The organism is Nocardioides dokdonensis FR1436 (assembly GCF_001653335.1).
Classification (GTDB): Bacteria; Actinomycetota; Actinomycetes; order Propionibacteriales; family Nocardioidaceae; genus Nocardioides; species Nocardioides dokdonensis.
Window position 1 is genome coordinate 3,244,778 of record NZ_CP015079.1, and the last position, 57,671, is coordinate 3,302,448.

General features: G+C 65.7%; 52 protein-coding genes (2 of these 52 running past the window's edge). 15 read left to right on the forward strand and 37 right to left on the reverse strand.

Annotated features, from left to right (window positions below):
- Positions 1–146, forward strand: partial view of a tyrosine-type recombinase/integrase gene (locus I601_RS15360; RefSeq protein ID WP_068111543.1) — the final stretch only. 1,051 nt of this gene lie to the left of the window's left edge; 146 of the gene's 1,197 nt are visible here — the last part of the coding sequence; its start codon lies beyond the left edge, outside the window; its stop codon occupies positions 144–146.
- Between the two features lie 79 nt (positions 147–225).
- Here I601_RS15360 and I601_RS15365 read toward each other — a convergent pair whose 3' ends face one another.
- The 9 genes from I601_RS15365 to I601_RS15405 form a co-directional block, all read right to left on the reverse strand.
- Entirely contained in the window at positions 226–1,542 is a 1,317-nt protein-coding gene (locus tag I601_RS15365; RefSeq protein WP_068111545.1) for a hypothetical protein, read from the reverse strand.
- A complete protein-coding gene (locus I601_RS15370; protein ID WP_068111548.1) occupies positions 1,542–1,838 on the reverse strand; it encodes a hypothetical protein in 297 nt (98 codons plus the stop codon). Before I601_RS15370 ends, I601_RS15365 begins: the two co-directional genes overlap by 1 nt.
- Before the next feature lie 119 nt (positions 1,839–1,957).
- Positions 1,958–2,473 carry a hypothetical protein gene (locus I601_RS15375; protein WP_068115047.1) on the reverse strand — a complete coding sequence of 172 codons (516 nt, stop codon included), beginning with the start codon at positions 2,471–2,473 and terminating at the stop codon, positions 1,958–1,960.
- A gap of 78 nt (positions 2,474–2,551) precedes the next feature.
- Positions 2,552–2,980: a single-stranded DNA-binding protein gene (locus I601_RS15380; RefSeq protein ID WP_068111550.1), complete on the reverse strand. Its 429-nt coding sequence runs from the start codon at positions 2,978–2,980 to the stop codon at positions 2,552–2,554.
- Between the two features lie 403 nt (positions 2,981–3,383).
- Positions 3,384–5,147, reverse strand: coding sequence for a type IV secretory system conjugative DNA transfer family protein (locus tag I601_RS15385; RefSeq protein ID WP_068111552.1), 1,764 nt, complete (start codon positions 5,145–5,147; stop codon positions 3,384–3,386).
- The gene (locus I601_RS15390; RefSeq protein WP_068111555.1) at positions 5,144–5,635 is read right to left on the reverse strand and encodes a hypothetical protein; all 492 of its coding nucleotides are present in this window, start codon (positions 5,633–5,635) and stop codon (positions 5,144–5,146) included. The genes I601_RS15385 and I601_RS15390 overlap by 4 nt, the downstream gene beginning before the upstream one ends.
- A 2-nt stretch (positions 5,636–5,637) precedes the next feature.
- Positions 5,638–6,693 (reverse strand): ArdC-like ssDNA-binding domain-containing protein, encoded by a 1,056-nt coding sequence (locus tag I601_RS15395; protein WP_068111559.1) that lies wholly within the window; start codon positions 6,691–6,693, stop codon positions 5,638–5,640.
- A 509-nt stretch (positions 6,694–7,202) separates the two neighbouring features.
- The gene (locus I601_RS15400) at positions 7,203–8,714 is read right to left on the reverse strand and encodes an ATP-binding protein (RefSeq protein WP_068111563.1); all 1,512 of its coding nucleotides are present in this window, start codon (positions 8,712–8,714) and stop codon (positions 7,203–7,205) included.
- A complete protein-coding gene (locus I601_RS15405) occupies positions 8,711–9,115 on the reverse strand; it encodes a hypothetical protein (RefSeq protein ID WP_068111565.1) in 405 nt (134 codons plus the stop codon). The genes I601_RS15400 and I601_RS15405 overlap by 4 nt, the downstream gene beginning before the upstream one ends.
- A 267-nt stretch (positions 9,116–9,382) precedes the next feature.
- On the opposite strand from I601_RS15405, the gene I601_RS15410 reads away from it, so the two are divergent.
- Both I601_RS15410 and I601_RS15415 read left to right on the forward strand, forming a co-directional pair.
- Positions 9,383–11,974, forward strand: a complete 2,592-nt coding sequence (locus tag I601_RS15410) for a UvrD-helicase domain-containing protein (RefSeq protein ID WP_068111568.1) — start codon at positions 9,383–9,385, stop codon at positions 11,972–11,974.
- Between the two features lie 44 nt (positions 11,975–12,018).
- Entirely contained in the window at positions 12,019–12,735 is a 717-nt protein-coding gene (locus I601_RS15415) for a hypothetical protein (protein WP_068111573.1), read from the forward strand.
- 423 nt (positions 12,736–13,158) lie between these two features.
- Here the strand turns inward: I601_RS15415 and I601_RS15425 are convergent, their stop codons facing one another.
- The 6 genes from I601_RS15425 to I601_RS15450 form a co-directional block, all read right to left on the reverse strand.
- Positions 13,159–14,799: an RCC1 domain-containing protein gene (locus I601_RS15425; RefSeq protein WP_084527692.1), complete on the reverse strand. Its 1,641-nt coding sequence runs from the start codon at positions 14,797–14,799 to the stop codon at positions 13,159–13,161.
- Positions 14,800–14,908: 109 nt separating this feature from the next.
- Positions 14,909–16,375 carry an SCO6880 family protein gene (locus I601_RS15430; RefSeq protein WP_068111582.1) on the reverse strand — a complete coding sequence of 489 codons (1,467 nt, stop codon included), beginning with the start codon at positions 16,373–16,375 and terminating at the stop codon, positions 14,909–14,911.
- A 2-nt stretch (positions 16,376–16,377) separates the two neighbouring features.
- A complete protein-coding gene (locus tag I601_RS15435; protein ID WP_068111586.1) occupies positions 16,378–17,667 on the reverse strand; it encodes a TrbL/VirB6 family protein in 1,290 nt (429 codons plus the stop codon).
- A gap of 28 nt (positions 17,668–17,695) precedes the next feature.
- Positions 17,696–17,968: a DUF6112 family protein gene (locus I601_RS15440; protein WP_067431206.1), complete on the reverse strand. Its 273-nt coding sequence runs from the start codon at positions 17,966–17,968 to the stop codon at positions 17,696–17,698.
- A gap of 98 nt (positions 17,969–18,066) precedes the next feature.
- Positions 18,067–18,798, reverse strand: a complete 732-nt coding sequence (locus tag I601_RS15445) for a DUF6349 family protein (protein ID WP_068111589.1) — start codon at positions 18,796–18,798, stop codon at positions 18,067–18,069.
- Positions 18,795–19,004: a DUF6112 family protein gene (locus tag I601_RS15450; RefSeq protein WP_237089431.1), complete on the reverse strand. Its 210-nt coding sequence runs from the start codon at positions 19,002–19,004 to the stop codon at positions 18,795–18,797. The genes I601_RS15445 and I601_RS15450 overlap by 4 nt, the downstream gene beginning before the upstream one ends.
- Before the next feature lie 243 nt (positions 19,005–19,247).
- Here I601_RS15450 and cmtR point away from each other — a divergent pair, with 243 nt between their 5' ends.
- A complete protein-coding gene (gene cmtR / locus I601_RS15455) occupies positions 19,248–19,619 on the forward strand; it encodes a Cd(II)/Pb(II)-sensing metalloregulatory transcriptional regulator CmtR (protein WP_068111595.1) in 372 nt (123 codons plus the stop codon).
- Positions 19,616–20,215 (forward strand): cadmium resistance transporter, encoded by a 600-nt coding sequence (locus I601_RS15460; protein WP_207007910.1) that lies wholly within the window; start codon positions 19,616–19,618, stop codon positions 20,213–20,215. Before cmtR ends, I601_RS15460 begins: the two co-directional genes overlap by 4 nt.
- A 127-nt stretch (positions 20,216–20,342) precedes the next feature.
- On the opposite strand, the gene I601_RS21500 is transcribed toward I601_RS15460, so the two are convergent.
- The 8 genes from I601_RS21500 to I601_RS20885 form a co-directional block, all read right to left on the reverse strand.
- Positions 20,343–22,517, reverse strand: a complete 2,175-nt coding sequence (locus tag I601_RS21500) for a hypothetical protein (RefSeq protein WP_179948542.1) — start codon at positions 22,515–22,517, stop codon at positions 20,343–20,345.
- 79 nt (positions 22,518–22,596) lie between these two features.
- Positions 22,597–22,956, reverse strand: coding sequence for a helix-turn-helix domain-containing protein (locus I601_RS15470; RefSeq protein ID WP_039346915.1), 360 nt, complete (start codon positions 22,954–22,956; stop codon positions 22,597–22,599).
- Entirely contained in the window at positions 22,953–24,080 is a 1,128-nt protein-coding gene (locus I601_RS15475) for a tyrosine-type recombinase/integrase (protein WP_068111598.1), read from the reverse strand. The genes I601_RS15470 and I601_RS15475 overlap by 4 nt, the downstream gene beginning before the upstream one ends.
- Before the next feature lie 116 nt (positions 24,081–24,196).
- On the reverse strand, positions 24,197–25,342 hold the full coding sequence (locus I601_RS15480; RefSeq protein ID WP_068111600.1) for a M23 family metallopeptidase: 1,146 nt from the start codon (positions 25,340–25,342) through the stop codon (positions 24,197–24,199).
- A gap of 6 nt (positions 25,343–25,348) precedes the next feature.
- Positions 25,349–25,726 (reverse strand): hypothetical protein, encoded by a 378-nt coding sequence (locus tag I601_RS21735; protein WP_237089432.1) that lies wholly within the window; start codon positions 25,724–25,726, stop codon positions 25,349–25,351.
- A 314-nt stretch (positions 25,727–26,040) separates the two neighbouring features.
- On the reverse strand, positions 26,041–27,027 hold the full coding sequence (locus I601_RS15490) for a ParB N-terminal domain-containing protein (protein ID WP_068111606.1): 987 nt from the start codon (positions 27,025–27,027) through the stop codon (positions 26,041–26,043).
- Complete coding sequence (locus I601_RS15495; protein ID WP_068111609.1) at positions 27,020–27,877, reverse strand: hypothetical protein; 858 nt, start codon at positions 27,875–27,877, stop codon at positions 27,020–27,022. Before I601_RS15495 ends, I601_RS15490 begins: the two co-directional genes overlap by 8 nt.
- 346 nt (positions 27,878–28,223) lie before the next feature.
- Positions 28,224–29,129 (reverse strand): bifunctional DNA primase/polymerase, encoded by a 906-nt coding sequence (locus I601_RS20885; RefSeq protein WP_084528167.1) that lies wholly within the window; start codon positions 29,127–29,129, stop codon positions 28,224–28,226.
- Between the two features lie 546 nt (positions 29,130–29,675).
- Here I601_RS20885 and I601_RS15505 point away from each other — a divergent pair.
- Entirely contained in the window at positions 29,676–30,269 is a 594-nt protein-coding gene (locus I601_RS15505; RefSeq protein ID WP_068111616.1) for a hemophore-related protein, read from the forward strand.
- A gap of 88 nt (positions 30,270–30,357) precedes the next feature.
- Here the strand turns inward: I601_RS15505 and I601_RS15510 are convergent, their stop codons facing one another.
- The 12 genes from I601_RS15510 to I601_RS15565 are packed head-to-tail and all read right to left on the reverse strand — an operon-like array spanning position 30,358 to position 40,976.
- Positions 30,358–33,459, reverse strand: coding sequence for a LysM peptidoglycan-binding domain-containing protein (locus I601_RS15510; RefSeq protein WP_068111620.1), 3,102 nt, complete (start codon positions 33,457–33,459; stop codon positions 30,358–30,360).
- Positions 33,456–33,881 carry a pilus assembly protein TadG-related protein gene (locus I601_RS15515; RefSeq protein WP_068111623.1) on the reverse strand — a complete coding sequence of 142 codons (426 nt, stop codon included), beginning with the start codon at positions 33,879–33,881 and terminating at the stop codon, positions 33,456–33,458. The genes I601_RS15510 and I601_RS15515 overlap by 4 nt, the downstream gene beginning before the upstream one ends.
- Positions 33,878–34,303: a TadE/TadG family type IV pilus assembly protein gene (locus I601_RS15520; RefSeq protein WP_068111627.1), complete on the reverse strand. Its 426-nt coding sequence runs from the start codon at positions 34,301–34,303 to the stop codon at positions 33,878–33,880. The genes I601_RS15515 and I601_RS15520 overlap by 4 nt, the downstream gene beginning before the upstream one ends.
- On the reverse strand, positions 34,300–34,653 hold the full coding sequence (locus I601_RS15525; protein ID WP_237089433.1) for a TadE/TadG family type IV pilus assembly protein: 354 nt from the start codon (positions 34,651–34,653) through the stop codon (positions 34,300–34,302). Before I601_RS15525 ends, I601_RS15520 begins: the two co-directional genes overlap by 4 nt.
- A 22-nt stretch (positions 34,654–34,675) precedes the next feature.
- A complete protein-coding gene (locus I601_RS15530; RefSeq protein ID WP_068111631.1) occupies positions 34,676–34,864 on the reverse strand; it encodes a hypothetical protein in 189 nt (62 codons plus the stop codon).
- A gap of 44 nt (positions 34,865–34,908) precedes the next feature.
- Entirely contained in the window at positions 34,909–35,814 is a 906-nt protein-coding gene (locus I601_RS15535; RefSeq protein ID WP_068111634.1) for a type II secretion system F family protein, read from the reverse strand.
- Positions 35,811–36,668, reverse strand: a complete 858-nt coding sequence (locus I601_RS15540; protein ID WP_068111637.1) for a type II secretion system F family protein — start codon at positions 36,666–36,668, stop codon at positions 35,811–35,813. Before I601_RS15540 ends, I601_RS15535 begins: the two co-directional genes overlap by 4 nt.
- On the reverse strand, positions 36,665–38,134 hold the full coding sequence (locus I601_RS15545; RefSeq protein WP_068111640.1) for a CpaF family protein: 1,470 nt from the start codon (positions 38,132–38,134) through the stop codon (positions 36,665–36,667). The genes I601_RS15540 and I601_RS15545 overlap by 4 nt, the downstream gene beginning before the upstream one ends.
- Positions 38,131–38,856 carry a CpaE/TadZ family protein gene (locus I601_RS15550; protein ID WP_237089434.1) on the reverse strand — a complete coding sequence of 242 codons (726 nt, stop codon included), beginning with the start codon at positions 38,854–38,856 and terminating at the stop codon, positions 38,131–38,133. Before I601_RS15550 ends, I601_RS15545 begins: the two co-directional genes overlap by 4 nt.
- A gap of 41 nt (positions 38,857–38,897) precedes the next feature.
- Positions 38,898–39,569: an SAF domain-containing protein gene (locus I601_RS15555; RefSeq protein WP_068111644.1), complete on the reverse strand. Its 672-nt coding sequence runs from the start codon at positions 39,567–39,569 to the stop codon at positions 38,898–38,900.
- Between the two features lie 34 nt (positions 39,570–39,603).
- On the reverse strand, positions 39,604–40,563 hold the full coding sequence (locus I601_RS15560) for a hypothetical protein (RefSeq protein WP_068111647.1): 960 nt from the start codon (positions 40,561–40,563) through the stop codon (positions 39,604–39,606).
- Positions 40,551–40,976 (reverse strand): hypothetical protein, encoded by a 426-nt coding sequence (locus I601_RS15565; protein ID WP_068111650.1) that lies wholly within the window; start codon positions 40,974–40,976, stop codon positions 40,551–40,553. Before I601_RS15565 ends, I601_RS15560 begins: the two co-directional genes overlap by 13 nt.
- Positions 40,977–41,499: 523 nt before the next feature.
- Between I601_RS15565 and mobF the strand changes: the two genes are divergently transcribed.
- Positions 41,500–44,982 (forward strand): MobF family relaxase, encoded by a 3,483-nt coding sequence (gene mobF, locus I601_RS15570; RefSeq protein ID WP_068111652.1) that lies wholly within the window; start codon positions 41,500–41,502, stop codon positions 44,980–44,982.
- A gap of 107 nt (positions 44,983–45,089) precedes the next feature.
- Positions 45,090–45,407 (forward strand): hypothetical protein, encoded by a 318-nt coding sequence (locus I601_RS15575; protein ID WP_068111654.1) that lies wholly within the window; start codon positions 45,090–45,092, stop codon positions 45,405–45,407.
- On the opposite strand, the gene I601_RS21995 is transcribed toward I601_RS15575, so the two are convergent.
- Both I601_RS21995 and I601_RS15580 read right to left on the reverse strand, forming a co-directional pair.
- A complete protein-coding gene (locus I601_RS21995; RefSeq protein ID WP_418303067.1) occupies positions 45,352–45,555 on the reverse strand; it encodes a hypothetical protein in 204 nt (67 codons plus the stop codon). The genes I601_RS15575 and I601_RS21995 overlap by 56 nt on opposite strands.
- 8 nt (positions 45,556–45,563) lie before the next feature.
- Positions 45,564–46,646: a DUF6884 domain-containing protein gene (locus I601_RS15580; RefSeq protein ID WP_218917677.1), complete on the reverse strand. Its 1,083-nt coding sequence runs from the start codon at positions 46,644–46,646 to the stop codon at positions 45,564–45,566.
- A 115-nt stretch (positions 46,647–46,761) separates the two neighbouring features.
- On the opposite strand from I601_RS15580, the gene I601_RS15585 reads away from it, so the two are divergent.
- The 7 genes from I601_RS15585 to pglZ all read left to right on the forward strand — a co-directional run.
- Complete coding sequence (locus tag I601_RS15585; RefSeq protein ID WP_068111657.1) at positions 46,762–46,962, forward strand: helix-turn-helix domain-containing protein; 201 nt, start codon at positions 46,762–46,764, stop codon at positions 46,960–46,962.
- Between the two features lie 63 nt (positions 46,963–47,025).
- The gene (locus tag I601_RS15590; RefSeq protein ID WP_068111660.1) at positions 47,026–47,637 is read left to right on the forward strand and encodes a DUF1819 family protein; all 612 of its coding nucleotides are present in this window, start codon (positions 47,026–47,028) and stop codon (positions 47,635–47,637) included.
- The gene (locus tag I601_RS15595) at positions 47,637–48,239 is read left to right on the forward strand and encodes a DUF1788 domain-containing protein (RefSeq protein ID WP_068111663.1); all 603 of its coding nucleotides are present in this window, start codon (positions 47,637–47,639) and stop codon (positions 48,237–48,239) included. The genes I601_RS15590 and I601_RS15595 overlap by 1 nt, the downstream gene beginning before the upstream one ends.
- Before the next feature lie 4 nt (positions 48,240–48,243).
- Positions 48,244–51,708, forward strand: a complete 3,465-nt coding sequence (gene brxC / locus I601_RS15600; RefSeq protein WP_068111667.1) for a BREX system P-loop protein BrxC — start codon at positions 48,244–48,246, stop codon at positions 51,706–51,708.
- Positions 51,708–55,157, forward strand: a complete 3,450-nt coding sequence (gene pglX, locus I601_RS15605; RefSeq protein ID WP_068111670.1) for a BREX-1 system adenine-specific DNA-methyltransferase PglX — start codon at positions 51,708–51,710, stop codon at positions 55,155–55,157. Before brxC ends, pglX begins: the two co-directional genes overlap by 1 nt.
- On the forward strand, positions 55,154–56,425 hold the full coding sequence (locus I601_RS15610; RefSeq protein WP_068111673.1) for a Shedu immune nuclease family protein: 1,272 nt from the start codon (positions 55,154–55,156) through the stop codon (positions 56,423–56,425). Before pglX ends, I601_RS15610 begins: the two co-directional genes overlap by 4 nt.
- A protein-coding gene (gene pglZ, locus I601_RS15615) for a BREX-1 system phosphatase PglZ type A (protein ID WP_068111678.1) crosses the window boundary here: on the forward strand, positions 56,422–57,671 show its 5' portion. It continues 1,246 nt past the right edge of the window; 1,250 of the gene's 2,496 nt are visible here — the first part of the coding sequence; its start codon is at positions 56,422–56,424; its stop codon lies beyond the right edge, outside the window. Before I601_RS15610 ends, pglZ begins: the two co-directional genes overlap by 4 nt.

Below are 57,671 nucleotides of genomic sequence, written 5' to 3' on the forward strand. Positions count from 1 at the left end.
CTGACCTCGCGGCCGAGCTGCTGGGTCACACCTCGTCGAAGATCACCAAGGAGCACTACATCCAGCCCGATGAGGCGGTAGACCCGGTGACGGCGGAGATCCTCGAATCGCTGGCGCCGAAGCGATCGGAGGGTGGTGAGCTGTGAGTGCCGGTACGCCGATGCGCTCGGTGGGACCCTCCGTGTCGAGGTCCAGGTCGGCGACGAGACGTACCAGATCGCCTGATCACATCGCTGGGCCGGACTGCGCCCGGCGCGGCTCAGGTCTGTGTACGAGGGCTGCTGCCAGCTCGACTCGACTCGCAGCAGCCCTTTTCGGTGCCCGTGGTGTCTCGGCCTGGGGGCGCAGTTCATCGCGCACCAGTTCGAGGAGTTCCTGGCATACGTCGGCGGTCATGGGCACGTAGCGCTGTCGCGTCGGCTTCACGAGGCCAGCTGCGTCCTTGTCGACACGAGGGAAGGGCACACGAGCGAAGTAGATCCGCTCTCGGGCGCCTTGTTGGATCACCTGGGTGATGCGCTCGTCGATCTCGCGCCCGAGTTGGGCGAGGTGACGAAGGGGCCCGGAGTCGGCGACATCTGTTCCGGCCTGAACGGCGCGGGTGACCTGCTCGATCCGACTCGCGGCGAGGGCTGCTTCGCCGGCGGCGGGGCCGCCGTTGCCGATCATCCCGCCGATGTCTTTGGTCGCGTGGATGAGGCGAAGGTACGTCGAGGAGCGGTCGGTCCACTCGGACGAAGCACGTGGGTCGAGAGTGGCGGCATCGCGGGAGACGATGCGCTGGGAGTCGAGGAGGAGGCGCAAGCTTCGGGCGTCGGGAAACTCGTCGAGGTGGACAAGCACGTTGTGCTGCGCCTGGAGGACGCCGATAAGTCCGGGCAGTCCAGGTCCCTCGACGAGTGTGCGTCGGGGTTGCCACCCGCGGAGGTCGATCGTGTAGTCGGGCTCGTCATACCCGGCGAAGGTCGCGCACGTCTCGGCCGCGCGAGCAAGCCAGCCTGCCTCCTTGAGCGGCTTCCAGCCAGGGATGTGGGCGTAGCGGCGGTCGAGTCCGACGAGACCGCGGGCCACGTCGCAGGCGTCCTTGAGCAAGGTCATGCACTGCACCTGGGAGAGCCGGCCGTATCCGAGTCCGGCGTCGAAGTCATGTTCTCCGAGCGTTGCGGCTCGCGCGACCTGTCGCCAAGACTCGACCATCGCGAACGGCTGCTCGATGGTCAGTTCGTCGAGCCCTGGAAGCCCGCTCGAGTGGGCGATCGCCACGTCGAGCCGGTAGCGCAGCTCTTCGGCCGGGCCGCGGGTCCGGGTGCTGGTCCCTAGGAGGTTCATCCGCGGGTTCGCGGCGCGCACCGCCTGAACGCACCACACGAGCGCTGAATGGCGGTACCGGCCGATCTGCTCTCCAAGGAGGCGACGTTCCTCGACGGAGGTGGTCTCCGGGATGCTGTGGCTTCCGGCGCCGCCGAGGCGTTGTTGGACGCGGTGCTGGCGCAGGAGTGTGCTGAGTTCGGCGCGCAGGTGGCCGCCGTTCTCGGCGTACATCAGGGGATGTCTTTCGCCCTGGCCGCGTCGAGCATGTCGAGGAGGAGTTCGACTTGGAGTGCGTCGACGCCGTGCGTCACGAGGTCTTCGATGGCCCGCTCGGCGATCCCGTAGAGGATGTCGGCGGCCTCGTCGTAGACGTCGCTGATGCCGGGGATGTAGTCGCCATGGATGACGTCGAGGTGGAGCAGGACCCGCTCGTACTCGGCAGATGCCTCGTCGTTGTACGCGCGCCTCGCGAGCGCTGCGAGGTGCGAGCGGGCCTCGGCGAGTGTGATCGCGTGGGAGAGCAACATGGATGGTTCCTTTCGGTCGGGATCGGAGTCCCGCTTGATGACTCCACTGCGGGGACGACCTACGGACGCCGCTTGCGTGGAGTTCTGTGGACGGCGCATGACGGCGCCGCGGTTGGGGATCAGCCAGCCCGGCCGGCGCGCGCCCGGTCCTCGATCCGGCGTCGGGCGGCGATGTCTTCGACGACGAACTCGACGAAGTCGGCACCGCGGTCCTCGATGACGACCTCGACCCCGGATGGCTGGGCGTCTTCGCCTGGCCAGGTCGTCTGTCGCGTAGGCCGGTCGCGATCGAGGCGGGTCCCGCAGGTGGCCACCCATTCGCGCAGTCTCTGGCGGGCGTCGGCGAAGTCGCGGTGCCACATGATCGGCGCTGACGGTGACCCGTCGGGGTCGTAGGAGTTCAGCCAGTGCAGGTGCAGGGCTGAGAGCTCCCAGATCAGCTCGTCGTGGCGGTGCCAGTACGGCGGGATCACGGTTGGCGCCAGCCCGTAGGTCGAGCGGAGCCAGTCCACCCACGCGTTGAGGTCCAGCCACTCGGCCTCAGCCTCTTCGCTGGACAGCAGGTTCCAGTTCAGCGGTCGGAGCGGCTCGACTGGTTCGTCGTGTCCGGAGTATTCGGCGGAGCCGTTGAACATCGGGTGGATGCTCGCGTCGTAGTCGGGGTCGAGCAGTGATTCCTGTTGGCCGTCGACGGTCGGCATGACCCGTGCCCCTCAGAGGCCGACGACGCGCGGCGGCTCACTCGCCCCGGTCAAGTGGTCGGCCGGCGGGTCGGGCTGGTTCGCCGGCGTCCGGTCCACCGAGTAGCGGGTCCAGGTCGTGTCGTGGCCGATGTGCTTGGCAACGAACTGCTCCCGCTGCACGGTCTGCTCGTTCCAAGTTTTCTCGTACTCGGTGATGTAGCCCGACGCGACGAACTGGTCGCCCACCCGGAATCGGGCGTAGGCGCGCTTGGCGGACGCGCCGTACATCACGAGGTTGTGGAACGTCGGGTCGAGCTTGGTGAACGACCCGTCGGCCTCCTTGCGCCAGTGCTCTACGCCGACGCGGGCGAAGAACCGGGCGTCCTTGCTGTCGGGCTTGCTCAGCTCGGGTGCGGTAGCGATGAAGCCGTGGAGGCTCAAATCGGTCGGGATGGTCATTGCTGACTCCTGCGATCTCACGGAGCCTCGGATGGCGTCCGCTCTCAGAAATCAGGTGTCTGCGACAGGCCGCGACGGGGACGGTGTCTTGCTAACCTCAGGGTGTCCCTTCGGCTCCATGGACCTACAAATGCGGGTGAGCCGGGCGCATCAGCGCATACCGCCAACGTGTCGTTCGTCGTTAGAGGCGAGGCGCCACTCCATTCAGGTATTTCTGTTGGAGGGCGCCGTGTGCACCAAGATTCCGTACGCCAATCGCTGGCTCGCGCGTCGAGTATTGAAGAAGCTGCAAGAGCAGGGACGACCTGTGCAGTCGATCCATCCGTGCTTTGCGGGCCACCGAGGGGCATGGCACGTGACAAGTCAGAAGCAGCGCCAGTGGTGACAGCGCCACGGCGTTCGGTCACCTGCGTCGGAGTGCCGCCTCGATGGCGCTCCGGTCGACACGCATCTCCTCGGCGTCGCCGCGTTCGGTCCAAGGGCGTAGATCGGTCACAACAGGCGGCGCACTGCGGAGCAAGACCAGTGCTGTTCCGAAGGGCAGCGTGCGGATGGCCTCGGGGGGCATGACGGGCACGCGGCGCATCGAGCGTTGGAGAGACCGCGAGCCGTAGTCGCCGACAGAGATGGTGTCCGTTCGCTCGTCGCGTTCGCCGATGAGCGCCGAGAGGTCCTGGAGGTCACGTGCGGCCGATGTGCCGCCGAGCACGACCTTGACGATGGACGCATCCCAGATGGCGCCCGCAGCGTGGTCGCCCCACTTGTCGCGTGCCTGTGAGAGGGATTGCAACACGGGCATTGTGGTGATGCCGGTGCCACCACCTTCGGCCATTAGGACCGGCATGGATGGCAGTGGTGACAGGTTCCCGATCTCGTCCAGCGCCATCAACAGTGGCGGATCGAGCCGGGCGCCTGGCGAGGCCGCGGCGAGGTGACGCGCGGTCTCGACGAGGTCTTCGATGAATGCCGCGACCAGTGACCAGGAGGCGCCAGCGCCGGCACCGGTCGCGAGCAAGTACAGGGTGCCGTTGTTGGTCAGGAAGCTCGCGGGGTCAAACTCTTCGCCCGGCCCCGGCGAGACCGCGTCGAGGACACGCGGGTCTGCCAGGCAGGACAGCGCAAGGGAAACGCCCATCCAGATCGAGTCTCTGGTCCGCGGGTCCGAGTGGATCATCGACTCAAGCGAGTCAGCCCAGCCCGGTGCGGCGTGAGGGTCACTACTCAGGATGGCCACTGCGTCGGCGGCTGCCGACGGCGAGAGCGTCCAACCGAATAGCTCAGCTGGGCTACGCCGGTCGAGAGCGGCGGCGTGCAGCAACGACTGAAGTGCAGTGCGGGTCTTGCCCTCCCAGAAGCCGCCCGACTCGACCCCACCCGTGGACAAGCCAGTGGCTGACGCGAGGCCGGTTGCTCGGATCATCGCCGTCAGCGGGTCTTCGCAGCCGCGCACAGGTGACCACCGCAGACCGGACGGGAGGCCATCCGCCAGGCGCTGGGGGTCGAAGACCGCCACCGGCCCGCGACGGCTGCGAGCCGTGATCGTCGCCGCGATGTTGTCCGGCCGGGTCGCAGTGGTGATTACCGCGCCCGGCGCGTCGAGGATGGCGTTGATGACCATGTGTAGGCCCTTGCCTGAGCGAGGCGGTCCAAGCACGAGAATCGAGTCTTCGACGGAGGCCCACACCTCAGTGCCGCGAGCTCGGCCAAGGAGGTAGCCGACGTCTGGTGCGTCGGGATGGTCGAGGGACGGGCGGAGTGTTCGGCCACGTGCCAGGAGGGACCTCCTGGAAGCGGTCACTCGAACATCACGGGACGTGGCGATGCCTGAAAGCCGGCGCGGGTCACGTGTGGTGTGTTCGCGCCAGCCGATGACTCGACGCCAGACGATGAGCGCCGCGCAGACGACGCCAGCGAGCATCAAGGCGACCACGAGCCAGTAGAGCCACGGGGACATGCCTGGCGCGCCCAGCGCCGTGCCGGGGTGATCGGGATCGGCGAGGACGCGTAGACCAGAGGCCCAGCCGTAGGTGGGTTGGTCCTTGCTGGTGGCCCATGCAGTGATAGTGCCGGCGAGCCGCAGGGCCGCAGAGAGGCAGCCAAGCGCTGCGATTCCGAAGAGCCCGAGGTTGACCAGGTCGTTGTCGACGGATTGCCCGCGTGGGTTCATTCGCCCACGACCCTGACGGTTCCCGAGGTTCGGCCCAGCAGTACGACGTTGCCCCGGTGAGTTGCCAGCAGGGCGGGCGGGAGGCGGTTCTCCAGCGAGTCCGCGCCGTGGCGGTGCTGGCCGAGTATGACCGCCACAGAAACCTCTTCGTCGGGGAGGAACCCGTTCGTCGCGGTCGCTGACGGGACCTGGTCGGCTGCCCGCTGCTCATTGGCTTGACCACGGGGAGTGACGATGTCCGTGTAAGTGTTGCCGTCGCCCTCGTGGACTTCGACCCGCACCGGCGCGCCGAGATCGTCGGCTATGGACTTCACGATCGCCGCAAGGTCACGGCGAGTCGCTGCACCGTCAGGCGTGTAGGGCTCGCGGTCGAGGCGGATGTCGAGGTAGCCGTCGTCGGTCACGACCACCTCGACCAGCGGCATCAGCACCGGCACCTTGAGGGTGCCGTGGTCATCACGTCGGTACGGCGCCGTGTTGTTGAGCATGGTCAGCGCCCGAGGACATCGACGTGGGTTCGAGTTGGTCCCGTGACTGACTGTGGGGGCCGCTGCGTGCTCAGGGTGTCGCGGTCCAGGCCCGGCGGATTGCCGTCGCTGACCTTTGTGGTCGGGAGGTTGTCGAGGATCGTCAGCGACGCCGCTCGGACGCGATCGGCGGTTGCTTGGACGACCTCCATAGGCGACTTCCCGGGTACATCGCTGGCCCAGGTCGAGACGTAGGGAACCGTGTACGTCGTGGTGTCGAGCCCGTGCGCGGCACCGACCATGAGCGCGATCGACTCCGCCTCGACTTCGGCGATGCCGCGGTGCATCGCGGCGTCGATGTTGTCGGGCCCGTGGAGCATCACGTGGCCGAGTTCGTGAGCCAGCGTCTTGACCTGCGCTGCGTCATCCATGTCCATCCGGACCGAGACCTCGTGGGTGAGGTAGTCGGTGAGTCCGTTCGCACCGCCGATGGACCGTGCGTTCGACACCAAACGCAGCTCGAACCCGCGAGCCACGATCTGGTCCGCGAGTCCGTCCCAGAGACCCTCGGGGGCCTCGCCTTCGAGCAGCTGCGGACGTGGCGGTTCGGGAACCGGCTCGCCATCGGTCTGTGAGATGTCCCAGACGTGCGCGGGCTTGAGCCCGATCATCCGTGAGCGAACTGACTCGCTCCACTGCGGCTTCTCGCCTCGACCGAGACGTCGCCACGAATCGGGGTTCTCCGGCGTCGTCGAGGCGAACCGTGCCGTCACGGGCGCGAGGATCGCGTACCCGCCCTGCCCCTTCATGACATGGCGGTTCAGGCTCAGCCACTGCTTGAAGCCGGCGACGTACGTCGGGACCGGACCGGGCACGCGGCCTTCCTGGTACGCCGCGTTGTGCTGGCTGAAGATCAAGAGGGTGTTGTTGAAGGAGCGCGACCGGAATCGGGCAGCGAACTCCAGTGCTCGACGCCAGTCATCGCCGGTGACGAGTGCGCCCACTGCATCGGTGAGCTTCTGATGCAGCGCGTCGATCTTCGCCTCGCGTGCCTCCAGGTCGCGGGTCTGTGTCCTCATAGCTCGCCTCCGCCTCGGATGACTGGTCAGATAGGAGGTGCATCGGCTCGGCCGCAAACTCGGTTGCCGTTCTCGTGCGACAAGTTCGCCTGGCTGGGAGACTCTTGTGCGTGGCCAAGGGCGGAATCTCGTGCGGCGTCTGTGGGCATAAGCAACCTGCGACCGTTGACGGCTGGGCTGTGCCGCATATCAACAAGAAAACGGGTGCTCCGTGCGGGAGCGAGTCCGACCGAGACGCCGCGGAAAGGCAGCCGGCCGGGGGCTCGCCACGGCAGCCGCGCGTTCGAAAGAAGCGGTCAGCCAAGTTGGTTGTGCCCAAGAAACGCCCGAAGACCAAGACGCTTCAGGACTACTGCCCGAAGTGCCACGTCTTTGTCATCATCACGAAGGTCGGCGGCAGTCTGACCATGGCGGAACACAACACCAAGCGAAATGCGCGGTGTGGGATGAGCGGGAAGCCGTTCACCCGGCTGCGGCCGGAGAAGCGCGACGCCATGGAGTATCGAGTGTCAGGAAGCTTCGGTACGGGCAAGCGACGGTGAACTCATCCGGCCCGTTGTGTCGAACAATTCGAGCTCGGCCGGATGCAGTTGATGTTGGACTACGAACGAACGGTGCTTGATGCGCCACAGCCCCTGGCCGGTGCCAAGCGTCGGCAAGAGCGACTGCTCGGTCCCGGTCAATCCAAGGGCCGTCGCGGTCGAGCCGAGCTGGTCCGACTCCTGCCGGTAGACGATCCGAGTCTCCGCGTTCGCGAGTAGCGACGAGGCGAGCGCCCGCATCGCGCTGCCCTGGTCGCCGACGTTGTCGAGGTCGGAGAGCTTGTGGAAGATCAACATGTTGGCGATGCCGTAGTGCCGGGCAAGTCGCCAGTGGGCATCCATTCGGCGCAGCAGCGCGGGATGGGACATTAAGCGCCACGCCTCGTCATACACGACCCACCGTTGTCCACCTGCGGGGTCGAGGAGGGCGGACTCCATCCATGCCGAGGCGCAGGTCATCAGGACCGAGATCAGGGTGGCGTTCTCGGTGACTCGGGACAGGTCGAGGGAGACCATCGGCAGCGTCGCGTCGAAGCGCACCGTGCTGGGGCCGTCGAACAGTCCAGCCAGGTCGCCGGCTACCAGCCGTCGCAGCGCATGCCCGACAAGTCGCCCGTCCTCCGTCAGCCGACCGTCCGTGTCGGTCGAACGATCTGGGGCGAGGAGCCGCTCGACGACCATGGGTAGAACCGGCACGTCTGACGAGTGGACCGCGTCGGACAGTGCGACGTCGATCGCGGTGTGTTCCAGCGGACTCAGCCGGCGGTCGAGTACGGTCTCGGCCAGTGCTCCCAGCAGGTCGCGACGTCGAGCCGTGACCTGGGCGAGCCACTGGGCGTCATCGACCGACTCGGGGCGGTGGCCCTCGTCGAGGGGATTCAGACGGTTGGTCATCCCGTGCCCGAGGGCAATCGCCCGGCCGCCGACCGCTTCGGCGACTGCGGTGTGCTCGCCCTTTGGGTCGCCGGGCACGTACACGCGTCGACCGAAGGGAATGGAGCGTGTGTACAGGCTCTTCGCCAGCGCCGACTTTCCAGAGCCGACGATGCCGGCGAGCACGAGGTTGGGCGCGGTGATCAGGCCGCGGGCGTAGAGAACCCACGGGTCGTAGACGAACGAGCTGCCGCTGTAGAGATCCTGGCCGACGAAGACACCGTCGCTGCCCAGGCCGCCCTCGGCTAGGAATGGGTAGGCGCCTGCCAAGGTTGCGGAGGTGTCTTGGTGCCGAGGGATGCGCAGACGTCCCGGAGTCCTGAGCGCTGCCGGTCCATGGTCGCCGGACTTCGGCAAGACGACTGTTGCTTTCCGCTCGGCGGTGTTCGCATCGGACTTCGCGCGGGCTTCCGCCCGTCGGGTATCGCGGTCCTCGGTCATCCGGGACTTCGCGGCAGCGCGCCTCAGTCGACGGTCGTGCCTGCGCTCGCGCCGCGGAGAGACGAGCACGGCGCTGTGCAGGCGGCCGTCCTGCCAGCCGCTCACAGCCCGATCCTGTGATCAGCGGCGGGCGTCGTTGGCCGGGAGTGCTCTGGAAACTCGCGATGGTGAGCAAGCATGGCCTCGGCCTCGTGTGCGTTCGCGATGACGTCGCCGACCTGGCGGACCATTTCCCCTGCTCGATGAAGGTCCCACGACACCCGGTACGACGCTGACCGGGCCTTCGCGGACACCTCGGGCACCCACTCGCCCTTTCGCGGGCCACCGTCATGAAACGAAGCAATCTGGTGCAGCGACTGACTCATCGAGGCGACAGCCGATGCCAGGGAGCCGAGCACCGAGTAGATCTGGCGTGGGTCGTCGATGGATCGGGTCGCGTGGGCGAGGGCGCGGAGGGCGGTCTGCACTTCGTCGGCATCGGCCGCGGGGTTCTCGAAAGTAGGCATCGTGTGGCTCCTCAGTGGGCAGTTCGTCATTGAGGAGGTGGCGTGGAGCCCACGCGTCGGCGTCTGGCCGCGTTATAGGACTCCGTTTCGCCATATCCGTCGGACGTCTCTGGCAGGCTCGTTAGAGACGAATCGGGCGCGGGGAGAAGGGCTGGGTATGTGATCGGAGGTCGACAGGAGAACTCCTGGTCCCCGTCGATCTGGGCACGACATTTCGGCAGGGCCCCGTACTGGACCATCGGTGTCGCTGACCAGCACATCACGGTCATGACGCCGACTGGCGTCGTGAACATTCACGTCGCTGAGCGGGAGAAGCTTCGCTTCGAGCGCGGATCTGTTTGGGTGCGCATGTCGGCTCCTGAGCTCGGGGTTATCCAACCGCTGACAGGCCTCGCGAAACGGGCTGTCACGGAGTTCAACCACGCAGTGGCGCGTGAGTTCGCCGAGTACGAGTCGACGCTTGACCTCCAACCCTTTGTCGACGCGTTGGTTCGCTGGTGGTCCGCGTTCCAAAAGGCGACCCGGGATGCTTGGGCGAAGCGGCGGTGGCTCACCGAAGAGTTCATCGTCGAGTGGGACACGTCGCTCGGTCACGCGGTCTCGGGCACCGCCCTATCGATGAACCAGCGGCGGGCGCTCGCCGCACGGGTGAGCGGCGTCGAGGCGGAGGCCGTCAACGCCGCATTCGGCGACTGGAACGTCCGGTCACACGCAGCCGACCAGAACAACGCTCTCGTGAACCTTGAACTGATCGACGAACGCTCGTTCTTCGACAGGATCGAGAAGACGCCACTCACCGACGAGCAGGCCCGAGCCGTCATCTGCTTCGACAACAGGGTGCAGCTCGTCGCGGCCGCGGGTTCTGGGAAGACATCGACGATGGTTGCCAAGGCTGGATGGACGATCCGGAAGGCCCACGCCAGCGGCGACGAGATATTGCTGCTTGCGTTCAACAAGGCAGCTGCGGCGGAGCTCGGCGAACGATGCATTGCTCGGCTTGCCAACGCGGACATCCCGGCAACCGGCCTCCGCGCCACTACCTTCCACGCCTTTGGGTTACGTGTGATTGGTGAAGCGACTGGCGAAAAGCCCCGCCTTGCGCCGGGCCTCGACAAGAACAACGGAGTTGGGCTCTTGGCCGATGTCGTGCGAGCGCTGCGGCGTAGGTCGCCGGAGTTCGCAGCGCGCTGGTCGCTGTTCCAAAACGTCCTGGGTGTTCCCATGAGCGCCGAGGTAGATCCTGAGCCCGACGCGTGGGATCCGCAGAGGCGTCGAAGCGGCTACCGCGCGCTCAACCTCGACATCATGAAGAGTGCGGGCGAGCGAGCGATCGCGAACTGGCTCATCAAGTCCGGCGTCGAATTTGAGTACGAGCGTCCATACGAGATCAACCTCGCGGACGCGCAGCACTCGCAGTATCGACCCGACTTCTTCTATCCATCAACCGGCGTCTACCACGAGCACTGGGCTCTCGTGCCCGGCCAGGCGGAGCCTCCCGGATACGAGGGGTACCTCGAGTCCAGTGCCTGGAAGAAGCGAGTTCATCACGCCAACGGCACGACGTTGATCGAGACGGCCGCAAGGGACCTCGGCAGTGGCAGCCTGTTCGCGCAGTTGGAACATCAGCTCCGAACCACCGGCATCGAACCGGACTTCGACCCGGATCGGCCCGTCCCCGGAAGCCCACTCCTGACGGACCGGGAGATGCTCAATCTATTCCGGACGTTCCTGGCGCACGCGAAGAGCAATCGACTTGAACCAGCGCACCTCCGATCGCGCGTGTCCAAGGCGCGGAACGGCACTCCTGACCTTCGCGAGTCCCTGTTCCTCGATCTGTTTGATGACGTGCGCGAGGAGTGGGACTCCCGGCTTCGCGAGGCCAACGAAGTCGACTTCGAGGACATGTTGAATCAGGCGACCGATCTGGTCGAAGCAGGGAGGTGGATGTCCCCCTTCCGAGTCGTCCTCGTCGACGAGTTCCAGGACGCCAGCCACGCCCGAGCGCGGCTTGTGAAAGCACTGGTCAATCGACCTGCGCACTTCCTATTTGCTGTCGGAGACGACTGGCAGTCGATCTACCGGTTCGCGGGCTCTGACATCTCGGCGATGACAGAGTTTGAGGAAACCTTCGGGGCTGGCCACATGATGCGGCTGGAGCGGACTTTCCGAAGTTCCCAAGAGCTCAGCACGCTCGCCGGTGACTTCGTCATGAAGAACCCGAACCAGTTGACGAAGACGGTCCGTTCGGATCGCTCCCACCCGGCGCCGGTAGAACTCGCCGTGGTCGACACCGACGCCGGGGTCACCGACGCGATCGCCCAGAGGCTCAGTGAGCTATCTGCAGCGGTCTCCGAGGGGTCGAGCCTGTCGGTCAAGATCCTTGGCCGCTACCGCTACGAGGAAGAGCTTGTCCCGCGCACCCGATATCGCGGGCTCGACGTCACATTCCAAACAGTCCACTCATCGAAGGGACTCGAGGCGGACCACGTGATCATCCCGGGACTCAACCGCGGTGGATTTCCGAGCACCAAGGAAGACGACCCGCTTCTGCGCCTTGCGCTCCCGGAGGGCGATGACTTCCCGCACGCCGAAGAGCGGCGACTCTTCTACGTCGCGCTCACCCGAGCGCGGGACTCGGTGCTACTGATTGCCCGAAGCGGCCGCGAGTCGGAGTTCGTGACCGAGCTGATCAGCGATGGAGTGATATCCCTACTTGGCGACCACGAGGCAGGCGAGGCTCCCGAGAGGTGCCCGCAATGCGGCCGAGGGCTGATGGTCGTGCGGCAGGGGAAGTACGGACCGTTCCTGGCATGCAACCGCTTCCCGGCCTGCACGTCGAAGCGGTCAATCACCAGCTGACCGGCGCCGGGCCGTCCATGGCCAGACTTATAGGAGAGAACCAAATGTCGAAGCGTGAAGAGCGTGAGAGGCAGCGAATGATGGCGATGCTGCCTGATGAAGGCGAGGTGGCGGGGGAGATCTTTGCCGCCATGGCAACGGTGGGGGAGCCCGGGGCTGTCATCACCCCAGACCTGGCTGCTCTCGCGGCCCAACTCGCTGGTGCTGAGGCCGCCGGACGGTGGCTCAAGGCCGGGCATACGCTTGACGACTGCGGGATGGTTCGCAGGTTCTACGAGTACGTCGGTAGCCACATCAGTGAGGACGTCGCATCTGGGGGCCGGCTCGACGGCGCAACGCTTCCAGACGGAGATGCTGATTCTGACGCAGGGTCCGAACTGGAAGATCCGCGGCCAGTGTCGCGCGGCATTCGTAATGAGCCCGCCCTCGATGCAGATCCCACGTCGCTGATAGCGACCGCCGGCGGCTACATCGACGGTGGCTGGGAGGAGTTCCGGAGCTCCCGGTTCTCAACGAAGCTTGATGGAACATGGGTGCTCAACAGTTATCCCGCGCAGGGTGTTCTGGCGCTGCAATTCATGGGCCGCAACTTCTCGGGATTCGCCGAGGTCTTCAAGGATGACATCGCGACGGTTCGGGTCGCTGCCAAGGGCCTCAACTTCGCCGTTGAGCTGGTCGATTGCAACGGCAACCAGCTTGTTGCTGTTGGTCCGAAGGGCCGGCTCCGCAACATCTTCAAGCAGCTGGGCTATGCGATCTGACCGCTGACGTGGGGCGGATGCATCATCGTCGCGTCTTTCGATAGAACAGCTGGTCAGTCAGGTTCATCACCATCTCGTCCAACTCGGAGGGGCTCGGGAGACTGTCTCGCCACCTCGCCAGCTGCGCGGAGGTCAACCGTTCGGCGTCCTTCGCCCGAACGGCGTAGTAGGTGACCATGTCGGATGCCAGCGGTGCCGGCCTCCGAAGCCTTACGTGATGCGGCTCGGTCGGTTCCAGAAGCTTGACCTTCAGGTACTCCAGGCACCTGACCGCGCGAAGGTCATCCTCAGTCACGCCCCGCCTGTTGTGGCGAAGGACCTGCTCTACCAGGGTGCCAAGCCTCCAGCCGGTCCATGTGCGTTCGCCACGCCCTTCAGCTGCCTTGGCGTTAGGCGATTTGTTATGCGGGGGTGCGGACACCATTAGCCCCGATCGCCAGGGTTGGGGGCGCGTGCCGCTTCCAGCTTGACGACCACGATGTCCAGGAGTCGCTTACCGAGACGGCTCAGGATCGAGTCCCGCTCGAACCGCCCCGCGAGTCTCGGGCTGATGCGGTAGTAGAAGCGAGTGAAGGCTCGCCCAGCCGCCGAAGATGCCAGCGACTCGTCGCGGAACCGGCGAAGGGTCATGACCGCGGGTGCGTCATAGTCCCCGTATATGGCGGTCGCAATGAAGCAGCCTTCGCGGGGATTGCTCTGCTGGGCTACCCGGACTGGTGGTGTGCCATTCGCGAGAAGGTACGCCGGCCCGTCGGCGAGAACTCGTGTTACGTTCGCGACGGCGTCGACACGGGATGCGCGATCGCTTGGAGTCGGCTCAGCACTCGCCAAACCGATGTCGGCGAGCGAGCCGCACGTCCAAAGTGTTCCGTCGCCCTTGATGGCGAGCAGGCCGCCGTTCTTCCCGCGGTACGGGTGGATTGACCTCACGTTGGTGAGACCCTGGACCTGTACGGGTGTGTTCCGGTCGATGCTCGTTCCGTCGCCAAGCCGCCCGCGGCGATTCTCGCCCCACGCCCAGACGGTGCCGTCCTTCTTGAGGGCGTAGACGCTCTGGTACACGGCAACGAGTGCGATTGCTTGATCGAGGCCAACGACATCTACGGGGTTCCAACGATCCTCCAGGGTCCCATCGCCGAGCTGACCGTAGTCATTGCGCCCCCAGGCTGACACCGTTCCGTCGGCACGCAACGCGAAGACGGATACGCCCTCGTGGTGCTGCTCCTCCCGGTCATACACCCACATGGTCGCTAGAGCCTTTACCTCGGTGAGCCCTTCGACCCGTGTGGGCACCGACTGGCTTGGAGCCGGACTCGTCTCCGCACTCGCGCCGTTCCAAGGCCTATGCCCGGACTGCGTCTCGGTTTCCCCGAGGGCCCAGGTGTTCCAGGTGCCGAAGCCATGCTGGCCCCACACCCAGACTGACCCATCCGACCTCAGTGCGTACGCGGTGTACTCCTCCTGAAGGAGTTCGACAACGTCCGTGAGACCCGGTACCGGGACCGGCGACCGAAGAATTCCAACCAGCTCGCCGATGCCGAACTGCCAATAGCCATTGTCCCCAGGCCCCCAGGTTCGCTCGTTTCCCCATGCCCATACGGTTCCATCGGATCGCATTGCGAAGAGCACATCGGAACGGACCGACAAGGCCGCGACCCGGCTGAGACCCTCAATTTTCCGAGGCTTGAAGTTGTAGATGTCCGGCCCGACCCCCACGTGAGGAACGACGGCGTTGCTTCCCCAAGTCCAGACCGTCCCGTCCGCCTTGACGGCGTAGCCGGTGCTGGAGTCTGTGGCGATCGCAATGACGTCTGAGATGCCGGAAATGCGGGCGGGTTTAGGACGGTCGTCCGTGGTGCCGTCGCCAAGCTGGGCGAACATGTTGTGGCCCCACGTCCAAACGGTGCCGTCTGCCTTGAGCGCGCAGCCCCAGTCGTACTCCGTGCAGATCGCGGTTGCGTCATTCAGTGCCGCCACGGGCACTGGCGAATCGCGATCGACGCGGGTTCCGTCGCCCAGTTGACCGTGGTGGTTGCCACCCCACGTCCACAATCCACTGAACATTGCTCGCTACCAGCCCTTGCCTCGAATCACGACTTGCGGTGGCCGTCGCCACGCAGTTCGCATCATGGCAGCCAGGGCCGACGCCTTGGAGCGGAAATGCTGAGCGTCTTTATACCTGACGACACAGCGGGAGGGCAGCCGCCGAGAACGCCTGCGCCTGCTGGCCCCATAGTCGGCGGGTCTCGCAGGAGGCTTGGATCGCCGCCTGCTCGATGTCAGCGACCGCGCGTTCGAGCTCGTCGGGGTCCTGAGCGCTGACCGCGATGAGTCCCGTGGTGCGGAGGATGCCGTGGCCGGCGGTCAGGTCGGCTTCCTGTTGGAGGACGTCGTTGAACTCGGCGCTCTGTTGCGCGTCCTCGATCTGGCCGATGCGCTGCCGCTGCGATGCGTCGGAGATGTACTCGGTCTTCTTCTTGCGGATGTCTCGCGCTGCCTGGTCCGTGCGGAGCGGCGTGTAGAGCAGGGTGAAGGTGCGCCTGACGCCGGAGGAGAGCAGGACCGGCGCGAGGAATCCCGGGTAGACGAGCGACCGCGGCCATTCGCTAATCCAGAGCACGCAGTGATGCGCGGAATCGCTTCGAACGCTGGACCAGTTCTCGCTCACCGCCACCGGGCCGGCGGTCGCAAGGTCGCGCCCCATATCGCCGTGACGCTCCAGGGCTCCGGCAACGACGGGGTCGTAGGCCGAGCGAAGGATCACTGCGAGATCGCCCGGCTCCAGCCACGATGAGGGCGAGAGATCCGCAGCCCGCAAGGCGGCCGTCACCGTCGCCATCTCCTGGCGCAGCACGGCTGCCGCCCCACGGTTCCCGCCGCCCGCCGCCTTGATGGCGCGCGCGGCTGCCTTCATGTCGAGCGAGATCGAGACGGTGCTCGCGTGGCGCTCGCCGGCTGGCCCAGCGCGCTCGATCAGTTCGGCATAGGTCTTTGACGTGAAGGACTCGTCGTTCGCGCCGTGCTGGGACCACCACTCCGCGAGGCCTTTCCCCGAGTCGGGGAGAGTGCGCTCCATAACCTGGACCGACGACATGCGACCCGACCGACATGCCGTAGCGAGCACGCGTCCCCAGCTCGCCACACGCCTCTGCTGTTCGATCGGGTCGAGCAGGATGAACGCGGGGTGGGTGACGCCGACGATCGCGGTGAGCGTCGAGCGGTGCGGGTCCTGGACCATCACGGCGCCGGTCTCGGGGTCGTGCCACTGGCGCAGTCGCGCGGCGTCCCCTGGCAAGGCCAGGGTTCCCGCCGGCCGGGGCTTCACGATGTGACGTCGGAAGAGCAACTGGCCGCCGCTTGAGCGCCACAGCCACCGGGCGACGATCGGGAACCACTCGACGAGCTTGTGGCCGCCAACACCGATCCATGCGAGTCCTGCTGAGACGGCCATGATCGGAAGCGCGTACGCCAGAGCGGCACCGCCGCCCGAGTACAGCGCGAAGACGAACACGACCGCACCGACACCGACCACGACTAGTTGGCTTGCGGACAGCCCGAGAAGCACACCGCGGCGAGCCAACCGGGAGAACTTGACGGTCGAGAGTTCGTAGTCACGCGGACCAGCGCTTGCGGTGCTCATCGTTAGCTCCCTGAGCGTCCGGCGCCGGCAGGTACGGAATCGGCCGTGGACGGCACCGGCGGCGACGGCTGCGTAGGCTGCGATGCCGCCGTTGTCTGCTGATCGGCGTGGCCCGCGACGGAAGCACCTGTTCGCGGTCCAGCGCTGGCGGCCTCCCGCGCGACCATCACGCCACCGACCACAGCTCCTCCTGCCGCCGCTGCCCCTCCGCTCGCTGCTGCACCGCCGCCCGACGCAGCATTGGACCCACCCGTGCTCCCGCCGCCCGAAGACGCCACGGCCGGTGTGGGCGGCGTACCGCCGCCACCACCAGAACCGCCGCCAAGGACCTGGGCGGGCTCGGCCATTGGGCGTCGGCTCATCGGGATCGGCATCGGCCGGTTCAGCGCGGACTTCGCCTCCTGCTCGGCCGACATTGCGTGGTACATGTCGAAGCCCATGAAGCTGATCGCCTTGTAGGTCATGTACGGCGCGAAGCCTGCGATGAGCATCAGCACGATGCCCGCGATGGGTTCGCTGACCGACTGCAGGTCGGCGTCGATGGGCGCAGAGACCTGGGCTGTGGCGAGCAGGAAGATCACGACGAGGACGACCTTGGAAAGGATCAGCGCGATAACAAACTGCGCCCACTTGCCGAGCCAGCCGCGAGTCTGGTCCCAACTCGAGCCGGCGAGGGCGATCGGTGCGAAGACGATGGCAACGAGGAGCAAAGCTTTCCGGACGAGCAGGCTGATCCACACGATGACAGCTGCACCGATCGCGAGCCCCGCGAGGAAGATCGTGAGGATCGCGCCAGCGCCCGGCGCCGCGACGTTGATCCCGACGAGCCCAGCCGTGAGGAGACCGATGCGATCACCCATCTCGGTCATGTTCGTGCCCGCGGCGTTCACGATCCCGATGCAGAGCTGATCGGTGATCTCCAGAGCGATCGCCAGCAGCGCGAGCGCGACGAACGATCCGAGGATCGACTTCGCCAAACCGAGGGCAGCGCGCGTCAACGCGGCCGGTTCTCGGCGCACCATCCCGCCGATCACCTGGAGCATGAAGAAGCCGAGCATGATGAAGACGGCGACTCCGAACAGGATGTTGTAGACCTTCGTGTACTGGCTGCTCGTGATGTCGACCATGGTGGTCGAGTCAAAGACCTGCCAGACAGACTCGAACATCCACGCGGCGGCATTGCCCATCGCCTGGGCGAGCCAGTCGAACGGCGCGGACACGAGCGCGCCCGCGGCCTCGCCAGCCACGTCGCAGACCCCCGAGATCACTGGCACATCGCATACGTCGACCATCACGGCCTCCTTGATCCGTAGATGCCGGTCAGACGGCCTGGCCGACGTTCCAGAAGAAGTTCACGAGTGCGACGGACGCGCCGGTGATGATCGCGGCGCCGAGGCCGACGAGAACCCCGAGCTTGCCGCGCCCCGCGAGGTGCGGGTTCGACGAGTTGGCGCCGAGCGCCCACACGACTGCGGAGATGATCAGGGCGAGTACGGCGAGGATCAGGCCCACGGTCATCGAGGCGCCGACGATGCCGCGCAACTGGCCGATGCCGGGCAGGCCGTTCGAGTTGGGGTCGATCTCGATGTCCATCGGGAGCAGGGACACCAATGAGTGCAGTCCGATCTGATTCACGGTTTCCTCCAAGGTTGGGTAGGGCCTACGTCGGTCAGGTGTTCGTCGTCGTCCGCTCATGCCCCGAGAGCGGGGCCAAGGCTCGTCGTGTGCGGCCGAGTTGGTTCGCATGACACCGCACTCGATCGACGCCGCGAGACCCTCCGGTCGGGCTCCACGGCCGTGTGAGAGATGTCGTAGCCGGCCCAGGGGGAGCGGCCTGGGACGTGCCGAGTGCCGCCGTTGCTGCGCTCGGTGATGACCGGTGCACCGACGACCTGCATTGGCGGTGGGTAGTGCTCCGCGATCCACTTCTTTGCGGCTTTCGACAGCCCGGACTGTTCAACGGAACGCAGTCGCGCGGGCAGGATCGGCAGCTCGCGCCAGCCAGGGAAGGCGTGGTCGTGCCAGGCCTCGACCGCAGTGTTCTCATCACCCGCGATCACATGCCAGCCGTGCGGCTCGCAGATCGCTTGGTAGATCAGGTCTCCGACGCACTGGCACCCACTGTGCGCCTCGCCATGTGTCCAGGGCTCGCAGCGCAGGTCGGCCGTGAACAGATCAAAGCCGTGCTCGCCAACGGCGACGCTGCCGGGCACGGCGATCGCTCGGTGCCACGTCCGGCTCTGCGTTCTTGACTGGTCGAGCTTGTGCAGAAACTGCCAGTGCTCGTGTGCCGCTTCCAGGTCTGCCGCCGGCCAGTACGCCGCAGTGAAGCCCAAGGGAGCTCCGGACCACCCGGGCGCTGCTTCGACGGCGGATTCATGGAGCATCGCCTCGATGTCGAAGGCGAGTTGTTCACCGGTCACAGCTGCGCACCGACATCGAGCAGCCAGTTCGCCCAGGCGAGTGCGGCGCCGGTCAGTGCGGCGCCCCCCAGCGCAACGAACAGTCCGGTCTTCGCCTTGCTCGCCGCGTGCCAACTGCCGTTCGAGGAGGAGATTGCCAATGTCGCGCCACAGGTGACGACCATGAGCACGGAGATGATCAGGCCGTAGGTGAGCAGGGCGCCCACGATCGCGCGGAGTTGGCTGGAGCCGCCAACCGCCCCGAAGTCGGGTCCGACGAGTGGGAGCAGGAGATGAAGTCTCATGCCATCAGGTGTCGGCCTATACCGGCGCCGTCGGATGATCGAACCGACGGAGTGGCATGGCGGAAATGTTTTTCCTCCAGCCGAGTGGTGGCGTGCGAGGGACGCGGTTGACGTCGATGGCGCGCCCATCGTCAATGGTTCAGCAGAGGCTGTATTGTTCAGTACATGCTGACCATCGCTACGCGTTTGGACGTGATGAATCGGTTGGGTCGGGCGATGGCGGACCCGACCCGTTCCCGGCTTCTTATGGCTCTGCTGGAGCGGCCTGCCTATCCCGCTGATTTGGCCCGCGAGCTCGGGTTGACCCGGTCGAACGTGTCGAATCATCTGGCGTGCCTGCGGGACTGCGGCATCGTGGTGGCTGAACCCGAGGGTCGGCAGACGCGGTATGTCATTGCCGATCCGCATCTGGCGCGTGCCCTGACTGCGTTGGTCGAGGTCACTCTCGAGGTCACTCTCGCGGTCGATGAGAGTGCACCTTGTATCGACCCGACATGCTCGGTACCCGAGTGCGGGAACGGAGGGGCAGGGGCGTGATCCTGTCCTCCGCGCTGCAGGCGATGGGCCTGTTCATCGCTACCAATATCGACGACATCATCGTCCTCTCACTGTTCTTCGCGCGGGGAGCCGGACGCAGTGGGACCACGGCCCGGATCCTGGTGGGCCAGTACCTGGGGTTCGCTGGCATCTTGGCCGCAGCAGTGCTCGTGTCGTTGGGCGCAGGAGCGTTCTTGCCCGAGGAAGCGATCCCCTACTTCGGACTGGTCCCCCTGCTGCTGGGCCTGTGGGCAGCGTGGCAAGTCTGGCGATCCGGCGACGATGATGATGACGACGCGAAGATCGCCGGCAAGCCGGTGGCTGCCTGGACGGTGGCTGCAGTCACGTTCGCCAACGGTGGGGACAACATCGGGGTCTACGTGCCGGTGTTCCTCAACGTGGGGGTCGCTTCCACTGTTGCGTTCTGCGTCGTCTTCCTGGTCCTCGTGGCAGCTTTGGTCATGCTGGCCAAGTTCGTTGCGACTCGTCCCGGGATCGACGAGGTCCTCGAACGCTGGGAGCATGTTCTGTTCCCCATCGTCCTGGTCGGACTGGGCATCGTCATCCTCTACACCGGCGGAGCCTTCGGCCTCTGATCGAACGACAACACATCGTGTCGCTCGCTCGGGCTCTGCTCGTTGGGGCCTGGGCAGATCTCGGCGTGGAGGCGAAGGCACATCCGCAAATGCCCGCAACGTTGCGCTGTGGCCTGCTGGACATCGGCTACTGGTTCTGAGGTGGGTTGGCGGTCGCGTTCGTGCGGTTGGCGGCGTAGGTGGTCCAGTTGCTGCCGGCGTACCCGGCCCACTTCGTGGCGGCCCCGGTGCTGATGCCGATGAGGCTGGCGAACACCGCGGGTGGGACGGTGGCCGCGAGGTGGAGCATGGCGGAGTTGCGGCTGGTCCGGGTGGTGATGCCCAGCTTGTTGAGCCGGCCCATCATCGAGGTCGGGTTCTGGTGGTGGCCGGCCCACTTGCCGGGGAACAGCCAGCGCTGGTCGGCCAGGGTGCTGGCCGCGCCGAACGGTTTCGCGATCGGCAGCGACGTCACGAGCGCGTCCAGGGGCGGCGGGAGTAGGAGTGGCTCCGCACCGAGCCGGAGGTAGGTGCCGTCATCGTCGAGGGTGAGGTCGTCCGTGGTGAGGGAGACGATCTTGCTGAGGGGTTGTGCGTAGAGCAGCACGAGGCAGGCAGCTGCGCGGTCCTCGATGCTCGCGGAGTCCTCGTCGTGGAGCATGCGGCGCACGAGTGCCCAGTGTTCGTCCTGGTCGAGCTGAGTGCGGGGTCCTGCCGCTGGGACGGCATCGGGCAGCGCGAGTCCGGGCAGGTGGCCGTGGTCGAGGAGCCAGCGTGGGAATCGGATCCGGGTCGCGCGTCGTGTCGAGAGCCAGGTGTCGAGGTCGGCTTGGGTGCAGTCGTCGACGGTCCGGCCACGCCTGGTGAGGTGGTCGAGGAAACGTTGGGCGGTTCGGATCTCTTGCCGGCAGCGGTCGCTGATCGTCGCGTTGAGTCGACCGTGGCGATCCGGTTTGGCGCGGGCGATGACGTGCCAGCGGACGTAGCGTCCCAGCGTCTGCTGGTGTCGAGGGTCGGCGATTTCGTCGATGACGGCGGCGGCGAAGCGTCGAAGACGGGTGGCTTGCTCGTCGCGGTCGGGCAGGACACCGGTGGCGACGAGGAGGGCGCGTAGGTAGCCGACGGAGAACCGGTCGCCTTCGGCGTCGAGGAGCTCGTGGCTGAGTTCGTCGTGCTGACGGGCGAGGCGGGCGAGCAGGGTGAGGCTCTCGATGCGGTCCCAGTTGTTCAGGATGGATCGGGGGCGATGGGTCGCGACGAGGACGTCGCGGACCTCCTTCACCCCGATGGGGATGGTGCCGTCGGGTCCGGCGAGGAGACGGTCGATCCGGTCGGTGGCCTGGCAGCCGAAGCACCAAGGTCGGCCGTTCCTGGTGGCCCGTCGGCCCAGAGCGTGCTGCCCGCACACGGAGCAATCGACGATGGGCGCCTGGTAACAGGTCGCACAGATGTCGGGGCTGACGGTGGTGGCCCTGAGCGCGACGCGGCGGGTCCGGCCACAGATGCCGCACTCGCGTTCAGGGTGGCGGTAGCAGCCGGCGCAGAGGTTCTTGCCGGTGCCGGTGCCGATGCGCCCGTCCGCGCGAGCAGCGAGTGGAACTACCTGACCGCACTCATCGCAGGCAACGGTGCCGGTCCGGGTCTTGTCGTAACAGCCGGTGCAGACCGCCCCGCCGGTCGCCGTGCGGGCGTTGACCCGGCGATCTCGGCCGCAGATCGAGCATGGTTCGGTCGGCGCCCGCCGAGCGATGCAGGAGCGGCAGTAGCCCAGTCCGTCGCGGGTGGAGCGCTTCAGACCCCGCAACTCCTGACACCCGGCGCACACTTCGAGTGGCCGGGCCCGGTCGTGGCAGCGCGGGCAGACGGGCTGGCCATCAACGTCGCGCGATCGGATGCGGTGCCCGTCGCGTCCGCAACTCGAGCAGGTCGCTGTGAGGAGCCGGCTGTAGCAGGTCGTGCAGATCCGTTCGCTGTCGCCGTGGGTGTGGACCAGCGTTCGCGGACGTCCGCAGAGCGCGCAACCGGGCGAGGTCAACCCGGTGATGCCGGCTGCGATGGCGGCGTAGATGAACTCGGCGACCACCTTGGGCATCCGCGACCCACCGGCGGTCAACGCTTCGGGATGTGCGACGAGGTGGCGGGTGAGTGCAGCGCGGGCACCGGGCGCGGGAGCGACCTGAGCCATCAGGTCCCCGACAGACTCCGGGGTCACCGTCGGGTCGCGTGCGAGGAGCAGCCCGGTCACGATGGCGAGCTGGTCGGCTCGTTTGGTGGCGAGTTGCTCGGCGGCTCGGCGCCGCTCGTGGCAACTGCAGATCAGCACCCCGGGCGCGCGACCGCTGCGTGCCCGACCGCAGTTCGCGCAGGGCCGCGCGCCGGGCGATGGCGACACTGGCGCCGGCTCAGGCGTCACTGGCGCCGGTGATGGTGGCCCGCCGTGGCCGGTTCTTGCTCACCGGACCGGTGCCCGTGGCCGGCGCCGCGCCGGCAGCCTTCCGTCCGCGCTTGGAAGTGGCGATGACGTAGGGCTCGATGAGGTCGTTGGGGGTGCAACCGAAGATGTCGCACAGGGCGGCGAGGAGTCGCATGTTGAGGCGTTCGGGTTCGCCGGTGACGATCCGGTAGACCTGCGTGGAGGTCATCACCACGCCGCGGTCGGCGAGCAGTGGCACGAGTTCGGTGGTGTTGTGCAGGCCGGCCTCGCTCATCACCTTCCGCAGGTGCCACCGGTAGGCAACGCTCTTCGTGATCGGGGTGGTCATGGCTGCTCGCTTCCGTCGTCGGGCGGGGAGGTGAAGGCGTTGTCGAGGGCGTTGCGAAGCACGCGGTTGCGGTAGTCCCCGGAGACGCCGGTGTAGAGCGCGGTGGTCGAGCCCCAGCGGTGGCCGACCTGCTGCTGGACGAACAGCGGGTCGAAGCCGTCCTCGATCAGGTGGGTCACGTACGAGTGCCGCAGACAGTGCGGGTGCAGCACCCGGTCGAGGGCGAGCTGGTCGCGCCAGTCGGCGAACCGGTCGTCGATGTGGGCCAGCCGGATGCGGCCCTGACGTTCGGTGGGCCACAACACCGCCGGGTCGGCCAGCCCGAAGCGCGGGAGGACTTCCTCGACGTACTCCTCCACGACCGGCCGGGTCCAGTCGAACACCGTCAGCACCGCCCGTCGGCGGGGCTGGGAGCCGCGGCTGGCCTTGCCCCATCGGACGTTGCACACGCCGTAGCGACCGAACTCGAGCGCCTTGGGGTTGCGAGTGAAGTCATGGAGGTCGAGCATCGCCGCTTCACGACGGCGCAGGCCGTAGCCGTAGATGACCTTGAACAGGGTCGCGTCCCGGAACAGCGTCAGCCAGCCCTTCCGCTTCGAGGTGCGGGCGAAGTCGACGTGGTCGTCGGCGTGGTCGAACAACGCCTGGACCTCGCCCCGGGTCAGTGGGCGAACCGCTGGCCGTGCCTCGTGGTCGGCCACGTGGACCGCGGTGTTCCACTCGTGACAGACCTGGATCGGATGAGTGCCGAACAGCTCCATGCACTGATCGGCCCAGCCATAGCGGCCATCGATCAGGTAGGCGCAGAACAGCGCCACCGAGTTCTGGTACGCCCTGATCGTCGACGGCGTCAGCGGCCGAGTCCCGGACAGCAGTTCACTGGTCCACTCCTCGACGTCGGCGGCGCCCCACTCCCACGGCGAAGAGGCGCAGAAGTCCGCGAACCGACGGACCTGCGACTCCCGCGTCTGGATCGTCCGCGACGCCAACAGGCGCGAGGACTGCTGGCCCGCCCACCCCGCGAGCATCTCGTCGAACATCTGCTCAGCGGGACGGAGGGCAGAGACGTTGCCCGGCCGCAGCACGACGACCGAGCCATGCCCACCATCCTCCCGAGATCCCATGCCGGCGACCTTACATCAGATGTAAGTATCGTGCATCCGATGTAATCCCATGCATTAAACTGCAGGTCACGACGCCAATGGCCCGTCGGTAGTGAACCGTCGGACTGACGCTCACGTCACCGTTCACGCTTACATCTACCGTAAGAATCTTCCGTTAGATGTAATTTCCGAGGTAACGGCTTGGCCGTCCAATGCAGATGGTCGTAGTGGCCGCCGGTGACGCTGTTGGGGTCGTGCATCCCGCCGCCGTCGTACTTCCTCCAGCCTTCGTCGGCGCGAGCGACTGACCAGATCCGGCCCTGCCAGATGACGTACTCAACGCCCAGGGTTCTCGCGTTGTCCTTCACCCAGTTGGTGACCTGCCAGCCATAGTCGAGGGCGTGACCAGTCGCGGCTGTGCCAAGGGCGTTGCCGAAGGTGCCGTCGCAAGCACGGCCGAGCGAGTGCTCCGAAGGCTGGCCTGGCCGTGGTGACCAGCAGGCCCACGAACTCTCCGGGAAGTTGGCCCGGATCTGGGCGAGGATGTGGGCGGTTCGCTCGGTGATCTCGCCGTCGGTCGTCGGGTCGTCGACGAGGTTTCCCGCGTCGTCGCCGTTGAACGACGATGCCTGGCCACCAGAGGCTGCACATCCCGCGGAGGCAGGGTCGGTGCCGGCTTCGATGTCGACCGCTCCGTGGCTCGCGAGCCACGGCTCCGGGTCGATTGGTGCGCCGTCCGTGCCGCCGGGCCTAACCTCGAAGTGGAGATGCGGACCGGTCAAGTAGCCAGCCACGCCGACGTCGGCGATGTACTCGCCAGCCGTCACGGACTGTCCGACCTCGACGTGAATCCCATCGGCGTACATGTGCGCGTATCCGGTGGTGACGGTCCTGCCGCCAACGTTGTGTTCGATGAGAATCAGGTTCCCGTATCCGCTGGCAGCACCGGCGAACACAACGCGCCCGTCGGCAGCGGCGAGGATGTGCGTTCCCGTCGGTGCCGCGAGGTCAACCCCCGTGTGGAGCTTCGTCTCGCCGGTGACTGGGTGAACCCGGATACCGAAACCACTCGTCTTGACCCACGTGCCGGCCGGCAACGGCATGACCACGTGGGAGGTCGCTGGGATCAGGGCAGGCGTGTTTCTGACGTTGCCGAAAGCACTGCTCGTCGTCGGCAGGCAGGAGGCCTGGGCGGCGGGATTGAGCAGGGCACCGAGTGCGAGAAGGAAGGCGGCTGGACCGAGGGTGAACGCCAGTACGCCGCTGAGGACTGCCTTGCGCATCCGCGGTCATTCCAGCGGATCGTCGAGCCTGGACAGGCGCAGTAGGTGGCACTTTGGATACGTCGGCGCGCAGACGATGAACACGGTGAACGCGACCTCGTGCTGGCTTGCGACGTCCTCGCCTTCCCAGACACCCTCTCGGTGGCGCGTCCCTCTGATCGTGAAGGCGGTGGTGCCTGGCAGAAGTTCGTCGCCTGCCTGCGCTTCGGCAGTCGCCCACAGGTCCGGAACCGTCGCCGACACCACCTCGATCCACTGTCGGGTCTCGTACTTCCGCAGCTCGATCCAGATTTGGTCGGTCGGGAGGTAGTTCGCGATGTCGGCGACCAGTCCCGCAGACGATTCGCCGGTCGGATCTGCCACTGAAACCAGTTGCTCGGTCACCGACTTTGGGGTGCTCGTAGTCCGCGTGTCCCAAGCGAACAATGCCGTCGCGACTTGTCGCGCGAAGGCCTCCGGTTTAGCCGCGTCCAGCGACGGAGGCGAGGTCGGGGTAGCGATCGGTTCTGACGAAGGAGGCTTGGCCGTTGTACCTGCCGCCGATGACGGGTCGCGGTTCGCGAACACCGCGTAGCTGACGACGGCGACCAGGAGGACCAGAACTCCGGCAGCGACTATGAGGAGTTGGCGCCACCGAGTGCCGGTCGTGTCGGGCAGTTGGATCCGCATTCGTCGTCCTCTCGTTCTCGGGTGACCAGTCAGGCCGGCGCGAGTGCGCGCTCTGCTTCGACCGTTCGTGCAAAGGTCGTCGTCTCTTCCAGGACCTGGTTGAACGTCGCCCAGTCCTCGGCAGACAGCTCTGTGGCGACTTGGTGGACGTCGTAGTGCTTGGACCAGCCGTCCATTTCTCGCCAGACCATCGCGAACGACTTCACGGACCGCTTGGCGTTCGCTGCAGCAGCAGCTCGCCTCGCCCGGTTCTCGCGCATCCGTCGCAGACGGTCGGCGTCGTCGCGGGCGCGCTTCGCGTCGGCCTCTGCGTCGACATCCACGTCAGGGGAATCCATGCGCCGTTCGGCGGCTTCGACCACAGCTCGAACGCGCTGATAGCCAGGATCGACAGGACCGCCGTTGCGAATCCGCTCGAGCTCATCGGCGGCCACCTGACGTACCCCAGCGGATAGGTCCCGGTCAGCCGCCACGCGTTCCATCGCGAGGATCTGGTTCAGTCGCGTGTACGAAGCGGAGCCGGTGACCATCTCGGCAGCCCGTCGTCGCCCGTCGCCATGACCCCGGGGGCACGGTGCCGCCGAATCGGCGGCACCGTCCTGCGTGTCACCGTCACCGCGGGGGCCGTTGAACTGAGTGGCCTCCTGCCGACGCGCTGCGTCCTCTTCGAGAAGGGCCACCATCTCCTTGTAGAGCTGCGCCGCTTCGTACGTCGTCAGCGGCTTGTGGGTCAGGTTGTCGTCGCGCTCGGCGAGCAAGAGAGTCAGCTCGTCGCTGAGCCCCGACCGCACCCAGACGCGGACATTGCTCCATCCGAGCTGTCGGGCTGCTTCGAGCCGGCGGAACCCGCAGATCAGGAAGCCGTCAGTCGTGATCGTGATCGGCTGGAGGAGGCCGAAGCGTTCGAGAGACTTCTTCAATTGATCGAGGTCGCCGGGATCGCGCCGGTGGCGCGCGCCAACTTGAATGGACTCGATGCTTCGCTGGAGCTCGGCGCGACCGCGTGACTCAGACATGCGCCCGCTCCGTTGGGACGGGGGCTGCGTTCGCGATGGCGTCGGCGATGCCAGTGAGGTGGAACAGTTCGTCGTAGCGTTCACCGGTCAGGAGGCGCTTGAGAATACCCCTCCCGGCGGCCGTGTGTTCGAGACTCGGCTGATCGTGTCCGAGTACGGCATGGAGGACCGCGATCCACGAGTCCTGATCGATATCCAAGTGGCATCGGATCGACGGGTCGCGGCGCAGCGACTCGAAGGTGCTCCGCTTGTTGCCGGTTCGGATCAAGCGCGCGGCGATGCATTCCAAGGCCATCTGGGCCGCCGCTCGCGACCATCCCGAATCCACGAAGAACTCGACCGCAGTCTCGAGCGCGACCCAGGCGTTCGTCGGCTCGGCGTCTGGTTCCTCGCTGTCGGGATCGACCGCCAGCGGGTCTTCCACGTCCGACAGGTCGTCGAGTGACCAGAACGAGGGATGGAAGTCCGCGAGGTTCGTCTCGTGGTCGCTGATGCGGTCGGCGTCGTGGAAGTCAGTGACGTCGTCGGTGCGGACCTGGTCAGTGCCGCAGAGCAGTCCTTGTGCGCGCTCCTCGTAGAACATCTGAAGCGCCACGGCGTGCGTGATTACTGCCCAGGGGTCGTCGGCAATGCGAGCCGCGCGAGTGCGCATGACGTCCCACGCAGCGGCCGCGGCCTCGGCCGGATCGCGATGGTGCTTTGCTGCGAGACTGGCGTACTTCCGGGTGGTCAGGGCCATCAGTTCGGCGACGTCGGGGTCGTGCTCCCATGGGCGGTCGCCTCCGTAGTGAACGTCGACGAGGAGCAAGCGCAGGCGCTCGGGGTCGTCGAACGGGTGGATGTCGCTCATAGTTCGACTCCTCGATCTGTGGTGGGTGTGCTCGGCAGCGGGCGCGCGATCGCGCGTCGCGTGACTCGGGCGGCGGAGCGTGGCGCACGCTGGGCTCGACGGTTCAGTTCGGCCTGCAGGTCGATGCCGCGACGGATGAACTTTGAGCCGACAGCCGTCGGAACGTCACTCGGACGGACCCAAGCGACGGACGAGGAGACAGGGTCCTGTGCGGCCGTGCTGCCGGGCGTTCGAACCGAGGGATCCGCATGCTTGGCGAGCGCACTGAGTTCGTGGTCGACCTGTTCTCGAGGTGGCTCGGGGGCGTACAGGGACCGGTCGAGGTGGCGCTCGTACGGGTCGGTGTTCACAACGTCACCGCCTCAACCGCTCGGGTAGGGCCCGCTAGGTTCGCCGGCCCGAGTCTCGTCGCGATCCGGTACGCCGAACGGATGGTCGCGGCGGCCTCCCGATCGGACAGTCCGGCCTGCTGTGCGGCCACGCCCAGAACGCCAGCCGCCGTCTGGAACGGATAGTTGGACTCGGCCATGCGGCACGCTGCCCAGAACAGGCCGCCGTTGCGATCGCCCTCTGGGCGGCTCGCGACCCAGTCCGCGAGCTTTTCCGGACGGGCACTCGCGCTGGGAAGGTCAGGTGGCGGGGCGTGTCGTCGAGGTGGATCGAGGAAGTTCCGCAGCGCTGTGCCATCGATGGAGCGAGGCTGATGGGAGGCGAGAGCGACCAGTCCGTACCCGCGCTCGCTGCCGTCGGCTACGACAACTCGCGAGGGCGGGGCGATGACGTACCCACCGTCTCCTCGGAAATCGAGGTGATGCCCAGGCAGTTGCCATGATCGGTGCTCCTGGCCGTGCCAACGCAGGAAGTAGGCGTGGAGGCCGCCCGACGGCGTTCTGACCTGCCACGCCCAGTCAGAGACGAGGCCGGCGTGTTGTGCCTTCTCGAAGGCGGCGAAGCCCGAGCCGCCAGAGTGGACGTCGACGTCTACGACATCGACGCCGGACGCAGCGCCGGTGGGGATCCCGAGGTTTGCCGTCGGCCACGCCGACCACCATCGGGACACGGTGCCCGGTTCGGCGGTGGCGTCGTGGAATCCGTGAGTCGTCAGGGGACGCTTCTCGCCCGGTGCGCAAGGAAATACCGGGATGCCGTGAGCAGCGAGTTCAAGCGCTGCCGACGCCAGCGACGCGTCCGGCGCGGCGAGGTCGCGGACGAGCTGAGGCGACCAGCGCGTGGTGTCGGTTGAGTGGTCCATGCCGTCCACGTTGCGCGCAGGGGGGCACCAATTATCGCCCGTCCTGAGGGCGCCCGTCCCAGGGACGGGCGCCCTCGTCAGGATGCGTTTGCGCAGGTCAGGAGGGGGCCCGTCCTAAAGTTGAAAAATCTTTCGTCAGGTTGTGATGGGGCGCCCGTTAACGGGGATGCAGCGACGGTTGACGGGCCGCAATCAACGTCACAACACGGCGAACCGAGCCAATTCGTCGGATGGCCCGGCTACCGTTGGGGCTGGAACTTGAGCTACATGGACCTCCCGACCGGGGGACGGCCGGCGCACTGAGGAGGTCATGGGGATGCCAGAGATAAAGGGCACGTTCCAGTGGGATGACGACGACCTCACCCCCGGCCAACCAAGGACGGCGGGCTCAACCACAACCTCTACGGCGGCGAGGGCAAGGGCACGAAGGGCCAGGCGCACTTCATTCCCGACGAGGACCAAGACGAGCCCGAGCCGCAGGTCGTCTATATCAACGACTACGCAGAACCGCCTGCACTTACCTGGGGACAACAGCTCGTTGCCGACGTGGCGCGCATCCTCATCGAGGGCGGCGTCGAGATCGCGAAGCCGATCGTCGCCAACTGGTGGACTGTCACCGCAGTTCCGGCGATGAAGTCCAGGTGGGAAGGCCTCCAGGCCTCGCGTACGCGGCGCAAAGCAATCAAGGCCAAGGAGGCCACCGCTGTCCTCGTTGCAGAGATCGTCGACGCTGATGCGCTGACGCAGGAAGTGGTCACGGCTGAAGGTGAAAACCTCACCATGACAAGCGAGCAATACGAGCAACTCGTCCACGCGTTGGCTGCCGCCGACGAGGTTCGTGCGATGCTCCGGGACGCCATCGAGCACGCAGATATCGTTGATGGAGAACCGACCGCGCTCGCGCAACTTCAGGAGCTTCGGGCGCTGCCTTCCGATGAGCGCGCGAAGCGCATTGGTGACTACTTCATCGCGAACCCAACCATTCTCGAAGACCTCGGTCGAAGCCTGATGGAGCACCGGCCCCTACAGCTCGTCCATCCGGCTGAGAGGCGCGACGCGGCGCTTCTCAGCCCGACGGTTGTGCATTCCGCTCGGAATGGAGACCAGTCGCGGGAAGATGAGGAGCACCCAATGGCGTGAGGCAGGCCGTGATCCTCAGCCGTTGAAGAGAGGGAGCATTGAAGTCGGGGCGTGTGGGCGGCTGAAGACTTCATCTCTCGAAATCGGGCTAGGACGCCGGTCGTCTCGGCGACTTCGGCGTCGGCGAGATCCTGCGCTGTCCCCAGCCGTTGTTCTTCACGATCTCCTTGGTGCGCGTGGGCAGATCGACAGGAGGTTCGTAGTCGTCGCGCCGATCGAAGATGTCCTCGCGCAGCGTCTCTTCGGCCGCACCAACATGACCCTGGGCTTCCAGCACCTTGGCGAGATCCAGCCGACTGACTTCGTCGTACGGCGCGGCCGTGCATGCGATCTCCGCTGACTCCCGGGCGAGGCTGAGATCATTGCGCTGGAGCGCGTCGAGAACAACAATGTGTGCGGTGTCGACGATTGCGCACGGGATCAGGTCCTGCAGGCGCTCCCCGTCGAGCAGCCAGCTCCAGCCCTGGTCGCGCAACTGATCGAACGGCTTGCCGCTGACGAGGTGCAGCGCCTGGACGAGATCGGCGATCCCGTCTGCGCCGCGGGCTTGCCCCCGCGCACGAAGGCGCCGGAAGAGGTCGACATCGACGAGCAGGTCGTCGACCTGATAGCCGTGCCATTCCGTCTCCGGGTGGTCGCCTTGCTTCGGGATGTGCCACTCGCCGGTGCGCGGATCCTTCCCGAGCCACTCGCGCAGGTGGCCTACGTCCGTTCGGGCGCGAGGTTGGCCGATGTGGAACGCCTCGGCGATCGTTCGTGACATCACACCCTCGGGGTGGAGAGCCACGAAGGCGAGCAGTTCTGAGTAGTACGGCCGGCGCTTGACGATCTGCTCGACCAGCTTGCCGTGGGCCGCGACCCGAACCGGGCCGAGGAGCGTGAGCCGGGGAAGCCGTGAGTCATCGTCGAACCATGCCGCGACGTCCTCGTCCAGCGTTGGGTCGAGGTCAGCGAGAGCCTCAGCAGCTTCATCGATAGCGTTGGGCGCAAGCTCGTTGATGTCGTCCTCCGTCGCCGCCGCTACGTCCACGTAGGCATCGGTTGGCTCTGGGAGCAGTGACGTGGAGCCGGTCGCGCCGACGAGGCGCGGACGTGTGAACTCGGTGCGCAGTGCTCCGGCCTGATCGGTGACCGACCGCCAGCCATCGGCGGCTTGCGCGAAGTTCGGGATGTCGGTGGTCGGCGTCACTCGCGTGACGTCGACGATGGCGGCGCAGAGCGTTGCTTCCTCGGCCGTCAGCCCAGCAGCGGCAACGTCGATCCCGATGGTCGGCGTCGTGAGGCGTCCCGCCGGGGTGAACTCGAAGACAGCTGTATCCTCCGGCGGCGCTGCGGCCACGGTGACGACTGCAACCCCGAATCGCCCTATCGACTGTGCCCGGGCGTCATCGATGACAGCGGCCAGGTCGACGTTGGTGGCGATGACCACCTGCCACGGATCGGGCTCGTCGCCCTGCCGTCGGCTCGCAGTCTGGATCTCGGCCGTCACCGAGCGGACGGCAGCGTCGTCGGTGTCGTGAGTACGCAGCCGCAACGTGTCCAGGTCGCCTAGTTCCTCGCCGATGCCGAAGGTATCGGTCTGCACGAGTACCGACCATGGGTTCAGGGCCAACTCGGCGGCAGCATGCCGCGCGAACGCTAGCGCATGATCGCCGTCGCCAGTCAGAGCGATTGAGCCCAGCGGCTCGAGGTTCACCAACCACAAGACTCCGCCGTCGTCACGACCGACGCTGACGAGCATGGGGTACGGAGACAGCACGTCGTCGTCCACGACAACTGTGCGGAGCTCGACCTGCCAGCGCTGCTCCTCGCCCTTCCACGGAGCCGATAGCTCCACGCGTTCGGCGAAGTGGAACGTCGCGACCCCCCGAGATAGCGAGACGGATGTCAGGGCCGGGAGTGGCGTGTCCATGTCGCGCGACTGAGCAGCGATGTTGTTGAGCGCGGCGTCGAGCCCTTCGATGTCGTAGGCCGATCGGTCGCCGTAAGCAGTCGCGGTTTTGTCGACCTTGATCAGCTCGGGCGGATTGGGGGCAAGGGTCTGACCCGGCCGGCGGTAACGGAGTTGGGTGCGGCGATGGGCGCGCACCGCCAGGAGAACGGCACCGGCGAGGAGCCCGCCACCGGCCACTCCCGGCAGCAGCCAGGCGGGCGGGCCCTCTGCCGCCGGGTCGTCCGCATTGCCCACGGGTGTGGCCAGCTCGGCGGCGGGTTGTGTCGGCTCAGCCTGAGGTGTCGGGACTTCAACCTCGGGCTGCTCAGCAAGCGGCGGCTCTGTGGTTGGAGGCGGCGCGACCGTGGCCTCATCGTCATGAGGCTGAGCCGGGTCGGCCGTTTGCGGAATCGTCAGCTCCCAGCCGGGGCGAATCAGGTCGGGATCCTCCAAATGCGCGCCGTCGGGCTGCGCGGTAGCGCGCGATGCCTCGAAGATCTCCGGATACCGAGCGCCGTCGCCGAGCTCCTGCTCAGCGATCTCCGACAGGGTGTCGCCGGGCTGAACCACGACGGTCTCGGATTCCCTCGACTCGACGATGGGCACGCGAAGGACAGTTCCTGGCGTGATGAAGTCGGGGCGCCCGTTGAGGACGTCTCTGTTGAGGTCGACGAGTTCGGTGAAGCGAGCGCCGTCCCCGAACAGCCGCTCGGCGATCCGCCACAGACTGTCGCCCCGGGCGACCGTGTACGGGCGTGTCTGGGGGTTCTCCGAGTTCAAGTTCGTTTCGTCAGACGCGGGCGGGGCTGACGCTGCCGGGACCGCGTCGGCCCCCATCCAATTAGGCGACTCAGGCGCCACAGCGGCGACGGCGTGCGCAGGCGGACTAGGCAGAGCGGCCACGATGGTCGGACCGGCCACGAAGAGCAGGGCGGCAGCGCCGACCAGCTGGGCTGCGAACTGTTGGGGCATCGCGAGTCCGGGGAGCGCTGGCACCGGTACACGGCGTACCTCCGAGACGGCTGCCAACAGGACCGGTCCCGTCACAACCGCCCAGGCGCCCCAGCCCACGGTGGCGAAGGCGGCAAACGCGAGACTGCCGTCATCTGGTCGGGCGAGCATTCGCCGGAGCTCGCCGGGATCGGGATCCCACGGTGCGAAGCCGATGGCGATGAGGACGGCCGGGAACGCCACGACAAGCCCGAGCAGGGCAAGGCAGGCGAACAGCCCGCGGATCCGTTGGCCGAGTGTCGTCATTGCTCCGTGCCTCCAATGGTTCGTACGACCCGAGCGGATGCCTCGCCGGTGACGGTCAGGTTCGAGAAGCCGATGGCCCCGAGGAACTGGGGGTCGTAGTGGTCGGTCACTGTCACGGTGACCGTGTCGCCGCCGGTGATCTCGACCGTCCCTTCGACGTGAGCAGCCGCGAGGTACTCCTTGGCGGCGGTCCGTGCAGCGGCCAGATCAACGTCAACCGAGCGGCCCTCGATCGCGGCCGGCGCCTGAATCCTCTGCCCTCCGGCGCGGGCGGCCTGGGCCGCGATGTCGTGGGCTCGCTGCTGAGCATGCACTTGACCACCGAGGTCGACGGCGAGACCGACAAGCATGATCATCACGAAACTTGCGGTGACCAGCCAGACGCTGATCGAGCCGCGCTCGTCACGCACGCGGCGGGTCATGACCGCTCCCTGAACGAGTCAAGCGGCGAGGTAACCGTGGCCGTCACGGTCCGCGATCCGGGGACGCCGGGAACGGCCAAATCTCCGAGGTTGAGACGACAAGAGACGGTGACCTGGACGGACCCGGGGGTTCCGACGGGCTTCGCAAAGTCGGATGAGTCGATCGAGACCTGGACGGTGATGCAATCGATGTCTTGGTTCGCCAGGCTGGCCCGCGCTGCTTCCTCGGCGCCGGAGCGTGCCTCCTGGCTGGTTCGTGCGATCGAGGCAGTTCGCGCACCGTCGGCGGCGGCGGATTCGACCGCTCCGTGAGTCATCGCAGTGCGCCCGCCGAAGATGATCAGGCCGACGAACAGAGCGAAGGCAGGCACGCCAATCACTGCCTCGACGGCGGCAGAACCTCGCTCGTCCCGGCCGCTCACGGCGCCGTGATCCTCTCAGTCGGAAGCGAAGCCGACTGCTCGATTCGCGGCGTCCAGCCCGGAATGACGCTCAGACTGTTCCCTATCACCGTCACGGTGACTGTCGTAGCCGTCCGATCAGCCGTCACGCTAACGCCCGACAAGACGTCGTCGCCTCCAGCGTCGGAGACGAACGCGTCGGCGGCAGCGACGCCGTCCGACTGCGTTCCAGACTCCGCACTTGCCGCACGAGCACCCTCCTGCGCGGCGGCAATCGCCACGCTTCGGGCGTGGTAGAACAACGCGGCCTGCATCCCCAGGAACATCACCGCGAACAACGCAGGCAGCAGGATCACGAGCTGGATCGACACCGACCCGTGCTCGTCCCTTCGCCTACTTGATGTTGCCGGCCTGTGCTGTGACATAGGCCTTCACCGCTGCCACCACTACGCCGACGATGGCGATCACGGCGACAGCCCAGAGCACGTGCTCCGTGGTCACTGAGCCGCGCTCGGTACGCGCACGCATCCGTGCGTCGAACCCGAGGGCGACTCCGAGTAGGAGTCCGATCAGTCGGTTCATCTCGTTTCCTTCCTGTCCGCGGTCCTTCCCCGTCGGGCTGGCTATTAGGTGTTGCTGAACATCCGGAGCAGGGACGGTGCGACGAGCAGCGCCATGAACACGACGCCGAGCAGGGATCCGGGGATGGTCATCCGCTCGCCGACGGCATTGGCCTCGGCGACCTCGTCGTTGAGCATTGCCGTTCGCATGGCGGCCGACCGGGCACGCAAGTGGCTGTACACGCTGGAGCCTTCCTCTCCGGAGAGCCGCATGATGTCTGCGAAGTCGTCGAGTTCCGGGAGGCCGAGCTCGTCCGCAAGGGTGTGGAGCGCGTCCCACGGAGGCTGACCCGACCACCGGGATCGGGTCAGTTCCTCCGACAGTCGGGTGAACACCCACGAGTCGCCAACAAGTGCCGCGGCCTCCATCGCTTGCCGGACGCCCGAACCGTTGTTGCGCTCCAGAGCCACGAGATCGATGTAGGCGCCCAAGGCACGCGCGAACTCGATTCGAGCCTTCTTGGCGTCGTCGATCACGTTGTAGTTGGGCACGAAGAACATCACTGCGGCGAGGCCGACCGACGCTGCGCCAGACAGGGTGATCGGGAGCCCCAATCCGAGAAGGTTGAAGAACAGGGACAGCAGGGGCGGAATCAGTAGGCCGAGGAACGCGAAGACGATCTTGTCGCCGTAGAACTGCGCCACCGAGATGCGGAGCACCGCAAGCTCGCGAGTTGGCGTGCGCACCCAGAGGCCTGCAGGGAGCGACTTGATGGCCCACAGCCCAATCCGTTCCTTGCCCTGCGGTGCGACGTTCGATGGCCCCGCGGGCCGGCGAGGGTTCCCGGGCGCGAGCCGACTGAGTGCGTCGGCGAGGTCCGGCTCTGTCGGCATGATGCGGATGACGAGAAGTGCCAGTCCGAACGAGACGAGAGCGCCGCTGGCGAGGGCTGTCAGGAGACCGGGAGTCATGCCGCATCACCCGTCCGAGCGATCCGAGCTCCGAGGAATCTGGGCAACTCCCGGCCGATCGCCATCCGTTTCATCCACACGAGCAAACTGATGTACGCCGCAAGAAGTCCGACGAGAATCACCTGGCCAAACGGGCTTCGGTACGGCTCAACGTACGTCCCGGATACTGCGAGCACGACGAGGACGCTGGCGCTGATGATCGTCACCCACCGCGCTGTCGCACGGGGCTTGGCTCGATCGGCCTCGACCTGCCGCCGAGCGCGGACGTCAGCTGCCACCGACTCCGCGAGGCCGTCGAGCACGCTGGCCAGGCCCGCCCCGCGACGTCGAGCGCCGAGGATCAGGTTGGCGGCAACGAGGTCCCCGGTGGAGTCGTCCAGTTCGTCGGCGAAAGCGCGGAGAGCCTGTTCTGTCGACCAACGCGCCCGGAGCCGTGCCACGAGCCGTGTCACCTCGGGCGCGATTGCAGCGGGAGTGGATCGCAGCGTTGCGACCAACGCCTGCTCAAGTCCGACACCGACCGTGAGGACGCCCGCGAGCGACCGGGTCCATTCCTCCATCGCTTCGAGTCGCCCGATCCGCGTCTGAGCTGGGCCAGACGACAGCAGAGCGGGAAGGCCGACGAATGCGATCGGGACGAGCAAGAGCGCCATCGCCCAGCCCGTCACCATGACAGCGATCAGTCCGGTGATGGCTCCTGCGGCCAGAAGCCATTGGGTCTGCCTCGGTAGCGGCTTCAAGTGGCGTTTGCGTGGCGGTCGTTGCACGACTTCTGACGGCGTCAGGCCGACGACGAGTGCGATCACTCCGCCGACGATCAACGCACCTGCGAGAGCCGGGACGAGGACGATCATGACGTGCGTCCTTGCTGGAGCAGGTAGCCAGAGAGGTCGAAGCCGTGCACGGTGAGCGCCCGGTAGGCGTCGGGCAGAACATTCGGGGCGGCCACTCCGTTGGCGTCTGGCGAGAAGACGTGAGTCGTGGCGTAGCCGGTCTCCTTCTCGCCAGGATCGAGAGCGATGATCTCGGCCACCCGTCGCTGACGTGTCGGTCCGGCCGGACCAGTGGTCGTCTGGAGGTCGAGGTGGACGATGATGTCGACGGTCGCCGCGAGCTTGCTGGTGGCGAGTGCCTGAGTGACGTGAGATCCCGCCTCCATGGCGCATGTCACGAGCTTGCGGACAGCTGCGACGGCATCTGAGGCGTGTGTTGTCGAAATGGAGCCGGTCCCGGACTCCATCGCCTTGATCATCGCCCAGATCTCCTTGCCCCGAACCTCGCCGACGATCTGGCGCGCGAGGTTGAACCGGAAGGAGTCGACGAGGGCTTCGTCGAGCGTGAACTCGCCCGCCTGCCGTCCGTCGGCACCGCGCTCGCCGGAGCCCGGCCTGGCTTCCCAGGGGTGCACGATTCGGTGCCGATCGGGCAGCTCGTGGAGGTGGAGCTCGTACTCGGTCTCGAACGTGCCGATCGCCTCAAGCGGGTCGATCTCGGCGCACAGAGCGCGCACGAGAGTGGTCTTGCCTGCTCCCTGACACCCCGAGACGACGATGCTCCGACGTGCCTTCACTGCGGCCGACAGGAAGGAAGCGGCCACCGGCGTCAGCGTCTGACGATCGACGAGGTCCTCGAGCCTGACTTCCATGAGTCGGTGGCGGCGGATGACGACGGAGGGTCGAGGTGTGACCCAGGCCGCAGCTGCGAGCCGGGATCCGCCGTCCAGCCGCAAGTGGAGGCGAGGCTGTGCCTCCGAGAAGCCGCGTGCGTTCACCTCGCTGCGAGAGGCGAGGAACACCAGGAAGTCGATCAGGTCCTCGTCGGAGTCCGCGACCGCGGGACCTTCGAGCAGCGAACCGTCGATCAGTTCGAGCAGTACGCGGTCGTGGCCGGTGATGATGATGTTCTCGATGCGGTCGTCGTCGACGAGCGGTTGGAGGCGACCGAGTCGGAAGAGGGAGTCGAACACCGCGTGGGCCAGGCGGGACTGTTCAGCCGCTGACATCGACGCGGAGCCGGCATTCACCCGGTCGACCATGGCCGTGTCGATGAGCTCCAGGACGATGGCACGTCCGAGTTCCTGCTGGCCGGTCTTGTCGAGGCGACCGCGGTCAGCCGCGACTGCCTGACTGAGTTGGTCTGAGGCCTTCGCGCGCAGGGAAGCGACCACCTGCCAATCGACGCCCTTGGCGGCTTGCGGGGGTGCGACTGGCATCCGCAACACGGACCCGACGTGGCGCGGCGTTGCAGCATCGACGTCGGCTGCCGGCTGGGCGAACAGCGGCAGGGACTTTGGATCGTCCACGAACCGCCCGGAAGTCATGAGTTCACCTGCGCGAGGAGTGCCGTGCGCCGTCGCTGGATGACTCCATGGATCGCCTCGATGCTGGCCCGAATGCTTCTCACGTACGGGGCCGTGTCGAAGTGCTTGGGCTGCTGAGATCCGCGGTGAAAGACCGCAGAGCCCTCGGCGTCGTCGGCGATGCTGGCAACCACAGGCTGACCCACGACCGAGCTCACTTCGGTGGCGCCATACGGCTTGCCTTCGCCGATCAGGAGGATGCCTGCCTGCCGCAGATCGCCTGCTGGTCGAGCAATCGCGTCTGCCCACGTCCGCGCTGCGGAGAGCGCCGGGAGGTTGGTGCGAGTCACCAACAGAGTCAGGTCCGCTGTGTCCATGAGTGCCTCCGGGGAGCCCGACAGTCCAAGCCGACCGGCGTCGATGACGACGTCCTGCCCGTTCTCCTCGAGCTGGCCCAGGGTCTCGGCTAGCGGTGTCCACACATCACGTAGCGCGGCCGCCTGGGTGCGGGAGCGCGTGCCGGCCAGCAGGCTGACGTGCGTGTCGGGAATCAGTCCGATTGCCTCCCTGAGCGCGTCGGATGGCGGTAGCGCCGAGAGTGCGAGTTCGACGATGCCCACGTCGTACTCGCGGGTTCCTCGGAAGTAGCCGGCCAGGATGGCGGAACCGCCCGTCGGGTCGGCCTCGACCAATACCACCGGACGCGGCCAGAGGAACGCCAGGGCCACCGCGGTGGTGGTCACGCCGGGCGAGCCGGACGCGGACGTGAGAGCGATGACAGCCATCAGCGGTCCCGGGAGTCCAGAACCAGAGCCACACGGCCTGTGGCGACCCGAGCCGCCAGCACTGCCGCGTCCTCGTGGCGAACGAGCAGGTCAACGACGGTCTCGCCCGTCTCCTCGTTGACATGCACGGCGACTACGTCGGCCTCGCTGTACTCCGGAGTACCGCCTGGTGCATCGCCGTCCTGGGCTGGTGTGACAACGACCCTGACGTGATCGCCCGAGTGCAACGCCGACCCGGGCGCCTGGGCCGATGTGAGTGCAACACCCACGACAGACTGGCCAGTCGGAGGCAGAGATGCGTTCGAGAAAGAGCCGGGAGTCAGCGCCGATCCGCTCGCAATATCGAAGGTCGCGCGTTGGCCGACCACAGACTCGAACCTGTCCGCTGACACCGGGGTGAGGGCCGGGTCGGAACTGAGGCGCACCGTCGTCAGATCGTTCTCGTCGATGACTGAGCCGCGCTCGATGTCCGTCCGTGCAACGAGGACTTCCTGACTGTTGGTCGTCGCCGACCAGGTCCAGCCTGCGACCACCGCACCCAGACAGATGGCGACGATCGCGATCGCGACCATCCCGGGCTTCCGTCGAAGTTTTGGAGGCGGGGCGATCCCGCCGTCAGTCGCTCGCGGTTCGCGGCCGATGGTCTTGTCGTCCCGAATGGATGTCGTCATGGGTCCCTCGCTTGTCCTCCCCGCGGCAGGTCGCTCAGTTCACGAGCACCTGCGCCTCTCCGATGGAGATCTCGACAGCACGGGTCAGGCCGTTCAGTCGGATCGTTCCGGTCTGCCCGGCGCCGGCCCAGGTGATGACCCAGTCCGAGGTGGCCGTGACGGTGTACTTGTCGCCGGGCTTGCCGGCGCTCGACTTCTGATAGGTGTGGCCACACGTCGGTGACGACCGGTCGTCGTACTCCGCCTTGTACGGCGTGCCCGGCCCGTTGCAGATGACCTCGGTTCCGTCTCCCATGACCCAGGTGACGCGATGGAGACGAGCTGTGGCGGTGACGGTGATGCCGCCAGCCGACGCCGAGGCGTTGATCGGTCCAACCGTGTGGCTGTCCGGGTTGGCCGCCCACATCCACACGGGCATGCCGACGATGCCGATGCTGCCGGGTCCGGGCTTCGGGGCGATGCCGATGTTGATCGCCGACAGGTTCATCTGGTCGATCGCGAGAGTCGCGACCTCACGCGGGGTGGGTCCTGCGCCTGAGTTCGGCGGAGGGTCGGCGGACCAGATGTAGATGTCGATGTCGGTCTGCGGTTGGTAGCACCTATACACGGCGCCATCGCCCGGCTCGTGTCCTTGCCACGCTGGATCGCCCGCAGGCGGCTGTGGATCGACCAACTGGATGTAGCAGTTGTAGCTGTTGGACCAGTAGCCGTACTCGCTCGAACACGGCACCGGCCCCGGCGGCGGCTTGTGAATGTTCTGAGCCGTCCCGTCCCAGTAGCAGGCCTGCCCGGACCCTGTGTCCTTCGGCCCGTCGTCTCCCGGATCGCCCGGCTGGCCGGGATTCCCGGGAACCTCGATCCAGATCAGGCAGACGCCAGTTTCCGGGTCAGTGACCTGGCAGACCGTGTCGGCGGCTGCTGGCGACCCAACGCTGAGGAGGAAGCTCGCGACGGCGAGCGGCAGGAGGACGGCATCGGTGATCAGGCGTCGCATGGCGTTCGCTCGATGTCCTGGCTGGAGGCAACACGCCACGCGCCATCGGGATCGGAGTCCCACTGATAGTTCGCGACCGAGTACCGGATCCATCCCGTGTCCGGTCGTTCCGGAGTTACGACGGACTTGCCGTCCGCGTCGAGTACGTCGACGCCGCTGACGTCGAAGCACACATCGATCTGCACGGTCGGTACCTTGCCGGCCTGCGGATCTGAGTTGTCGAGGTTGACCGACTGGACCTCAAGCTCGACGACCTTCGTCTCGCCGATCTGGTGCAGGCCTTGCTCGCGCTCACGCTTGAAGAGCGTCTGCTGCGTCGTCAACTCGGTGCTGATCGCCACTGACTTGAGCTTCGACAGTGGCTGGGTCGGGTCACGCCGAAGCTGGTTCCGGATCGCGTAGTAGTCGTTCACCGTCGCAGTCGCTGCCGCTGTCGCGGACTCCGAGGGGGACGTGGGCGTCGGGCTGCTGGAGGAAGGGCTCGACGCCGGTGGATTGGAACGCGGATCTGTCGGATCGCCATCGTCATCGGCACACGACGTCCCCGCGACCAGCAGCAGTACCGCGGTCGCGAGTGAGAGTGCTCCTCGTGAGTTCGTCATGGCCGAGTCCCTGCGAAACTCCCCGAGATTCCCCCGAGGAAGTTCGAACGGCGTCCGGCCAGCGGTCCGACGCGAACGCCGATCTGTCCTATTGAGTCACGACAAATGGGCCCTACGCAACAGTTCGTCATCCGAAGCTCCTTCCGAGTCGACTCTTGCCGATCACTCCACAGGTGTCGAAGCCCGCCCGTCCTGCCCTGCCGCCGGCCTCGATTTCGTCCTACACGTCTTGCAGAACGAGGGGTAAGGCCGGCGAATGGCCTGTGGATAGACGCCTGCGACGGTAGGGCTGTGGACCTTCCGCGACACCTCCTGGACGAGGAGGTGAGGCGCAGTGACCGTCTCCATGCGCGTGATGTCAGCGGGCACTGGCTACCAGTACCTGCTCAGGAGCGTGGCCGCAGGCGACGGGAACCGGCAGTTGTCGACGCCGCTCACGCGGTACTACACGGAAGCCGGTACACCGCCCGGTCGTTGGGCGGGCTCGGGCCTACACGCACTCGGCCACGGAGAGATCCGGCAGGGCGACGTCGTCGGCGAGCAACAGCTCGCGCTCCTCCTGGGTGGGGGCAGTGATCCGGTCACAGGCTCGCCCCTCGGGCGCGCGTATCCGAATCCCTCATCAAGCCCCGACGAATACGGCTCCGACGCGGCGCAGTCGGCGCGACGAGCAGTCGCCGGATACGACCTAACCTTCAGCGTCCCGAAGTCCGTTTCGGCACTCTGGGGCGTGGCCGACGAGGGCACCCAAGCTCTGGTGGTGGAGGCCCATCACCGAGCGATCGCCGAGGTCCTCGACCTCGTTGAGAGGGAAGTCGCCGCGACTCGTCGCGGAGTCAGTGCGGGTAACGGCGCCGTTGCTCAGGCCGACGTGGTCGGTGTCATCGCGACGGCCTTCGACCATTGGGACTCACGACTCGGCGACCCTCAGCTCCACACCCACGTCGTCGTGTCCAACAAGGTCCAGACTACGGAGGACGGGCGCTGGCGCAGCCTGGACGGGCGCCCCCTTCACGCAGCGGTCGTCGGCCTGTCGGAGCACTACAACGCGGTGCTGGCTGACCGGTTCACTCGACTGTTCGGGATCGAGTGGGAACAGCGGGCGCGTGGTCCTGAACGGACATCGGCCTGGGAGTTGGCGCCCGTCCCGGACGACCTGATCCGCGAATTCTCTTCCCGATCACGCGGCATCGAGATCGAGAAGGATCGCCTGATTGAGGCGTACGTCCGCGACCACGGCAAGCGCCCGTCCTCCGCCACGATCATCCGACTCCGGGCCATCGCGACTCTGTCGACCCGGCCGGAGAAGACCATCCGATCGCTTGCGGACCTCACCCTGGAGTGGCGAGGACGGGCGGGTCAGATCCTTGGGACGGGCGCCCCCGAGTGGGCCCGTCAGATCACTGGCAAGGGGGGCGCCCGTCCCATGCCGGCGGCGCTCCTGCGCGCCGATGACATCTCGCTCGATGTAGTCGGCCAGATCGCCGATGCCGTCGTCGATGTTGTCAGCGAAAAGCGGTCGACCTGGCGCCATTGGAACCTCTGGGCCGAGGCCTCACGCCAGACAATGGGCTGGAGGTTCCAAAGCGCCGACGACCGCGAGCAGGTCATCGGGCTGATCGTGGCCGACGCCAAGGCTCGGTCGGTCATGTTGACCCCACCCGATCTCGCGCAGCTCCCGGAGATGTTCCGCCGCGCGGACGGCACCTCACGATTCCGGCCGCACCACTCGACGATCTACTCGTCGACGGATCTTCTGGCCGCCGAGGATCGGCTGCTCGAACTCAGCTGCCTCACGGATGCGCCGATCGTCGGCGTCGACGGAGTCGCCCGAGCCGCTTCCACGGAGGACGGTCAACACCTACTCAGCGACAGCCAGGCCGAGGCCCTTGCGAAGGTCAGCGCGTCTGGACGTCAACTCGACCTGATCGTCGGCCCTGCCGGGGCGGGTAAGACGACGGCGATGCATGCCCTCCAACGAGCATGGCGTGCCGAGCACGGACCCGACAGCGTGGTCGGCCTCGCGCCGAGCGCGGTGGCAGCGCAGGTCCTTGCTGAGGACCTCGGCATCGAATGCGAGAACACCGCCAAGTGGCTCCACGAGTACGACCGTGGCCGGGTCGCGTTGCACGGCGGACAACTTGTGATCCTCGACGAGGCCACCCTCGCCGGCACCCTGACGCTCGACCGGATCAGCCGAATCGCGGTCGCGGCCGGCGCCAAGCTGCTGTTGGTCGGCGACTGGGCTCAACTCCAGTCGGTCGACGCCGGCGGTGCCTTCTCGCTGCTCGTCAGCGAACGACTGGACGTTGCCGAACTGACCGAGGTACATCGCTTCGTCAACGAGTGGGAGCGGGAAGCATCGCTCGACCTCCGCTTTGGACGCAGCGACGTCATTGGGGTGTATGCCGAGCACGGCCGCCTGAACGAGGGAGCGACCGACGAGATGACCGACGCCGCGTACGCCGCTTGGCGTTCCGACATCAGGTCCGGACGATCCAGCGTGCTCGTCACGGAGGCGACACGGTCCGTCTTCGAGCTCAACAAGCGAGCCCGCGCCGAGAGGATCCTCGATGGCGACACTCGGGCGAGCACCGAGGTCCGCCTCATCGACGGCAGCCACGCCTCCGAGGGTGACCTGATCATTACCCGACGCAACGACCGGCGGCTCAAGCCGTTGCGAGGCGGCTGGGTCCGTAATGGCGACCGGTGGCAGATCCTGAATGTCGGGAGGGACGGGTCCGCCGAGGTGCGCCGGGTCTCCGGCGCCGGGCACGGCACCGTCAGGCTGCCAGCGTCGTATGTTGCCGAGCACGTCGACCTCGGGTACGCCGTCACCGCCCATCGTGCCCAGGGCATCACTGTCGACACCTCGCATGTCGTCGTCTCCGGGACGACGACCCGAGAGAACCTCTACGTGTCGATGACCCGGGGGCGGGAGTGCAACACCGCGTACGTCGCGCTCGACCAGCCAGACGACAGCCACGCCGCTCCGGAGCCCGACGAAGTGACTGCCCGAACGGTTCTCTACGGCGTCCTCAAACACTCGGGTGTTGAGTTGTCTGCCCGCCAGACGATTCGTGCCGAGCAGGATGGCTGGGGCTCGATAGCCCAGTTGGGCGCTGAGTACGAAACGATCGCGGCTGCCGCTCAGCGAGATCGTTGGGTCGAACTGCTCGATCGCTCGGGGCTCACCCGCGAACAGGTCGACGACGTCGTGCAGTCGGACTCCTTCGGTCCATTGACGGCCGAGCTTCGTCGAGCCGAGGCGAACCACTACGACCTCGAGCTCGTCCTGCCGTCGGTCGTTGGGAGGAGGGGCTTCGGAGACGCCGTCGACATCGGCGCCGTCCTCATGAGTCGCATCAGCCACGAGACTGGGCGTGTCCGCCGCGGGAAGCGCAGCGCCGAGCCCAACCTCATCGCGGGGCTGGTCTCGGCTGCCGACGGTCCGATGGCGAGGGACATGGCGGATGCGCTGAGAGAGCGAGCTCACCTCATCGAGGGTCGTGCACTTGAGCTCGCGGCATCTGCGGTCGAAACCGATGCGGCATGGCTCAAGCGACTCGGCGCGGCACCCGAGAACGATGCTGAGCGGCGGCGGTGGATGCGTGACGTCGCGACTGTCGCGGCTTACCGCGACCGCTACGGAATCACTGCTCGGTCCGAGCTCGGCGAAGAACCCGCGACGTTGGCCCAACGCCGGGACGCCGGTCGAGCTGAACAAGCCATTCGCCGGGCACGGTCCACCTCGAAGGCCGAGGTCGCCCAGATCGATCACAGGAGGGTGCTCCGACGCGGCACTTCGATCGCGTAGGTCCACAGGTCGGCGTTGGTCCCGGCTATCCACCACTCTGTCCACAGCCAGTCCCGGCCGCGTCGAGCAGTGCCACGTTCGGTCACACGAACCGAAGGGAGAACCCAATGCTTGCCCTGCTCTGGAACCTCAGCGCCGCCATCCGCGGCTACTTGCGCTTCTACATGCCGACCAACCGCGCCCTCGACTGGCTTCGGACGCCGCACGGCCTCAAATGGGCCGTTCCCGTCGCGCTCATCGCAGTGCCGGGCTACCTGGCCGTGATGGCCATCGTTGCTCAGTTCGCGCTGCGCCCCGGTCTCGGGTGGCTCAACGTTCTGGTACTCCTCTGCTTTTGGAACTCTGCCAAGTTCGCCTGCATGGCGACGCTCAGCCTGCCGATGCTGGTGAAGCGCTTCGTCGCTTCCGCCCGTACTTCTTCCTGAGCGCGGAGAGCTGAGTCCGCAGCGGGTTGCGCGCCACCTTGTCCAAGTTCAGGGGCGGGTCCAGCTGTAGCAGCACCTGAGTCTCCACATCGCCGAGGGTGTCGGCGTCGGCGACCGGCACTGCGACTAGCCGAAGGTGTTCGTGCATCCAAGCCGTCAGCCTGGCTCGTCGATCTCTTGATCGCCTCGCGATTCAGCGAGGACGGACCCGAGGCTGAGTCGAAAAGTCGAAAACTCGTGACGCCCGCCGAGGTGCATCGTCTTGATGCGGCCCCACAGCGTGTTCTTCGACTTCCTGCCACCGGACCGCGTTGCGCCCGCCAGCCCGGCGTAGATGAGGCCAGGTTCAACCGGCTGTTGAAGGCCGGTCGACAGGTCGGCAGCGCCCCCGCTATCCACCCACCAGCTGTACAAGCCGGGGGAGCGGAACAACGCGGCGCCGGTGGCCAGAAAATCGTCGGGCGAGATCGCCCCGCCAGCCCGCAATAGTCGGGCGATCAGCTCCTCGACGTCGGGTCGTAGACCCGCGGATGTGGATTCGGGCGCGCTCGGGCGGCCGTACCAAGAAAGCCGTGGCCCGAGTGCCAGACCGGCAAGGGGCTCGACAACCTCTGCGCCCTCCGACCGCAACCCCTCGCGGATGGCGTCGGCGTATGCCGAACCGGCGTGGACTTCGACAGTCAGACCATCGAGTGACCCCAGAGACTCGCGCAGGGTGCCGACGACCCGCGCTCCCCATTCTCGGCGGTACTCGCGGGAGGTCGCACTCAGTCGGAGGTCGTACGGCTCGAGCTCGTCGTCGGGTGCGACGAGTCCGTGCTGGGCGGAGAGGATGAACCAGGGAACCCCCGCGAGCTCGGCGTAGGCCCGTCCCTTTCGAAAGAGAGGTGACACGTACAGGTCCTTCGCGGACGCCGCGGTTGATAGCTTCCGCTTCACGCAGCCGATCAAGATGACGTCGGCCGATGCCGATGCGTCCGTTCGGGCTATCGGACGGGCGAGTGGCAGACGGGTTGGAGCCGGCGGCGCGCCGCTGCGGACGAACGTCACGGATTCTCCGATCCGCACGTTGGCGGTCGAGAACCCGGGCCAGCCGCTTCGTGCGCCCTTCCAGAACGCGCTGTGGTCGTACGCGGAGCGAGGGAGCCCGCCCACCAGTGCCTCGAGGTCGTCCCACCGCAGGGTGACCGAGTCAGTGACAGGTGCAAGCAGAGATCGCAGCGGGGTCCAGTCGGCCATAGGCCCAGTCTGTCGGAGTTGTCCGACAGAACCCCACTAAACCGGCACCATCCTCTACTAGGCTCGGTCATACCCAGCTAGATCAGGTTTCGCCGACCCGGAGGGCTACGACGACATGTCCGAACCTTGGTTGTCAGCCGACGACATCGCCGCCCACTTGGGCGTCACGAAGGACACCGTCTACGCGTGGATCTCCGACAAGGCGATGCCCGCCCACAAGGTCGGCCGCCTCTGGAAGTTCCAGGCCAGCGAAGTTGACGCATGGGTCCGAACGGGCGGGGCGGCTGCTCCCGACGAATCAGGTCCGTCCCGGTAGTTCTGTCGGACGACCCCGATATCCTGATCGACTTTGTTCATGACCAGCCAGTAGGAGGTACACATGGTGACGGCCACGCCAAGCGAGTCGCGCTACGCGCTGTCGTTCACGACGGGTGCTCTCCTCGCGCGCGAAGGGTCATTGCTCGCACCCGTCTACGTCGAGGTCCGCAACTGGGAGAAGGTCCGCGACCGAGCGGTGGAGGACAACCTCCTCCAGGCGCGCACGCATCGGACGGGCGTACGCCTGGTACGCGAGACGGTGAAGCGGCTCTCGGTGCTCACCGATCGGGAGGTCGAGCTCATGGACGAACTGACGGCCCCTGAGCGTGGCCACCTCATGTGGGTGGCCGCCTGTCGACGCTACGGCCTCATCGGAGAGTTCGCCGAGGAAGTTGTCCGCGAGCGGTTTCTCCTCCTCGCCTCCACGCTGCGATACGAGGACTTCGACGGCTTCGTGCGGAGTAAGGCCCTGTGGCATGACGAGTTGGCCACGATCAAGGACTCAACGATGCAGAAACTTCGCTCGAACGTGTTCAAGATGCTGGTGGAGGCGGAGTTGTTGTCCGAGAGCTGCCAGATCATCCCCGCCGTCCTGTCGGACCGGATCGCTGCACTGCTTAGCGACCGTGCCCCCAGCGACATGCGCTTCTTCCCGACGAGGAGTGCTGCCTGATGCAGACGGCTGATCTGAACGAGCAGGAGGCGCACCTGCTCGCTGTCCTCAGCGGCAAGCGGTTCCTCCAGATGGAGGGCCTCAGTAACGAGGTTCCGTTCTTCATCTATCCCTACGCGCCGGAGGCGTCCCTCGCGGTGGCGCAGGCGAAGAAGCGGATCAAGACAAAGCTCTCGACCCAGCACGGCATCACTGTGCGCGAGGTGAACCTCTATGACCTGTCGGTCGAGATCCTCAAGGAGCGCGGCGTGTGGGAGCGTGTTCTCACGGTCGAGCCCGGTCAGGACAAGGAAGACTTCCGTGAGCTGCTCCAGGGCATGCTCGACCCGCAGCTCCACATTGCGCCGGCGATCCGTGCAAAGATCGAGGACGACGCCTTCGACATCTTCTTCCTCACGGGTATTGGCGAGGTCTTCCCCTACATCCGGTCACACAACGTCCTCAACAACCTCCAGAGCGTCGTGACCGGCAAGCCCATGCTCATGTTCTTCCCCGGCCGATACGAGCAGTCCGACACTCTCGGCTCCTCGCTTGTCCTGTTCGGGCGGCTGAAGGACGACCAGTACTACCGAGCCAAGAACATCTTGGAACAGGAAGCGTGACCCGATGCGGCTGAACGAGATCTTCGCCAAGGACGTCCAGCGCCCGATCGAGGGCGTCATCAAGGCGGACGACGTTGCACACCTGGGCACGGAGGTCGAGGAGTACGTCCTCACCAACGAAGCCGCCAAGGGCCTGGAACTCTTGCTCGAGGCGTACACCAACTACACGAACGCCAACGGCGTCTGGATCTCAGGCTTCTTCGGATCCGGCAAGTCGCACCTGTTGAAGATGCTTGCCCACCTCCTCGGTGACGTCGAGGGGCAGGACTTCGACCGGGCCAAGGTGTCGGAGAGCTTCCGCGCCAAGGCCAGCGGCGCCTTCTTGCCGGCGCTTCTCACCAAGGCAGAGCGCATCCAGGCCAAGAGCCTGCTGTTCAACATTGACCAGAAGGCCACGCTGATCACCAAGGACCAGACAGACGCCTTGCTCAAGGTGTTCGTCAAGGTCTTCGACGAGAGCCGGGGCTACTACGGCAACCAGGGTCACGTCGCACGGCTCGAACGCGACCTCGACATCCGCGGTCAGTACGGCGCATTCAAGGACGCGTTCGAGCGGATCGCCGGCATCCCGTGGACGCAGGGCCGCGAGCAAAGCGCGCTGGAAGGCGCAAGCATCGACCGCGCGTTCGCCGAGGTCAACGGCGAAGCCACTAACGGCATCATCAAGCAGTATCAGGCGTCCTACGCCGTCTCCATCGAAGACTTCGCCGACGAGGTCAAGGGGTGGCTCGACAGGCAGCCCGAGGGCTACCGCCTCAACTTCTATGTCGACGAAGTCGGTCAGTTCATCGGCTCGAACACCCACCTGATGCTCAACCTGCAGACGATTGCGGAGAGCCTCAACACCAAGTGCGCCGGACGCGCATGGGTGATGGTGACCTCGCAGGAGGACATGGACAAGGTCGTCGGTGACCGCACCAAGCAGCAAGGCAACGATTTCTCGAAGATCCAGGCGCGCTTCCAGACCCGCGTCAAGCTCACCAGCGCCGATGTCGAGGAGGTCATCCGTAAGCGCCTGCTCGACAAGAACGATGATGGTGCCTCGGAGCTCAAGTCGATCTACGCCAAGGAATCGGCCAACTTCAAGACGCTGTTCGACTTCGTCGACGGCGCGAAGACCTACCGCAACTACACCGACGAGCAGCACTTCGTCGGCACCTACCCCTTCGTGAGCTACCAGTTCCCGCTGTTCCAGGCTGCGATCGAGGGCATCTCCGACCACAACGTCTTCGAGGGCCGCAACAGTTCAGTTGGTGAGCGTTCGATGCTTGGCGTCGTCCAGCAGGTCGCCAAGGACATTGGCAACGTCGAGCTCGGCACGCTGGCCACCTTCGACCACATGTTCGCCGGTATCCGCGCTTCGTTGAAGTCTGCGGCGCAGCGCTCGATCGACGTTGCCGAGCGCAACCTCGACAACAAGCTCGCGATCCGCCTGCTCAAGGCGCTCTTCCTCGTCAAGTACGTCGAGAGCTTCCATGCCACTCCCCGAAACCTGACTGTCCTCGTTTACGACCGCTTCGGACTCGACCTGCCCGCGCTCGCGGATGACGTGAAGGAGGCGTTGACACTCCTGGAGACGCAGACCTACGTCCAGCGCAATGGCAACGTCTACGAGTACCTCACCAACGAAGAGCAGGTCATCGAGGAGGAGATCAAGAACGTCGACATCGACGCCTCCGAGGTCAGCGCCCAGCTCTTCAAGATCCTCTCTGGCGACGTCGTCAAGACCAGCAAGATCCGTTACGCGAAGAACGGGCAGGACTTCCCGTTCGGGTTCAAGCTGGACGACCAGGTCCATGGGCCGCAGAAGGAGCTCTCGGTTCACTTCGTCACCCCGGACTACCCGTACACCCCGGACGAGACGCGGATGCACAGCGCAGGCAAGGACGAGGTGCGGGTCATACTCGAACCCGATGAGCGTGTGCTCTCAGACCTGCGACTGCTGCTCAAGACCGACAAGTACACCAAGCGCAAGCGGACCACCTCGCTCTCGGCGATCGAGGAGCAGATCCTTCAATCGAAGGCGACCCTGAACCGGGAGCGGGAGAAGGAGCTCGTCCAGCGCATTCAGGGTGCTGTGGGCAAGTCCACGCTCGTCATCAACGCCGCCGATGTGGCCGCGACCTCGACCGATGCTCTCGGCCGCATGACCGAGGGGTTCCAGGAGCTCATCAGCCGCACGTACACCCAGCTCAAACTGCTCGGCGGCGTCACCTACAGTGAGCAGCAAGTCGCCGGGGCCGCGAACCCCGACAGCGGCTTGTTCGACGCCGACGCCCTGCTCAAGATCAACCAGCCCGCCGAAGAAGTCCTGTCCACCATTCTCCGCAAGGACGCACAGGGCGAGCAGGTGACGATGAAGGCGATCGTCGATACCTTCCAGGCCAAGCCTTACGGCTGGGATCTCGCCTCGATCGAGGTGATCGTCGCGTCACTGATCGGCGCATCGAAGATCACCCTGACTGTCGACGGCAACGTCCTCAAGCGCAGCGAAGTCGCCACCGCACTGCGCAACACGCAGAAGCACTCGCACGAGATCGTCGCCCCCCAGAAGACCTTCGACGAGCGCAAGGTGGCGAGCTTCCGCAAATTCTGCACTGACTTCTTCGACGAAGGTAATGCGCCGAAGGACCCGTTGGAGCTCGCCCGCCATGGCGGCGACAAACTCAAGGGCAAGCTCGACGAGCTGAAGGCCACCGTGAGCAGCTCCAAGTATCCGTTCGTCGAGCAGCTCAGTGGTCCCATTGGCCTCCTGGAGCAGACCGTCGGCAAGTCCGACGACTGGTACCTCAACGACTTCAACGTCGGCGACGACCTGCTCGAGGCCAAGGAGAATCTCATCGACCCGATTCAGTCGTTCCTCAGCGGACCGCAGCGGTCGATCTACGACGAGGGCTCGGCGCTGCTGTCCATCCATAGCAGCAACCTCAGCTATCTGGCACCGGGCAGCGACGAGGCCGTCAAGAACGCGCTCACGGACCGGGACGTCTTCCGTGGCAACAAGATGGCGCTGCTCAAGCATGCCGCCGACGACCTGCGAAGCCAGATCGACGGCATCGTCGCCGCGAACCGCACGACCGTCGCCACGGCGATCGAGGGACGCAAGTCTGAGCTTCTCGCCAGCGTCTATTACGCCAAGGCGACATCCGAAGCGCAGCAGCGTGTCGACCAGCGTGTCGACCAGACGCTCGCGCGGGTTGCTTCTGAGAGTCAGGTCGCTCTCATCCTCCAGATCGGATCGAACTTCGAGTCGAGCGACTACCCGAGCCTGCTCGACCTTCTGGCCTCATCTCCGGTCGAGCCTGACCCGGACCCCACGCCCACGAAGCAGACCGTGTCTGTGAAGACGATCGCTGTCCCTGGCGCTTCCGGCGTTCTCGAGAACGAAGCAGACGTCGACAAGTACCTCGCCGCCCTGCGCCGTGCGCTCGTCCAGACCCTGAACGACGGAAAGCGAATCTCACTCTGATGGAAACCGCACCGCTGAAGTCCTTTGCGACGTGGGCGCGCACGGCGCTGATTCGCGAGGTCACCGCGCGCATCGCCGCGGTGCTGGCGCCGGCGTCCTCTGAGCGAGTCGAGCAGCCAAAGGCTGTAGCCGCGTTGGAGAAGACCGTCACTGCCGCCGGCGGTGGCGACAAGGGCCGGGCTGCGGTGGCGGACAAGGTTGCGTACACCTGGTTCAACCGGATCATTGCCCTGCGCTTCATGGACGCCAACGGCTACACCGGCATCGGTGTCGTCTCACCGCAAGCGGGAGTGGAGGTCGGGCAGCCCGAGATCCTGGCTGAAGCCAAGCGCGGCGTGATCGACGCCGAGATCGTGAGTGATGTCATCCGTTCGACGGTTGCTGGTCTCCTCGACGGTACCCGTGCCAGCCGTGACCCCCAGGGTGAGGCGTACGCCCTGCTCCTGGAGGCGTACTGCAACTACTGGCACAAGGCCATGCCGTTCATGTTCGAGCGTGAAGGCGACTTCACAGAGCTGCTCATCCCGGCGAACCTGCTTGCCGACGACTCAGTGCTGAACCGCTCGGTCAAGGTGTTGACCGAGCAGGTCTGCAAGGACGTCGAAGTCATCGGCTGGCTCTACCAGTTCTACATTGAGGAACGGAAAGAAGAGATCTTTGGGGGCTTCAAGAAGAAGCGTCGAGCTGGTGCAGAGGAGATCCCGGCTGCGACCCAGCTCTTCACTCCCGACTGGATTGTTCGGTATCTCGTGGAGAACTCGCTCGGTCGCCTTTGGATGCTTAACCGACCGTCCTCGGGCTTGGCCAAGCAGATGGACTTCCATGTGACCCCTGTCGGCGAAGAGGTCGACTTCCTCAAGATCACCAGGCCCGAAGACCTCAAGGTCATTGACCCGGCCTGCGGGTCGGGGCACATGCTCACCTATGCATTCGACCTCCTCTACGCGATCTACGAGGAGGAGGGCTACGGCCCAGCCGAGATTCCCGGCCTGATCCTCACCCACAACCTCCACGGCGCAGAGATCGACCCACGCGCGGGCGCGCTCGCGGCCTTCGCGCTGACGATGAAGGCTCGCGGCAAGCAGCGGATGTTCTTCAGAAGGCAGATTCGACCCAACATCTGCGTGGTCGAGCCGATCAGGTTCGGCCCTGAGGAACTCGACATCCTCGTGACTCGTGGGAGCGACCGCGACAGGGAGATTGCCTTCTGGAACCAGTTCGAGCGCGCGGACTTGATGGGCGCCTTGATCGAGCCATCGGCAGGAGCATCGCGAACCGCCAGGGCGACTGTGGCATCGCGCGGAACGGGCGATGACGATCTTCTATCGGATGCCGTGTTCTCACGGGCGGGCCAGGTGGTTAAGCAAGCCGAGGCATTGAGTGCGAAGTACGCGGTGGTCGTTACCAACCCTCCGTACATGGGCGCAGGGAACATGTCAGGTGAACTGTCTGACCTTGTGAAGGACGCCTACCCACGCGAGAAGCAGGATCTCTATGCGTGCTTCATCGCGCGCGCCACCCGCCTTGCTCACAACTCGGGCGTCGTGGCCATGATCGTCGGCGACACCTGGATGACGATCAAGTCGTTCGAAGACTTCCGTGGGGATCTACTGAAGCATCGAACCCTTCACTCGTTCGTCCACCTTCGCGACGTGTCGCTCCACGCAGACACCTTCGGCGCGAACGCGGCTTTCGTCTTCACGAACCGGCCCGCCTCGCACGGCCACGACTGCATCTTCGTCCGCCTGGATCCTCTGAATGAGGAGGTCAAGCGTCAGCGTCTACTAGAGGCGATCCGGATGGACAGCTGCGATTGGGCTTATCACCTTGACGCGGACTTCACTGCCATTCCAGGCGCCCCCATCGCATATTGGGCCGATCCTCACGTGGTTCAGCTCTACAGCGGCTCGCTCATCGGCGACAAGTTCGACATCAAGGCAGGCGTCGGCACTCGAAACGACGACTTGTTCATGCGCTTTCATTGGGAGGTCTCAGCCAAGCGAGTCGGTCGTGGAAAGCGCTGGGTTCTGACCGACAAGGCAGGCGAGTTCCGAAAGTGGTACGCCGGGTTCATATATGTGATGGATTGGGAGAACGACGGATACCGAATCAAGAACTACCGCAATCCCGATGGGTCGTTGAAGTCACGTCCGCAGAACGTGCAGTACATGTTCCGCGAGGGCGTGACATGGGGGAAGGTGGGCGCGGGTGCTACGAGCTTTCGGTGGCGCCCGGAGGGTCACGGCTTCAACGATGCTGCCCCGGCCATCTTCGGGTCAGGAGCGTTCGACCTGCTCGCGCAGTTGAACTCGCATGTTGGCCGGCAGCTCGTCGAGGTGAAGGGCTCGACCATGAATGTCCAAACGGGGATGGTCGCGGAGTTGCCGATCGTCGAGTTTGACTCAGACACGGCCGGTAGCCTCCGGTCGCTCTCAACACGGGCAGTCGAGTTGTCAAAGGGCGACTGGGACACGCAGGAAACGTCACCCAACTTCGCGGCTTCTGAGCTCGTCGCCAAGAGCACAAACTACGGGTCGCTGGCGACCGCCTTCGAGCAGATGGTTGTTGCTCGGCGTGATGCGGTGCGTGCGATGATGTCGATCGAGGCGGCGGTGAATGACGCGATGAATCGTGCCGCTGGCCTACCGACTGACAGCGCACCTAAGGGTCAGAGTGCGTGTTCGTTGCTCGCAGACCCGGCGTTCCGATTTAGCAGACGAGCCGAAGGTGCTGTCCCTCGGCTGGAGCGACAGGATGCCATGGTCGACTTGGTGTCATACGCCGTCGGCTGCATGCTCGGGCGCTACAGCCTCGATGAGCCGGGGCTCATTCTCGCGGACCAGGGTGCGACGTTGCAGGACTACCTCACCAAGGTTCCGTCGCCGAGCTTCATGCCGGACGCGGACAACGTCATCCCGATCGTCGAGGGTGACTGGTTCGAGGACGACATTGTGGAGAAGTTCCGCCAGTTCCTCCGGGCAACATTTGGCGAACAGCACTTCGAGGAGAACCTACGCTTCGTCGCCGAGTCCCTCGACGTGAAGAACCTGCGCGACTACTTTCTTAAGTCCTTCTACGAGGACCATTGGAAGCGATACAGGAAGCGGCCGATCTACTGGCTGTTCTCCAGTCCTAAGGGATCTTTCAACGCTCTCGTCTACATGCACCGTTACACGCCGTCGACTGTCTCTACGGTACTGAACGAGTATCTTCGGGAATTTCAGGCGAAGCTCAAGGCGAGCCTCGCGCACGCCGAGCGGTCCCACAATGCAAAGGAAGCCGACCGGCTCCGCAAGGTGCTCTTGGAGCTCGGCGAGTACGAGCACGACGTGCTCTACCCCCTGGCCTCGCAGAACATCGCCATCGACCTCGATGACGGCGTGAAGACGAACTACCCCAAGTTTGGTGGCGCCCTCAAGAAGATCCCCGGTCTAGAGGCGAGCGAATGATTGCCTTCGAGGATCGTGGCTCAAGCGTTGTCTTGATCTACAGCGCAGATCGCCTCGGGTCGACCACTTGGGTGGACGAGAAACTGGAATCCGAGGGGGAGGTCACTCTGTCGCGCGCCTTCACCGTTCGGAAGGTCGATCTACTGAGTCCCGAGAGTGATGACGACTTCGACGACGACGTTCGCCGATTCGTGATCGGCACGGTCGAGGGTGATTACCGAACGATCCGGAAGGACGTCCTTGGGCTGAAGCATGACTTGCTGATCGCTGCCTCTCTCGTGCTTCGGCGAAAGACGTTCGTCGCCGAGCGCGATATATCGATCTTCCGTCGGGTTGACGATCTGATCGACGAGCAGATAGTTGTTGGCGGTGACCGGCTGGGCGCGATCCCAGTGGATGAGTTTGCCCGGCTCCTCTACGAGTTCCCAACCTCGACAGAACTCACGCACTACGCGCGAACTCGGATCACGCGCGTTCTTCGCGAGTACTTGGAAACAATGTCGGACGCTGAAGAGCGCTTGGCGGACTACATGTCTCGTCGAAGTGGCGCGAAGACGGCAGAGCGGGTGGTTGCCCTCAGCCGGATACCGGCAGCGAACCAGTTGGAGCTTGAGAAGTTCATCTACGTTCGCGATCGCCTGGTCGAGATGCTGAAGGACGCCGAGAGCTTCTCCGAGGCCGACTGGCAGACGGCGGTGGCCGACCTGTTCGTCTTGGTCTTCCCTCAGTACATCGCGGTGCTGCACAACGTCCAGGTCAAGGAGCGATACTCAAACGATTCCAAGTCGACGGATCGCTACATCGACCTCGTGCTCGTCGCGGCGAACGGTTGCATCGACATCATCGAGATCAAGAAGCCCTTCGAGCGAGGGCTGGTATCGAAGGGTCGGTATCGCGACAACCATGTGCCTGTCCGCGAGTTGTCCGGCTCGATCATGCAAGCGGAGAAGTACCTCTTCTACCTGAGCAAGTCCGGCAGGGACGGCGAGAACGCCATCGCCAAGAAGCACGCAGCGGATCTGCCGACTGACCTTGAGATCAAGATCGCCAATCCCAAGGCGATCATCCTGGCTGGGCGAGACAGCAACCTGTCTGCGCAGGAAAGGTTCGACTTCGAGTTCACCCGCCGGCAGTACTCGAACGTCGTCGACATCATCTCCTATGACGACTTGCTGCGCCGACTGGAGAACGTCATCGCCACCCTCACGAAGCGAGTTGGCGCCCAGGGCGACCCTGAGCCTGACGGTCAGATCGGAGTGTCTGCATGAGCGCCACCGCTATCCGTGACCACTTGGAGCGCCGCTTCGTCGACCAGCGCGTGGTGTTCTGGCACGACGTGGAAGGCCAATACGCCTCCGATCTCGACGGCCTCGACCTGCCGGGCGTCACGACAGTCCGCATCGCCAACGACGAGTACGCGATCAAGAACCGGCTCCTCCACGACCAACCCGACGACAGGTTCCTCGTCTACCGCTCCGGTCAGGTGCCCGCCGGCATCGACAACTGGATGCTCGACCTAGAGCTCGCCTACGGGGTATTCACCGCCGACCGCAGCTCGCTCATGTCTCAGGACCTCGGTCTGACTGCCGACGGCATCGACGAAGTCGTACAAACGCATGAGAAGTTCTTCAATGCGGGTAAGCGCGTGCAGAGCCTGAAAGTGCTGCTTACGCCCGAGGACGACGCTGCCCGACTCCGCGCCAAGATGTCGGCCGTCGTGCTCGGCCAGAAGGAGCACAGCCTCTTGGAGATAACTCGCGCGTTGCTCTCCGAGAACGCCAAGGACCAGCACGCCAAGTACGACGCCCTCGTCGAATATGCTCTCGCTGACTTCTACTGGCGCGGCGTCGCATCCATCTATGGCTACGAGTCGGCCTCGCCCAGCATCGGTGACTTCATCCTTTGGATCTTCCGCAAGGCGATCAGCGGCTTCGCGTCCGACCGCCCAGGTGGCCTCCAGAACATCCAGCTGGACTTCGCTAGCTTCCGCAATGACCGCCGCAGCCAGGGCGCTCTCTCGACGCTGGCGAAGCGCGCGTCTATCGACCTCGACTACAAGGCGAGCATCCAAGACGCCAGCTTCCGCGACCTTGTCACGGTCGACCTGTTCGAGGAGACCGACCGCAAGATCATCGCTGACCTTGCCTGGGCAGTCACCGAGCAGACCATCTCCGCCCGCGACGTCGGTGAGGTCGTGCGCGCCCGCCAGAGCAGCGTGTGGATCGACGGCTACCGACAGCTCTACGCAGCGATCGGTGCAGCAGCCGAGCTCTTGTCAGAATTGAGCGCGATCGACTTCACGTTCTCGTCCTTTGATGAGGCGCTGGAGCGCTACCGCACCGACTGGTTCCGCATTGACCAGCTCTACCGCCAGTTCACCTACGCCCGCCGTGCCTATGAGGGGCCGCACCCGCTCGACCCACTGCGCGAGCAGGTCGAGAAGCGCTACACCAACAAGTTCGTCTACGAACTGGGCAACGCCTGGCAGAAGCAGGTCGACGAGGCCGGCCAGTG

What these genes read in the sequence shown, in the direction of transcription:
- I601_RS15365 (WP_068111545.1), bottom strand. Translation starts at nt 1,542, where the DNA reads ATGTACGCCGAGAACGGCGGCCACCTGCGCGCCGAACTCAGCACACTC.
- I601_RS15370 (WP_068111548.1), bottom strand. Translation starts at nt 1,838, where the DNA reads ATGTTGCTCTCCCACGCGATCACACTCGCCGAGGCCCGCTCGCACCTC.
- I601_RS15375 (WP_068115047.1), bottom strand. Translation starts at nt 2,473, where the DNA reads ATGTTCAACGGCTCCGCCGAATACTCCGGACACGACGAACCAGTCGAG.
- I601_RS15380 (WP_068111550.1), bottom strand. Translation starts at nt 2,980, where the DNA reads ATGACCATCCCGACCGATTTGAGCCTCCACGGCTTCATCGCTACCGCA.
- I601_RS15385 (WP_068111552.1), bottom strand. Translation starts at nt 5,147, where the DNA reads ATGAACCCACGCGGGCAATCCGTCGACAACGACCTGGTCAACCTCGGG.
- I601_RS15390 (WP_068111555.1), bottom strand. Translation starts at nt 5,635, where the DNA reads ATGCTCAACAACACGGCGCCGTACCGACGTGATGACCACGGCACCCTC.
- I601_RS15395 (WP_068111559.1), bottom strand. Translation starts at nt 6,693, where the DNA reads ATGAGGACACAGACCCGCGACCTGGAGGCACGCGAGGCGAAGATCGAC.
- I601_RS15405 (WP_068111565.1), bottom strand. Translation starts at nt 9,115, where the DNA reads ATGCCTACTTTCGAGAACCCCGCGGCCGATGCCGACGAAGTGCAGACC.
- I601_RS15410 (WP_068111568.1), top strand. Translation starts at nt 9,383, where the DNA reads ATGACGCCGACTGGCGTCGTGAACATTCACGTCGCTGAGCGGGAGAAG.
- I601_RS15415 (WP_068111573.1), top strand. Translation starts at nt 12,019, where the DNA reads ATGTCGAAGCGTGAAGAGCGTGAGAGGCAGCGAATGATGGCGATGCTG.
- I601_RS15425 (WP_084527692.1), bottom strand. Translation starts at nt 14,799, where the DNA reads ATGTTCAGTGGATTGTGGACGTGGGGTGGCAACCACCACGGTCAACTG.
- I601_RS15430 (WP_068111582.1), bottom strand. Translation starts at nt 16,375, where the DNA reads ATGAGCACCGCAAGCGCTGGTCCGCGTGACTACGAACTCTCGACCGTC.
- I601_RS15435 (WP_068111586.1), bottom strand. Translation starts at nt 17,667, where the DNA reads ATGGTCGACGTATGCGATGTGCCAGTGATCTCGGGGGTCTGCGACGTG.
- I601_RS15440 (WP_067431206.1), bottom strand. Translation starts at nt 17,968, where the DNA reads ATGGACATCGAGATCGACCCCAACTCGAACGGCCTGCCCGGCATCGGC.
- cmtR (WP_068111595.1), top strand. Translation starts at nt 19,248, where the DNA reads ATGCTGACCATCGCTACGCGTTTGGACGTGATGAATCGGTTGGGTCGG.
- I601_RS15470 (WP_039346915.1), bottom strand. Translation starts at nt 22,956, where the DNA reads ATGACCACCCCGATCACGAAGAGCGTTGCCTACCGGTGGCACCTGCGG.
- I601_RS15475 (WP_068111598.1), bottom strand. Translation starts at nt 24,080, where the DNA reads ATGGGATCTCGGGAGGATGGTGGGCATGGCTCGGTCGTCGTGCTGCGG.
- I601_RS15480 (WP_068111600.1), bottom strand. Translation starts at nt 25,342, where the DNA reads ATGCGCAAGGCAGTCCTCAGCGGCGTACTGGCGTTCACCCTCGGTCCA.
- I601_RS15490 (WP_068111606.1), bottom strand. Translation starts at nt 27,027, where the DNA reads ATGTCTGAGTCACGCGGTCGCGCCGAGCTCCAGCGAAGCATCGAGTCC.
- I601_RS15495 (WP_068111609.1), bottom strand. Translation starts at nt 27,877, where the DNA reads ATGAGCGACATCCACCCGTTCGACGACCCCGAGCGCCTGCGCTTGCTC.
- I601_RS20885 (WP_084528167.1), bottom strand. Translation starts at nt 29,129, where the DNA reads ATGGACCACTCAACCGACACCACGCGCTGGTCGCCTCAGCTCGTCCGC.
- I601_RS15510 (WP_068111620.1), bottom strand. Translation starts at nt 33,459, where the DNA reads ATGACGACACTCGGCCAACGGATCCGCGGGCTGTTCGCCTGCCTTGCC.
- I601_RS15515 (WP_068111623.1), bottom strand. Translation starts at nt 33,881, where the DNA reads ATGACCCGCCGCGTGCGTGACGAGCGCGGCTCGATCAGCGTCTGGCTG.
- I601_RS15530 (WP_068111631.1), bottom strand. Translation starts at nt 34,864, where the DNA reads ATGAACCGACTGATCGGACTCCTACTCGGAGTCGCCCTCGGGTTCGAC.
- I601_RS15535 (WP_068111634.1), bottom strand. Translation starts at nt 35,814, where the DNA reads ATGACTCCCGGTCTCCTGACAGCCCTCGCCAGCGGCGCTCTCGTCTCG.
- I601_RS15540 (WP_068111637.1), bottom strand. Translation starts at nt 36,668, where the DNA reads ATGATCGTCCTCGTCCCGGCTCTCGCAGGTGCGTTGATCGTCGGCGGA.
- I601_RS15545 (WP_068111640.1), bottom strand. Translation starts at nt 38,134, where the DNA reads ATGACTTCCGGGCGGTTCGTGGACGATCCAAAGTCCCTGCCGCTGTTC.
- I601_RS15555 (WP_068111644.1), bottom strand. Translation starts at nt 39,569, where the DNA reads ATGACGACATCCATTCGGGACGACAAGACCATCGGCCGCGAACCGCGA.
- I601_RS15560 (WP_068111647.1), bottom strand. Translation starts at nt 40,563, where the DNA reads ATGCGACGCCTGATCACCGATGCCGTCCTCCTGCCGCTCGCCGTCGCG.
- I601_RS15575 (WP_068111654.1), top strand. Translation starts at nt 45,090, where the DNA reads ATGCTTGCCCTGCTCTGGAACCTCAGCGCCGCCATCCGCGGCTACTTG.
- I601_RS21995 (WP_418303067.1), bottom strand. Translation starts at nt 45,555, where the DNA reads ATGCACGAACACCTTCGGCTAGTCGCAGTGCCGGTCGCCGACGCCGAC.
- I601_RS15580 (WP_218917677.1), bottom strand. Translation starts at nt 46,646, where the DNA reads ATGGCCGACTGGACCCCGCTGCGATCTCTGCTTGCACCTGTCACTGAC.
- I601_RS15585 (WP_068111657.1), top strand. Translation starts at nt 46,762, where the DNA reads ATGTCCGAACCTTGGTTGTCAGCCGACGACATCGCCGCCCACTTGGGC.
- I601_RS15590 (WP_068111660.1), top strand. Translation starts at nt 47,026, where the DNA reads ATGGTGACGGCCACGCCAAGCGAGTCGCGCTACGCGCTGTCGTTCACG.
- I601_RS15595 (WP_068111663.1), top strand. Translation starts at nt 47,637, where the DNA reads ATGCAGACGGCTGATCTGAACGAGCAGGAGGCGCACCTGCTCGCTGTC.
- brxC (WP_068111667.1), top strand. Translation starts at nt 48,244, where the DNA reads ATGCGGCTGAACGAGATCTTCGCCAAGGACGTCCAGCGCCCGATCGAG.
- pglX (WP_068111670.1), top strand. Translation starts at nt 51,708, where the DNA reads ATGGAAACCGCACCGCTGAAGTCCTTTGCGACGTGGGCGCGCACGGCG.
- I601_RS15610 (WP_068111673.1), top strand. Translation starts at nt 55,154, where the DNA reads ATGATTGCCTTCGAGGATCGTGGCTCAAGCGTTGTCTTGATCTACAGC.